The organism is Streptomyces sp. NPDC001492, from assembly GCF_053597275.1.
This window is the reverse complement of record NZ_JBSFHW010000003.1, coordinates 1-57671: the sequence shown is the minus strand read 5'-3', so window position 1 is coordinate 57671 and position 57671 is coordinate 1. Positions and strand designations below refer to the sequence as shown.

Here is a 57671-nt window from a genome sequence, read left to right as displayed (position 1 = left end):
GGGTACGGACATCGACGGGGTCATCGAAAGCCGCTCGCCCGACGGGCCCTGGCGGTTCACGGCCGATCTGCTGGACTTCCAGCCTCCCCGGGACTACGTCTCCTGGGAGTGCCTCTTCGGCGTGCGCGGGGCGGGGGACGTGGAACGTCCGCTGTTCGCCGCCCGCGGGCTGCCGGACGGGATCTCCGACGCGGTACGGGAGGCGGGCATCGGGGAATACCAGCACGACCACACCTATGCCACCTGGGCGGAGGTGGAGGCGGTCGACTGGGACGCCCCGCTCGCCCACGGCCCGGCCTGGAACTGGGCGGTGCGGTCCCTGCCGGACGGTGACGAACTCGTGCGGGTGACTCCGGGCCTGCGCGCCGCGGCCGCCGACACCTTCGGCGGAAACCTGCTGCTGGCGCCCCCGGAATGGCCCCCCGGCGCCGAGGTGCGCCTGGACGACGTGGCGCACCGCCCCGTGACCCTCACCGCGCGGATGCTCGCCCCGCCGGACGAGGGATGCTGGGCACAGGTATGGAGCACCATGCGGGACCTGGCAGCCAGATACGGCGACGAGCACGTACGACTCGTGGTCTGGTTCAGCTGACCCGCGCACCGGTGAAGGGAGCCGACATGACCACCGACGCCCCCGGGACCACGGTCACGGACGAGGCGGTACGAAGTCTGCGGGCCACCACCGATCCGCGCCTGCGTGACCTGCTGACCGGCCTGATCCGCCACCTCCACGCCTTCGCCCGCGAGACCCGGCTGACGCGGCAGGAGTGGGAACGGGCGATCGGTTTCCTCACGGCGACCGGGCAGATGTGCACCGACACCCGGCAGGAGTTCATCCTCCTGTCGGACGTGCTCGGCCTGTCGATGCTCGTCGAGACCGTCAACGGCGACCGCGCCGCCAAAGCCACCGAGTCCACGGTCCTCGGCCCCTTCCACATGACCGAGTCCCCGGTCCGCGAACTCGGCGCCGACATCGACCTGGTGGGCGGCGGCGAGAGGTGCGTGGTCAGCGGCCGGGTGCTGTCCGGGGACGGAACGCCGCTGCCGGGCGCGGTCGTCGACGTCTGGCAGGCCGACGGGAACGGCTTCTACGACGTCCAGCGCCCGGACGTGCAGCCGCCGGGCAACGGCCGCGGGCTGTTCACCGCGGACGCCGAGGGCCGCTTCTGGTTCCGCACCTGCGTGCCGAGCCCGTACCCGATCCCCACCGACGGCCCGGTCGGTGAACTGCTGCGCGCGACCGGCCGTCATCCCTACCGGCCGGCGCACATCCACTTCATCGCCTCGGCCGAAGACCATGTACCGGTGACCACGCACATCTTCGTCGCCGGCAGCGACTATCTCGACTCGGACGCGGTCTTCGCCGTCAAGCCGAGCCTCGTCCAGGAGTTCACCCAAACGGATGACTCTGCCCTGGCGCGGGAATTCGGCGTCCCGAACCCCTTCCGCCACGCCCGCTTCGACCTCGTACTGGAGCGTTCGTGAAGCACCACCTCGACTTCTCCTACGAGTCCCGGCCCGTGCGGGTCGTCTTCCGGCCCGGGGCCGCCACGAGCGCGACCGCCGGCGAGGCCGCGGCGCTCGGCCTGCGGCGGCTGCTGGTCGTGTGCGGCAGCCATGGCGCGGACACGGCGCGCGCGGTCGCCGATTCGCTGGGACCCGCCTGCGCGGGCCTGCACGACGGAGCCCGGATGCATGTGCCCGTCGAGGTCGCCGACCGGGGCGTCGAGGCGGCCCGTGCGGCGGGTGCGGACGGCTGTGTGGCCGTCGGCGGCGGCTCCTCGATCGGCCTCGGCAAGGCGATCGCCCTGCGCACCGGTCTGCCGCTGATCGCCGTGCCCTCCACCTACTCCGGATCGGAGATGACCCCGGTCTGGGGTCTGACCGAACACGGCGCCAAACGCACCGGCCGCGACCCCGTCGTCCTGCCGCGCAGTGTCGTCTACGACCCCGAGCTCACCCTCTCCCTGCCCGTGCCGCTCTCCGTCACCAGCGGCATCAACGCCATCGCCCACGCCGTCGAGGCGCTGTACGCCCCCGACACCTCACCCCTGATCGCGCTGATGGCCCAGGAGGGCGTACGGGCCCTGGCAGGCGCCCTGCCCGAGGTGGCCGCCGAGCCGGAATCCCTGGACGCGCGCAGCCGCGCCCTGTACGGCGCCTGGCTGTGCGGCTCCTGCCTCGGCGCCACCACCATGGGCCTGCACCACAAGCTGTGCCACGTCCTCGGCGGCACCTTCGGCCTGCCCCACGCCGAGACGCACACGGTGGTCCTGCCGTACGCCCTCGCGTACAACGCGCCCGCGGCCCCGGACGCGGCGGCCGCCGTCGCCCGCGCCCTCGACACGGACGACGCCCCGCAGGCCCTGTGGGAGCTTGCCGGGCGCCTCGGCGCCCCCCGCTCTCTCGCCGAACTCGGCCTGAAGGAAGGCGACTTGGCGGTGGCGGCCGCGCAGACCGCGGGCCAGGCCTACGCCAACCCCCGCGAGGTCACGGCCGACGGGGCACTCGCCGTGCTGCGGGCGGCCTACGAGGGCGCGGCACCGGAGTTCCCCGCCGTCTGACGGGGAAGGGCCGCCGCCCCGCCGGAGCGGGACGACGGCCGAGTGCCGGACGGCCGTGGCTCTGATGACCCCCCGGGACCGCCCGTTTTTTCTCGGCCTCATTATGGCCGACAAAATTGTTGACAATATTGTCGGCTGGATTTAGGTTCGACAGGCGCTCACTCAGGGAGGGCAACGATGCCGACACAAGCCCGTCCGGGCACCGGAGAGCAGGCCAAGCAGCATGCGCTCGCGCAGCTGCGGCAGGCGATCCTGCAGGGCGAGATGGCGCCGGCACAGCGGCTGGTGGAGAACGAGCTCGCCGAGCAGTTCGGTGTGACACGGGCCAGCATCCGCGCGGCGCTCATCGATCTGGAGGCCCAGGGCCTCGTCGAGCGGATCCGCAACCGCGGCTCGCGGGTGCGGGTGGTGACCGTGGAGGAAGCGGTCGCCATCACCGAGTGCCGGATGGTCCTGGAAGGGCTGTGTGCGGCGAAGGCCGCCGTCGCCGCGAGCGACGAGCAGCTCGCCGAGCTGACGGAGCTGGGCACGGCGATGACCAAGGCCGTGGCCGACGGCGAGCCGCTGACCTACTCCGAGCTCAACCAGGAACTGCACGCCAAGGTGCGTGAGTTCTCCGGCCAGCGGACGGCCGTGGACCTGCTGGAGCGGCTCAATGCCCAACTGGTGCGCCACCGCTTCCAGCTGGCGCTTCGGCCGGGACGTCCGCAGCACTCCCTGAAGGAGCACCTGGCCATGATCGAGGCGATCGGGGCCAGGGACCCGCAGGCGGCCGAGACGGCCGTCCGCGCCCATCTGACCAGCGTGATCGAGGCCTTGCGCGACTGACAGCCGCGCGGACGGGAGCCGCTGGAAGGGGCGGGCGCCCACCTGTCACCAAGGCGAGCGAGCCGAAGGGCTGCGCCGGTGGCTGCGAGCGCGCGGAAGGCCCGAAGGGCTGGGCACGCCCGCGGTCTCCGGCCGGGGCACCCCGGAGGTGAGCCGCCCGGAGAATTGGGAGATGCCACCATGACGCAGGCCAACGCGCCCGCCTCCCCGCGGTCCACTCTCGTCGTCACGGCGCATGCCGGGGACTTCGTGTGGCGGGCGGGCGGCGCCATCGCCCTGGCCGCCGCCCGGGGGGAGAAGGTCACCATCGCCTGTCTGACCTACGGCGAGCGCGGCGAGTCCGCCAAGGCGTGGCGCGAGGGCAGGAAACTGGACGAGATCAAGGCGCTGCGCCGGGACGAGGCCGAGCGTGCCGCCGCCACCCTCGGCGCCGAGGTCCGCTTCTTCGACGCCGGCGACTACCCGCTCGTCCCCACCGCCGAGCTGACCGACCGACTCGTCGCCGTCCACCGCGAGACCCAGCCGGACGTGGTCCTCACCCACCCCGTCGAGGACCCGTACAACGGCGATCACCCGGCCGCCAACCGCATGGCGCTTCAGGCCCGCATCCTCGCCCAGGCCATCGGGTATCCGGGCGAGGGCGACATCATCGGCGCCCCGCCCGTCTTCTACTTCGAGCCGCACCAGCCCGAGATGAGCGGCTTTCGGCCGGAGGTCCTGCTCGACATCACCGAGGTGTGGGACACCAAGCGCAAGGCCATGGAGTGCCTGGCCGCCCAGCAGCACCTGTGGGCGTACTACACGGACCTCGCCGTCCGCCGCGGCGTCCAGCTCAAACGGAACGCCGGCCCGAACCTGGGTCTTGCGCACACCACCATGGCCGAGGCGTACATGCGGCCGTTCCCGCAGATCGCGAAGGAGCTGGCATGAGCGGCGTGATCGTCACCAACCCGCCGAAGGCGGCTGCGAAGGACGTCGAGGCGCTGGCCGCTTTCGGCGTGGCCACGGTCAGCGAGGCGATGGGGCGAACCGGCCTGCTGGGCCCGGACATCCGCCCCATCCAGCAGGGCGTACGAGTCGCAGGGACAGCCGTCACCGTGATCGGCTGGCCCGGCGACAACCTCATGATCCACGCCGCCGTCGAGCAGTGCGGCGAGGGCGACATCCTGGTCGTCACCACCACCTCGCCCTGCACGGACGGTCTGTTCGGCGAGCTGTTCGCGACCGCCCTGAAGCGGCGCGGTGTGCGCGGTGTCGTCCTCAGTACGGGGATCCGCGACACCCAGGAACTGCGGGACATGGGCTTCGCCGCCTGGTCCCGGGCCGTCTCCTCGCAGGGCACGGTCAAGGCCACCGGCGGTTCGGTCAACGTACCGATCGCCATCGACGGCCAGGTGATCCGCCCCGGCGACGTGATCCTCGCCGACGACGACGGCGTCGTGGTCGTGCCCCGTGAACGCGCCCGCGAGACGGCGGAGAGGGCGGAGGCCCGCGAGGCCAAGGAGGCCGCCACCCGAGCGGCCTTCCTCGGCGGCCAACTCGGCCTGGACCGCTACGGGTTGAGGGAGACCCTCAAACGGCTCGGCGTCGAGTACCGGACGTATGAGGAGTACGCGGGGGAGCGGCCGTGACCGGCGCACCCGAGGGCGTCCGCTGTCTGCTGATGCGGGGCGGCACCTCCAAGGGCGCCTACTTCCTCGCCGACGACCTCCCCGCCGAACCGGCCCTGCGCGACGCGCTGTTGCTGCGTGTCATGGGCAGCCCCGACGAGCGGCAGATCGACGGGCTCGGCGGCGCGCACCCGCTCACCAGCAAGGTGGCCGTGGTGTCCGTCTCGGCCGATCCGCGCGCGGACGTCGACTACCTCTTCCTCCAGGTCGCCGTGGACCGCCCTGAAGTGAGTGACCGTCAGAACTGTGGAAACATCCTCGCCGGCGTCGGCCCGTTCGCCGTCGAGCGCGGGCTTGTGGCGGCGGGGGAGGAGGAGACCTCCGTCCGCATCCGCATGGTCAACACCGGCGACTTCGCCACCGCGGCCTTCCCGACCCCCGGCGGTCGCGTCGACTACTCGGGAGACGCCGAGATCTCGGGCGTGCCGGGGACGGCCGCGCCCGTGGCCATCGAATTCCCCGCCCGGACGGGGAAGTTGCTGCCCACCGGCAAGGCCCGGGACGACATCGACGGCACGGCTGTGACCTGCGTGGACAACGGCATGCCGACGGTGCTCATCGCCGCCTCCTCCCTCAAGGTCAGCGGCTACGAGTCGCCCAAGGACCTGGAGGAGGATGTGGCGCTGGCCGACCGGCTGCGGGACATCCGCCTGGAAGCAGGCCGGTTGATGGGCCTCGGTGACGTCTCGGACGCCACCGTGCCCAAGGTCACCCTCCTCGCCCCGCCCCGCGACGGCGGCGCGATCTCCACCCGCACCTTCATCCCGGTGCGCTGCCATGCGTCGATCGGTGTGCTCGGCGCGGCCGGCGTGGCCGCCGGCCTGCGGATCGCGGGCGGGGTGGGCGCGGAACTCGCGCAGCTCGATGCCGGCAGCGACCGTGTCCGTATCGAACACCCCACCGGATTCCTGGACATCGAAAGCGCAATCGCCACCGGTCCCGACGGCCTGCCCGCCGCCCGACGCACCGCCGTGGTCCGCACGGCCCGCAAGATCTTCGACGGTACCGTCTTCCCGCGGTCCGCCGAGACGGCACCCATCCCCCCGCACCGAGGAGGTCACCGATGACCCCGCCGCTCGGCGACATCGCCCACATCGGCCACGCCCAGCTCTTCACCCCGGACCTGGACGCGAGCGTCGCCTTCTTCACCGACTACCTCGGCCTCACCGTCAACGGCCAGGACGGCGACACGGCCTATCTGCGGACCTTCGACGACTACGAGCACCACAGCCTCGTCCTCACCGCCCGCGACCAGCCCGGGCTCGGCCGGCTCGCCCTGCGCACCTCCAGCGAGGAGGCCCTGCACCGCCGTATCAAGGCGATCGAGGAGGCGGGCGGCTCCGGCACATGGGTCGAGGACGAACCCGGCCTGGGCAGGCTGTACGTGACGACCGACCCGGACGGGCACGAGCACGCCCTGTACTGGGAGAGCGAGCACTACCGGGCCCCCGAGGAGCTGGAACCGGCCCTGAAGAACCAGCCGCAGGCCAAGCCCAACCGGGGCGTGGGCGTACGGCGACTGGACCACATCAACTTCCTTGCGGCCGACGTGCTCGCCAACGCCGGGTTCCAGCAGCAAGTGCTGGGAGCCAGGCCGACGGAACAGATCCGGCTCGACTCCGGCCGGATCGCGGCGCGCTGGCTGACGTACACGAACAAGTCGTACGACGTCGTCTACACCGAGGACTGGACCGGCTCCACCGGACGGCTGCACCACATCGCCTTCGCGACCGACACCCGCGAGGACATCCTGCGCGCCGCCGATCTCGCCATCGACACCGGCGTGTTCATCGAGACGGGCCCCCACAAGCACGCCATCCAGCAGACGTTCTTCCTGTACGTCTACGAGCCGGGCGGCAACCGCATCGAGTTGTGCAACCCGCTCACCCGCCTCGTCCTCGCGCCCGACTGGCCGCTGATCACCTGGACCGAGGAGGAACGGAAGAAGGGCCAGGCCTGGGGCCTGAAGACCATCGAGTCGTTCCACACGCACGGGACGCCGCCCGTCGCCTAGCGGGCGGACGGGCGGGACACTGGGATCATGAGGGACACCTGTACGGGGGCGGCGCGTCTGCGGGCCGTGCTGCGGGCGCCGTTGACGGCTCGGGCGTGGGCCGAGGCCGCGTACTGTCTGGCCGGGTTTCCGGTTGCCCTCGTCGGCTTCGTACTCGTGCTCGTTGTGCTCGCCCTCGGTGTGGGGTTCACCGTCTCCCTCGTCGGTGCCGTACTCGGGCTGCTGCTCGTCGTCGCCTCGACGGGGCTCGCCCGTGCCCTCGCCGCCGTGCATCGTCGGCTGGCGGCGGGGCTGCTGGGGGAGCGGGTGGCGGCGCCGTCGGCGCTGCGGCCCAAGGGCAGGGCCTTCGCGCGGCTCGACGCGCGGTTGCGGGACGCCGCCGGCTGGCGCTCGGTGGCGTACACCGTGGTCAAACTACCCGTCGCCGCCTTGCAGTTGTATGCCGTGGGCTGGTGGCTGACCGGCCTCATCAATCTGTCCGCCCCGCTGCGCTGGGCCGCCTTCGGGCAGCGTCCGCGGCCCGGCGGGGAAGGCATGCCGACCATCACGCCCCTCCCGGTGGGCGGCGGCGCCCCGCACAGCACCACCTTCGCGGGGACCTTCGTGGCCGTCGCGATCGGTGCGGTCACGCTGCTCGCGGCGCCGTGGGTCACCCGCGGCATCGTCGCCGTGGACCGCTGGCTGGTGCGAGCCCTGCTGGGTCCGGGCGAACTCGCCCAGCGGGTACGGAACTTGGAGGAGACCCGCGCCCTCGCCGTCGACGACTCCGCGGCCCTGCTGCGGCGGCTGGAGCGGGACCTGCACGACGGTGCGCAGGTACGGCTCGTCGCGCTGGCCATGAGCCTCGACATGGCGAGGGAGGGCCTGGGCGCGGAGGGCGAGCAGGTGGCCGACCCCGCACGGCTGCGCCGGCTGATCGAGACCGCGCACACCAACGCCGTCGAAGCCCTCGGCGAGCTGCGCGACCTGGCCCGCGGCATCCACCCTCCCGTACTGGACGACGGCCTGCCCGACGCACTCACCACGCTCGCGGCCCGCAGCACCGTACCCGTGGAGCTGGCCGTCGACGTCCCGCAGCGGCCCACCCCGGCGATCGAGACCATCGCCTACTTCTGCGCCGCCGAACTGCTCACCAACCTCATCAAGCACAGCGGCGCCCGGCGGGCGGTCCTGCGCGTCACCCAGCAGGAGGGCCTGATGCGGCTGTGCGTGACCGACGACGGGCGCGGAGGCGCGCAGCCCGGTGGGGGCAGTGGTCTGACGGGTCTGCTGCAGCGGGTACGCACGGTCGACGGCACCTTGCACGTCAGCAGTCCGCAGGGCGGGCCGACGGCGGTGACGGTCGTGTTGCCGCTGCATGCGTGAGCGGGCGGCGAGAGGTGAGGGAGCATGCCGGTATGCGTGTCGTGATCGCCGAGGACGCCGCCGTACTGCGGGAGTTGCTGGCCCAGATGCTCACCGAGCGCGGCCACGAGGTGTGCGCCGCCGTGGGCGACGCCGAAGGGCTGCGGGCGGCCGTCGCCGAGCACCGGCCGGACGTCGGCGTCGTCGACATCCGTATGCCGCCCACCCACACCGACGAGGGCCTGCGCGCCGCCATCGACATCCGGCGGGGGTTTCCGGGGACCGGGGTACTGCTGTTCTCCCAGTACATCGAGACGAAGTACGCGACGAGACTGCTGGCCGAGGGCTCGGCCGGCGTCGGCTACCTACTCAAGGACCGGGTGGCGAACGTGGCCGAGTTCACTGTCGCCCTCACCCGCGTGGCGGCCGGAGGGACGGCCCTCGACCCCGAGGTCGTCACCCAGCTCGCCGGTGCCGGCCGCCGGGCCGAGCACCTCGAAACACTGACGGCACGGGAGCGCGAGGTGCTGGCGCTGATGGCACAGGGCCGATCGAACGCCGCCATCGCGCAGGCCCTGGTGGTGTCGGCCGGCACGGTCGAGAAACACGTGGCCGCCGTATTCGCAAAGCTGGGCCTCGCGGCCTCGCAGGACGCGAACCGGCGCGTGCTGGCGGTGCTGCGCTACCTCGGCGGATGAGCGGATGACGCCCGGAGAGGACTCCTGACCAGCACAAACACCGAACCGCTCCTAGACTGGCAGCGGAAGCGAGCCCTCCAGTGGTGCGTCCCGGCGCGTCCGGTGCGGGAAGGCGGTGGCCCTCCATGCAGTACGTCGCAGTCAGCGCGGTGAGCCATCCCGGGCTGCTGCGTGAGCGGAACGAGGACAGCCTCGTCGTCGGACCGTGGACCCTGTGCGCCACCGTGACCGAGAGCCCGCAGACCCTGGTCTTCCCGCTCGGGACACCCCTGGTCGTCGCGGTCGCCGACGGGCTCGGCGGGCATCCCGGCGGTGACGTGGCCAGCGCCTTGGTCGCCCGCCGGATCGCGGCCATCGGCCCTGCCCTGGACGACGAGGACGCCGTGCGCGCCGCCCTGAACGCCTGCAACCGTGCCGTGTACCAGGCCGCGGCGGAAGGCGGCGAGCTCACCGGCATGGGAACGACGGTGGCCGGCATCGTCGCACGCCCCGGCGCGCTGCTGATCTTCAACGTGGGCGACAGCCGGGTCCTCGCCGCCTCCCGTGACGGCCTGCGCCAGGTGAGCGTCGACGACAGCCCACCGCTCGCCCCCGGCCAGCGCACCACGTCCCTGGTCACCCAGTGCCTGGGCGGCAGTCCCGATTACCGGGCCATCACTCCCCATGTGACGGCGGCGCCCCTGTCGTCCGGCGACCGCTACCTCGTCTGCACGGACGGCCTGACCGACCCGCTGACGACGGACGTCATCGAGGAGCTGCTGAGGGACCACGACGACGGCCGGGCGGCCTTCGAGCTGTGGAGGGCCGCGATCGCCGAGGGCGGGCCCGACAACATCACGCTGGCGGTGGTACGGGTCGCGGACGACCGGTGATCCCGCCCCGGATCGTGATCTCCAGGGCCGGGCCACGGCGGAACCGTTCGTCCAGGGTCTTCGGATGAGGGGTGACGACATGTCCGAGCGCAGGAACAGGCCGTGAGCGCGCCCGGCGCCGGGGCGGCGCGGCGGCCGAGGTGCGGGACAGCGAGATCGCCACCCATGAGCGCTCTCGGGCGGCCGACGGGGGAACGTTCAGTCATGCTGGAACGGGGTGGCACCTCTTCTTGCGGCAAGGAGCACCGTATGCGCACGGACCCGGTCGGACGATTCCTGGCAGCCCTGGGCCCCGAGCAGCGCGAGGCCGTCGGCGCCAGGCCGCGCCAGGAGCAAGAACGCCTGGCGGCGGCCTGGGAACAGGAACTCGAAGCGGACGACGAACTCGACACCCTCGACGAACTGTCACCGCCGGCGGCGGAGGCCGAGGCGGCCCGCCGCATCCTGCGGAGCGGTACCGACTAGCAGCCGCTGCCCGGCGGAGGCCGAGCGGCCGGTCAGTCGAGACAGAACTCGTTGCCCTCGATGTCCTGCATCACGATGCACGACTCATTGACGCCATCGGCGCGCAGCAGCCGCACGCGTGTGGCACCGAGCGCGAGCAGACGTGCGCACTCCGCCTCGAGTGTGGCCAGGCGCTCTTCGCCCACGAGCCCGGTACCGGCTCGCACGCAAAGGTGCACCCTGTTCTTGACGACCTTGCCCTCGGGGACGCGCTGGAAGTACATGCGCGGGCCGACACCGGTGGGATCCATGCAGACAAACGATGCACCCCGACGCTCGGGCGGCAGCGAGCGATCGTAGTCGTCCCAAGTGGTGAACCCCTCCGGGGGCGGCGGTACGACGTACCCCAGCACCTCGCACCAGAAGCGAGCGACGCGCTCAGGTTCTGCACAGTCGAAGGTGACCTGGAACTGTTTGACCGATGACATCGGCGCACCATAGCAGGGTGATCATCTGCTCGATTCCGTCGGGTCCGCAGGGGGGCGGAGGACGGGTGAGAGAGTGTCAGGAGTTGCTCGTGGCGCCCACGATGGCGGAGAAGATCCGGTCCTGAGGGGAGGTCGGCACATGGAAGAAGCCGTTGTTGCAGCCGAGCCGCAGCACCGCCGCCTCGTCCGCGACAGCCTTGACGTCTCCCAGGTTGTGACTGATGAGAATCACCCCGATGCCCTGTTCGCGGAGTTCCTCGACGAGGTCGAGGACGTGGCCGGCCTGCGAGATGCCCAGCGCCGCGGTGGGCTCGTCCAGGAGGACGGCCTTCGGCCGGCCGAGGAGCGCTCGGGAGATCGCGACGGTCTGCCGCTGGCCCGCGGACAGTGAGGCGACCGGGGCGCGCAGATCGGGGACGCGGATGCCCAGTGTGTCGAGCTGCCCGCGTGCCTCCTTGCGCATCCCGCTGTCGTCCATCGACCGGAACAGGCGGCCCCGGGCACCGGAGCACCGCCGCTCCCGGCCCAGGAAGAGGTTCGCGGCGACATCGAGGTCGTCGCACAGTGCCAGGTCCTGGTAGACGGTCGCGATGCCCAGGCGCTGGGCGATCCGGGGCGTCCTGATCTGGACGGCCCGCCCCTCCCATTCGATGACGCCCTTGTCGGGGGGATCCACCCCCGAGATGACCCTGATCAGGGTGGACTTGCCGGCGCCGTTGTCACCCAGGAGGGCGACGACCTCCCCCTTGTGGACCTCCAGGTCGACGTCCTTGAGGGCCTGGACGGCCCCGAACCGCTTGGAGATCCTGTGCAGCGCGAGCAGCGGCGGCCCAGTCACGCGAACCTCACCTTCCCCGCGCGACCGCGGTGACGCCGCACGGCCCCGGTGGAACCCCGGCCGCGGGTGAGCCCGGCCCGCCCCTCGACAGCGCCGGCGGGCTCCCTGTTCCGATCACCATCTTTCGTCCCCATTCGGACGTACGCAATGCAGAACGCACGAAACCTTCGGGCGGGCGCGTCCAGCCGCGCCCGCCCGAAGGGAAGACTGAAGCGACACAGTGCGATATGTATGAACAAACTGGACAGGTGGTGCAGATCGCTGGGTCTTCCACGACGGGGGACCCGGCCGGAGGAGGGTGTCACCGATGGCACACCGCCACACCGTCCGCAGCCGCGGCCGGCCACGCAGTTCCCACGCGGGGCCGGCGCTCCTCCTGGTGGGAACACTGCTGCTCTCCGCCGCGGCCTGCGGCGGAAATCGGGCCTCCACGGGCGGCCACGGGACGGGAAAAGTCACGATCGGTCTGGTGACCAAGACCGAGACCAACCCGTTCTTCGTGGCCCTGCGCGAGGCCGCCCAGCACGCCGCGAAGAGGAACGGCGCCGAACTCATCGCCCTGTCCGGGAAGTTCGACGGCGACAACGAGGGCCAGGTCAACGCGGTGGAGAGCCTCATCGCCCGCCATGTGCGGGGAATCATGATCACACCGTCGAACACGACGGGGATCCTGGGTGCCATCGCCGAGGCCCGTCGGGAGGGCATCCTGGTGATCGCGCTGGACACCGCGACGGACCCGGAGAACGCGGCGGCGGCCACGTACGCGACCGACAACCTCAAGGCCGGACGCCTCCAGGGCGCGTATGTCAGGGCCGTCCTCGGCCGCCGGGCCCCCAAGCTGTTCATGCTCGACGGCACGGAGGGTTCCACGGTCAGCCAGCAGCGCCACGACGGCTTCCTCAGCGGCTTCGGAATCAAGGACGACTCACCGGCGATCCGCGGACGGGCGATCACCAACGGCGACCGCAATCGAGGGCAGACCGCGATGGAGAACCTGCTGCAGCGCACGAGCGACGTGAACTCGGCCTACACCATCAACGAACCGGTGGCCGACGGCGCCTACACGGCCCTCGCGGCACGCGGTCTGAGCGACAGGGTGACCGTCGGCTCCATCGACGGCGGATGCGAGGGCGTGCGCGACGTCAGGGCCGGCAAGTACGCGGCCACCGTCATGCAGTTCCCGGTCAGGATGGCCGACCTGGGCGTGGCCGCGGTCGTCGACTTCGCCAGACACGGGAAGAAACCGTCCGGCTTCACGGACACGGGCACGCAACTCATCACCGACAAGCCGGTGCAGGGGCTGGCGTCCCGCGACACGGGCTGGGGACTCCGGCACTGCTGGGGATGACCTCCGGGCGCCGACCGGGCGAAGGGATCAGTAACGGATCATGAGACCTCCCGTGACCACCAGTGCAGCCGCCGAGGACGAGCCGGGCACCGCGCTGCGGGACGCGCTGCGGTACGCCCTGCGCACACCGGCCGTCGGCCCCCTCGCGGCCCTGGCCGTCGCCGTCCTGGTCTTCTCGCTCGCGACGGACACGTTCCTGACGCCGGAGAACCTCGCCCTGGTCCTCCAGCAGTCCATCGTGACCGGCACGCTGGCACTGGGCCAGACCCTGATCATCCTCACCGCGGGCATCGACCTGGCGAACGGGGCGATCGCGGTCCTGAGCACGCTGGTCATGGCCAAGCTGGCCTTCGAGGGGAACGGCTCCGCGGCGGCTCTGCTGCTCGGCCTGCTCACGGCGACCCTGCTCGGGCTGGTCAACGGCCTGCTCGTGGCCCGGCTGGGCCTGCCCCCCTTCATCGTGACACTGGGCGCGCTGACCGTCATCTACGCCGTGGGCAGGCTCTATTCCGACTCCCGCAGCTTTCCGGTCACCGACGATCTGCTCGTCTTCTGGGGCAACGGCGTCCATGTCGGCAGCGTCCTCGTGACCTGGGGGACGTTCCTGCTCGTGGGCCTGTACGCGTTCTTCTGGTACGGGCTCGCCAAGACGGCCTGGGGCCGGCACATCTACGCCGTCGGCAACGCCCCCGAGTCCGCCCGCCTGACCGGCATCAACGTGCAGCGCACGGTCCTGTCGGTCTACGTCACCGCAGGTCTCCTCTACGGCATCGCCGCCTGGCAGGCCCTCGGCCGTATCCCCAATGCCGACCCGAACTCCTACCAGACGGCGAACCTGGAGAGCATCACGGCCGTCGTCATCGGCGGGACCAGCCTCTTCGGCGGCCGGGGAAGCGTCGTCGGCACGCTCATCGGAACCCTCATCGTCACCGTGCTCCGCTCCGGCCTCACCCAGGCGGGCATCGACAGCCTCTACCAGGACGTCGCCACCGGGACCCTCGTGGTCGTCACCGTCGCCGTCGACAAGGTCCTGCGCAGAGGCTCCGCCCGCTGACACCGACCCGCAAGGGGACTGGGTCGCGGGGTACGAGTCGTAGAGCGGGGGAGCGGCACCGGCGTCAGCGGACGGTGGTGCGCACCCCGTCCAGCGCGATCGCCAGGACGCGATCGCGCTGGGCGTCGTCGTCGAAGGCCGTGGCCGTGATGCCGGCCACCATCCGCAGCAGGTCGACGAAGTCCATGTCCCCCCGCGCCTCGCCCGCCTCCTGCGCCCGCTCGAACAGCGGGCCGCCCGCCGCGTACATCGACTCGCGGCAGGCCTGGAAGATCTCGGACTCGTCGTTGAGGGCCTCGCGGACGGCCCGCTTGGTCACCATGTATCCCGCGAACCGGCGCAGCCAGGCCGTCAGCGCCTCCCAGGGCTCCAGCCCGGCGACCTCCTGCGCGACCCGGCACAGCTCGTTGACGTCGCTCGCGTAGACGCTTTCGAACAGGTCGCGGCGGGTCGGGAAATTGCGGTAGAGCGTGCCGATGCCCACGCCCGCACGACGCGCGATGTCCTCCAGGGAGGCATCGGAGCCGTGCTCCGCGAACGCCTCGCGGGCCGCGTCCAGCAGGGCGTCGTAGTTGCGTGCGGCGTCCTTACGGTGCGGCCGTCGGGACGCCACGATCTCGCCGACGGGGAACGTCACGGGTGCCTCCAGAGCTGGATCGATGCGGAGGAATGCCTCCGGTACTTGAACCGGAGGTGTGCCTCCGATAGAGTGGAGGTACTCCTCCACTTTACCAGTGGACGGTACGTCCACCACCTTTCCGCGACCGCTCACCGCGGCCGTCGGCGTGCCCGAACCCGCCCATCGGCGCTCCGGGTCCGCACGACCGTGGCCCGAGAACCTCGGCCGCATCCCGCTCGTTCGGAGAGGCCCTTCATGCCCCGCAAGTCCACCCGACTCACCTTCGCGGTCCTCGCGACCGGCGCCGGTGTGTTCGCCATGCTGCAGTCGCTGATCGCGCCGGCCCTGCCGACCGTCCAGCACGCGCTGCACACCTCCCAGTCCACCGCGACCTGGGTGATGACGGCCTATCTGCTGTCCGCCTCCGTCTTCACCCCGATCCTCGGCCGCGTCGGCGACCTGATCGGCAAAAAGCGCACCCTGGTCGCCGTCCTGTTCGTCGTGCTGCTCGGCTGTCTGCTCGCCGCGCTCGCTCCGAACATCGGCGTCCTGATCGTCGCCCGGGTCGTCCAGGGCGTCGGCGGCGCCCTCTTCCCGCTCTCCTTCGGGATCATCCGCGACGAGTTCGCCCCGTCCCAGGTCAGCGGCAGCATCAGCAACCTGTCCGCGGTGATCGCCGCGGGCGGTGGCGTCGGCATCGTCGCGGCCGGCCCCATCGTGTCCGCGCTCGACTACCGCTGGCTGTTCTGGATCCCGGTCGCCGTCGTCGCGGTCACCGTGCTCATCGCCCTGCGTTACGTGCCCGAGTCGCCCAACCGGGCCGAGGGCAGGGTCAGTTGGCTGGGTGCCGGGCTGCTCTCGGCCTGGCTGGTGGCCCTCCTGCTGCCGCTGAGCCAGGCGAGCAAGTGGGGCTGGGGCTCCGCGAAGGTGATCGGCCTGTTCGCCGCCGCGGTGGCGCTGTTCACCCTGTGGCTGCTGTCCGAGGCCCGCTCCCGCACCCCGCTGATCGACCTGCGCGTCATGCGCCTGCCGGCCGTGTGGACCACCAACACCGCCGCCCTGCTCTTCGGTGCGGGCATGTACGCGCTCTGGTCCTTCCTGCCGGCCTTCGTCCAGACGCCCTCCGCCGCGGGTTACGGCTTCGGCGCGAGCGTCACTGCCTCCGGCCTGCTGATGCTGCCGATGCTGGTGGCGATGTTCCTCTCCGGCATCCTGAGCGGCCGCCTGGAACCCGTGGTCGGCGCGAAGTCCCTCCTGACCACCGGTGCCGCACTCGGCGCCGTAGCCCTGGGCATGCTCGCCCTCTGGCACTCGGCGCAGTGGCAAGTCGCCGTCGTCTCGGGCGTGTTCGGCCTCGGCATCGGACTGGCCTTCGCCTCCATGGCCAACCTGATCGTCGGCAGCGTCCCGGCCTCCCAGACCGGCGCAGCGACCGGCATGAACGCCAACATCCGCACCATCGGCGGCTCCATCGGCGCCGCTGTCACCAGCGTCCTGGTCACCGGCCACCTCCAGCCCTCGGGCCTGCCGTACGCCTCCGGCTACACCCACGGCTTCGCCCTGCTGGCGGTGCTGTGCCTGGCCGCAGCGCTGGCGGCCCTGCTGGTCCCGACGGCCCGCAAGGCCTCCCTCACCGGTCCGGCCCGCGCCGCCGACCGGACCCCCACCGAGCCAGCGGCCGCATCCGGCACCCGCGGCTGACGCGCGAGGCCGACCCGGACTGCCGGGTCGGCCACCGGTCCGGCGAGAACACCGGTGCACGTACGGTAAGGTTGACCTGCGCGATCACGCGGTTCTCCGCGGGAAGCGCACCGGGACGTGGCGCAGCTTGGTAGCGCACTTGACTGGGGGTCAAGGGGTCGCAGGTTCAAATCCTGTCGTCCCGACGGTGTTCACCAGCGGGTTTGCCGACAATGGCAGACCCGCTGGGTGCGTTCGCGCGGCCGGTGAGGCGATCACGGCGGGGGCCGGACGGGAAGGCGCCAGTCGGCTCGCGCGGATCACGGATCGCTGATGGCTGCCTTGTACAGGTCGGCCGCCTCGCCGCGCAGTGTCACGCTGTAGGACACGTCGTCGGTGTCGCCGCCCTGGTCGTAGCCGCCGAGGACGCCGACGACCTGGCCGGCGTCGTTGATCCAGGGGCTGCCGCTGGTGCCCTGGGTGAAGGCGGGGCAGTCGATGCGCTGCTGGGTGCTGCTGTAGGCGGTCGGCCTGTTGGTGCAGCTGATGGGCGTCTCTCGGGAGTCGGGGTAGCCGACGACGGTCACAGGGGTGGCGCCCGTGGTCGTGCCGGGCGTGAACCGGTTGGCCCCCACGACGTCCTCGATCGCCCTGCCGTCCTGCTCGTCGACGCTGGCGAAGGCCAGGTCGCTGTCCTCGTCCTGGTCCTTCGTCCATCCGTCGGGCAGATAGCGGTGGTCCAGCTTCCACACCCCGTACGGCGCGTGCCCGTCCCGGTAGCCCGGAACGAACACCAGGTCGGTACCGGTGTCGCCCACGCAGTGCGCGGCGGTGACGACGAGGTCGCGCCGGGGGCTGTGCACGACCGAGGCCGTGCACTGGTGTCCGCCGGCCAGGTCCTCGGCCCGGTCCGCGTCGAACAGCGCGCCGACCCGCGCCGTCTGACGACTGGCCACGACGTCGACCGTGGCTCCCAGGGCCTGTGCCGGCGATCGTGCCTGCCCCGCGGGGCCCCCTTTTCCGGCGGACGAAAGGACGTCCGACGAGGGCCCTGCGGGCCGGTGCCCGGCCTCCGCGGCCGATACCGACGAGGCCAGGGTGAACATCATCACGACGCCCAGCAATGCGTGACGCGAGGTGACCAAGATGCGTGAGGTGCGCTCCATCGGTGATCACTCTGTCTCACGAAGGTGAGGGAAAACGCCCGACTTAGCTGAGATTTTCCAGTGAAACCCTTACCGACGGTGCCCGCGCGCGCTTGTGCGACGTGGCGGATGCCGGCGCGCAGTCGTAGACACGGAACGGCTGGTGGGGCATGAGGGTGCAGTTGTCGCGGACCCAGTGCGCGGCGGCGCGGCCCGGGGTGGTCGGTGCGCCGCCGGTGAAGCCGCCCATGGGAGCACCTTGGCGCCCGCGAAGAGGATGTGGGGGGAGGCCGAGCGCCAACCGGTCGTGGCGAAGAGGAAGGTGGCATGGCCCTGGTGGGCCTTCATGAAGGCCAGGAAAGGATGCCTGGGGCCGGTTCCCATTCAGGTGAGAATCAGGTGTACTGCGGGCGACCGGCCCGGTCACGGGACGTCGGAAGGTCACAGCCGGACGACGACGAGGGCGATGTCGTCCTGGGCGCCGCCTGCTACGCCGAGGTGGGCCAGGAGGGTGTCGGCCAGGCGTTCCGGGCCGAGGGTGCGGTTCAGTCGCAGGACTTCGATCAGGTGTGCGATGCCCTTCTCGATGTCCTCCTCGCGTCGTTCGATCAGCCCGTCGGTGTACAGCACGAGGGTGGCCCCGGGCTCGTAGGCCTGCCCGGCCTGCGGGCGGGGCACGTGCTGGGGCCGGGCTCCCAGCGGCGGGTCGGTGGCCTTGTCCAGCAGGTCGCAGGTGCCGTCCGGGTGGATCAGGACGGGCGGCGGGTGTCCCGCGTTGCTGTAGATGATCAGCTGGCTGCGGGGGTCGACAAGTGCCTTCACTGCGGTGGTGTTCAGCGCGCCGTCCACGGACCGTGCGTACAGGCCCACCACCTCCAGCGCCCGGGCCGGTGACTCCAGTGCCCGGATCGCGGCACTGAGTGCACTGCGCAGCATGCCCATCACGGCGGCTGCCTCCAGGCCGTGGCCGACGACGTCGCCGACCGCCACCGCGAACCGGCCGTCGGACAGGTTGACCATGTCGTACCAGTCGCCGCACACGTTCAGTGACCCGGTCGCGGGCAGATAGCGCACCGCGACGTCCGAGTGCCGGGCCAGGTCGGGTACCTGGAGCATGGCCTCCTGCAGGGTGACGGCCACCTGGCGTTCCCGGGTGTGGGCCAGGCGCAGTTCCTCGTTCAGCCGCTGCAGCTCCCGGGCGCGTGCGTACAGCTCGGCCTCCAGTGCGTCCCGCTTGGTCAGCTGCTGCACGGGCGGCTGGTTGCCGGCCACGCGGGCCTGGACGAAGGCGGTGACGTCCTCCACGCGGTGGATGATCCACTGCACGTTCCCGCCCGGGGCGAGGATCGGCGTGTTGACCGGGGACCACCAGCGCTCCTCGAACCCTCCTGGCTCGTCCAAGACCGGGATGTCGTACTTCTGCAGCGCCATGGTGTCCGGCTGCCGCAGGGCCAGCACCCGGTGCAGGGAGGCGTTGAGGTTGCGCACGCCGTCCGCCTCGGGATCGGCGGGGTTGTCGGGGAACGCCTCGAAGATGTGCTTGCCGAGCAGTTCCTCGCGTGTGCGGCCGGTCGCGCCCAGGTATGCCTGGTTGACCTCCACGATGACCAGGTCGGGGCCCAGCACCAGATAGGGGCTCGGCGTGGCGGCGAACAGCGCCGCGTAGTCCATCTCCGGCAACGCAACCACCTCCGGCCGCTCCCTCTCCCTCACGCTACGGTCCCTCGGGCCCGTGCGCTCGGGTGAGGACGACCGGCCACGGGCGCGGCGTGCGAAGCCTCGCGACCGAGGAAGGGGTGGTTGCGCGTGTGAATATCCGCGACGCGGATCACCCGGGACAGGCAGGCTGAAATGTGACCTGTCGGCGTTGCTGTTGCCACGTCTGAGGATTTCGGACCGGAAATCCGGCTACCCGCCCGGCGGCGCAGACCCCGCCCTCGTCCTTGCGGTGGCTTCGAGCCGGGCGGACTCCCGCACGCCCCGGGCCGCGAGGACGGTCCCGCGTGGGGATGTCGTACCCCGGGGGGAGTGCGATTCCTCGCGCCCGGCGGCCGTCGCCCGTGCCTACCACGGGCGACGGCCGTCCACGACTCCCGCGGACCTGCGGAGGAACTGCGGTCGGCAGGGGTGCTCAGGAACCGCCGCGCTCGACGGGGATCTTGTGGCCCGCCTCGACGGCCACCGGCAGCCGGTTCTCGGCCGGGGGCAGCGGGCAGGTGGCCATGTCCGTGTAGGCGCAGGGCAGGTTCGCGGCGCGGTTGAAGTCCAGGACGACCGTGCCGTCGGCGGCGGGCGGATCGAGGGCCAGGGACCGGTTGGCGGCGTAGGTGGTGACCCCGGAGGTCGCGTCGGTGAACAGCAGGAACAGAGTGCCCGCAGCACGCCCCGGGAACGCGGTCAGGGACAGCTGCTGCCCGTCCAGTTCGAACTCGACCCTGCCCGGAGCGTCGTAGACGTGCTCGAGGCCCTCGACCGCGGCGCCCACGGTGGTCGGCCGCGGCTCGTCGAAGGGGACGTACCGGCCGGTCACGGCCCAGCGCGGGTCGGGCGCGTAGGAGGGGGTTCCGGTGAAGGCGGTGCGCAGCGGCGCGTCCGGGTGCCGGGGGCGGACGATGTCGTTTCCGCCGCGCTTGGCGACCTCGATGACGGCGTCTCCCCAGACCGCGTGGACGTCGCTGCGCTCGGGAAGCACGCCGAAGCGGTGTTCACCGCGCACCGGGGTCCCGTCGACGACCAGTTCCTCGCCTTCGTCGAGGACTACGACGACCCCGTCGGGGCCGGTGTGCCAGGCGCCGGGTGCGTCGGGGAAGCGCTGCGGCCGGTCGTCGAGCCAGTGCTGGCCGGTGATCGCCAGGAACCCGTGCGGGTCGGCGAGCCGGGTCTCCTGGGCGCGGTACCAGTCCAGCCAGTTCTCGGTGAAGGCCTGGAGGTCGGTCGCGGTGGCCTCGGTGGTCATACGGTCTCCTTCGTCCCGCGAGGCTCGGCCTCGCGCAGGGTGCAGGGGGGTGGGGGGCTGGACGGGCAGACGGGCTTGCTCAGTCGGCCAGTTGGCCGAGGAGGTCCCAGGTGCGTCGGCGGTCCGCTTCTCCGGCGATCTCGGTGCCCGAGAACACGACCTCGGTGGCGCCCGCGTCCCGGTAGCGCCGTACCTCGGCCTCGACCGCCTTCTCGTCGCCGATCACGGCCAGGTCGGCGGCCCGCCGGGCGCCGGAGAGTCCGATGACGCGGGCGTAGGACGGGATCTGTTCGTAGAACGCGAGGTTCTCGGTGGCCTTCGCCCGCACGGTGTCCACGTCGTCCGTGACCACGCCGGGCACCAGGGCCACGACCCGGGGCGCGGGACGCCCGGCGGCCTCGGCCGCTGCGGTCAGGGCGGGAACGATGTGGTCCGCCAGGGCGCGCGGTCCCGCCAGATACGGCAGGATCCCGTCCGCCAGCTCCCCGCTGACCCGCAGCGCCTGCGGTCCCATCGCGGCGACCAGCAGGGGGACGCCGCTCTCGGCGCCCGGGACGCGCGCCGGGATCGGGGTGGTGGCGGTGAGCAGTTCGCCGTGGAAGTCGGCCGTGCCGGTTTCGGTCAACTGCCGTAGCGCGGTGAGGAATTCGCGCAGCCGGGCGATGGGGCGTTCGAAGGGCAGGCCGAAGGCGTTCTCGGTCAGCAGTTTCGTGCCCAGGGCCAGCCCGAGGTGGTAGCGGCCGTGCGTCGCGGCCTGGGCGGTCTGGGCCTGGCTGGAGACCAGCAGCGGGTGGCGGCCGAAGACGGGGATCGCGGAGGTTCCCACGTGCAGTCCGGGCACCTCGCGTCCGACGATCGCCGCGAGCTGGGGTGAGTCCGCGCCGAAGGTCTGACCGAACCAGGCCGACCGCAGCCCGGCGGCCGCGGCCTCGAGGGCCAGCTGCACGGTGGCGTCGACCTGGTTCTGTGCGTCGGATGCGTTGAGGGCTACTCCCACAGTCATGTCAGTCAGAACGGACGCTTGGCGAACCCGCATTCCGCTCCCTGTGTGACAGCTTCGTGTCAGTCGTGTGTGGTGGCCTGCCGGTGGGCCGGTGCGGACCGGTGGGTGAGGGGTTCGCGCAGCCCCAGGGGGTCGCGGAGCGTGGTGCCGGTGTAGTCGGTGCGGTAGAGCCCGCGTTCCTGAAGCTCCGGGACGAGCAGGTCGACGATGTCTTCGAGGCCGTCGGGGATGAGGTACGGCGTGACGTTGAAGCCGTCGATCGCGCCGTGCCGTACGAAGTGGGCGAACTTGTCGGCCAGCCCTGACGGGGTGCCGACGTGGCCGCGCTGCGGGCCGAGCGCGATGACGGTCTCGCGCAGCGACCAGCCGTGGGCCTCCGCCTTCGCCCGCCACTCGGCCACCACCGCGCGCGGGTCGGCGATGCGCCGGGCGCCGAAGGAGCCGTCGTTCTCGCTGACGACCGGGTCCTCCTCGGGCAACGGCCCGTCGGCGTCGCGGTCGGACAGGTCGATGCCCCACAGCAGCCCGGCGATCCCCAACGCCGTGGCAGGGGTGACCTGTTGGAGGCGGATCCAGCGCTTCTTCTCCTGGGCCTCCGCCTCGGTGGCGCCGATGATGATCTCGGTGCCGGGCAGGATCCGCAGGTCGTCGTCGGGGCGGCCGGCGGCGCGCAGACGGGTGCGGATGTCCTCGGCGAAGGCCAGGGCGTCGTCGAAGTCGGTGCCGTGCGCGGAGAAGATGACGTCGGCGTTGCGGGCGGCGAGGTCGCGGCCCTCGCCGGAGTCACCGGCCTGGAAGATGACCGGGTGGCCCTGGGCGCTGCGCGGCAGGGTCGAACGCGAGGTCGACGTCGAACTGCGCCCCGCGGTGGCGTACTTGGCGTACGGCACCGGGCGTCGACCATTCCCGTGCCCGCGGAGCCGGCGACGGCTCCGTCAAGTCCTGACGTGCGCGCCAAAGGCAAGGAGCGATGCGTCCCGAAGCGGCGCGGAAGTTCTCGTGTCCGCAATGCAAGACTCGTCCGGGAAGTTATTGACCAACCTGGTGGAGCTCTGCTGAACTCCCGTTCCATGAACCCGCGCGTGGACCTGACCCGGCGGCGCCACATCGATCTGGCGCACGTCTCCAGCGCGTTTTGTTGTCGCTGACCCGGTAAGTGGTCCCCGGCGGCATCCGGTGAAGCCGTCCCGTGGGATCTTCGTACCCGCGTCCTGAGCGACTGCTTCTCCGGCCTCACCTCATGTCTCTCCTTCCCGGCTGAGGGCGAAGTGTCCGCGGCACGACGTGCCGTCCCGTAGTCGCCGGCTTTCGCTGCCCCGCGACCGCGGCTGCTGCCAAGTCCCCGAGTGATCGGCCACGAGTCGGTCTTCGCTTCCGCTCTTCACCCCTCAGCACCCAGCGGTGCGCCCGCTTCCTCCGAGAAGGGCCTCCCCATGCCTGTGTCCATCCGTAAGCTCACCGACCGCATCCGCGCGGTCACCGAAGACGTGCCGGCGGTGGCGCCATGACCGAGGTCCGCATCCCGGCCGCGGCTCTCGCCAAGCCCGCCCCGCCCGCCGAGACGACGACCGGCGCACGGCAACGCGAGGTGTTCCTGCCGAGCCACGCCCGCCGCCGGACGCCGCTCACCACACTGCGCGAGCGGCTGCGCTGGCCGCTGGGCATCTATACGACCCCGGTCGTGATCCTCATCGCCTGGGAGGTCCTCGCCCGCGCCGGAGTGCTGGCGAAGACCTACGCCCCGGCGCCGACCTCGATCGTGAAGGCCGCCGCCGACCTGTGGCAACAGGGCGTCCTCGGACCGGACTTGGCCATCTCGCTGCAGCGGGCCGGCATCGGACTCGCGATCGGTCTGACAGTGGGCGTCGTCACCGGCGTGCTCGGCGGGCTGCTGCGCAGCGGTGAGTTCCTGTTCAACGGCGTCGTGCAGGTGCTCAACACGATCCCCCTTCTCGCGGTGCTGCCGCTGATGATCGTGTGGTTCGGCATCGACGAGCTCACGAAGGTGCTGCTGATCTCCTTCGGCGCCGGTGTCCCCATGTATCTCAACCTGTTCGCCGCGATCCGGGGCGTCGACCAGCGGCTGATCGAGATGGCGCGCACGACCGGCGCCGGCCGCTGGCGCCTGGTGACCCGCGTGCTGGTGCCGGGGGCGCTGCCGGGGTTCCTGGTCGGCCTGCGGTTCTCCCTCGCGTACAGCGTCCTGGGTCTTGTCGCCGCCGAAACCGTCAACGCGGACAAGGGACTTGGCTTCCTCATCACCCAGGGGCAGACGTACCTCCAGACCAACCAGGTCTTCGTGGGGCTGGTGATCTACTCGCTCCTCGGTCTGCTCGCCGATCAGTTCGTCCGGGCTCTCGAGCGGGTGCTGCTGCGGTGGCGACCCAGTTATGAGGCGTCATGAGCAGCACAGTCGCGACCGAGCCGCGCCGGCAGACCGGAGTCCTCGTCGAGCAGGTGGTCCGTCGATTCGGTGACCGGGTGGTGCTCGACCACCTTGATCTCACCGTCGCCGACGAGGAGTTGGTGATCCTGCTCGGTCCCTCGGGCTGCGGCAAGAGCACCCTGCTGCGGCTGCTCGCCGGACTCGACCGGCCCGACGGAGGCCGGGTGGAGGTCCCGGCCCGGCGTGCGATCGTCTTCCAGGCCGACCGGCTGCTGCCGTGGCAGCGCGTCCTGCGCAACGTCACCCTCGGCCTGCGCGGACCGGACGCGGAACAACGTGCCCGCGACGTGCTCGCCGAGGTCGGACTCGCGGGCCGGGAGAAGGCCTGGCCCAAGGAGCTCTCCGGCGGCGAGGCCCAGCGCGTGTCCCTCGCGCGGGCCCTGGTCTCGGAGCCCGAACTCGTGCTGCTCGACGAGCCGTTCGCGGCCCTCGACGCCATCACCCGGCTGCGCATGCACGACCTCGTACGGGCCCTGCGCACCAAGCACCACGCCGCCATGCTGCTCGTCACCCACGACGTCGACGAGGCCATCGCGCTCGCCGACCGGATCCTCGTCATGAGCGACGGCCGTATCGGCACCTCGCACCTCGTCGAGCTGTCGGCCGCCGACCGCGAGGCGAGCCTCGCCCGCGAGGAGCTGCGCGCCGCACTCCTGAACGACCTCGGCCTGGCCAACCAGCACTGAACCCCGTCCCCGCCACCCCCCGACTTCCTCCGCCACAGCACAGAAAGCGTGATCAGCCATGCCCGGAACATCCTCCCGACTCGTCGGCGCCCTCAGCGTGTTCGCCCTCATGGGCACCCTCGCCGCCTGCGGAGGGGAGTCACAGGCGGCGACCCCGCTCGCCGACGCCGGCGGATCGAGCGCCGACAGCCACCCCGAGTGGAAGAACTACACCTTCACCATCGGCGACAACGGCGGTGACGGCAGCGAGGAACTCGCCAAGATCACCGGTGTCTTCGACAACGCGCCGTACAAGGTGAAGTTCGCCCGCTTCACCTACGGTCCGCCGCTCGTCCAGGCGGCCGCCTCCGGCGACATCGACCTCGGCAGCGTCGGCGACGTCCCGCCGATCACCGGCGCCGCGAAGGAGTACGGCTTCAAGGTCGTCGCCGTCAACCGCTCCCTCACGCCCACCCAGTCCAGCGAGAACATCATCGTGCCCAAGGGCTCCAAGCTGAAGACGCTGGGGGACCTCAAGGGCAAGAAGATCGCCGTCCCGCAGGGCAGTTCGGCCCACGGCCTGGCCCTGAACGCCCTCAAGAGCGTCGGCCTCACCCCCAAGGACGTGCACCTGGTCTTCCTCGACCCGGCGGCCGGCGCCACCGCCTTCAACACCGGCAAGGTGGACGCCTGGTCGATCTGGAACCCCCAGTCCGCGATCGCGGTCAAGAACGGCGCCCGCATCCTGGCGAAGGGCCTCCCGCCCATCGACCAGACCAGCAGCTACTACGTCGCCGGCGAGAAGTCCCTGAACGACAAGACCAAGCGGGCCGCCCTCACGGACGTACTCAAGCGGCTGGCCCACGAGTTCGCCTGGGCGATCAAGCACGAGGACAAGTACGCGGAGGCCATCTCCAAGGAGGAGGGCATCCCCCTCGCCGACGCCAAGGCGTCCCTGAAGGCCTTCGAGACCCGGGTGACCCCGGTGGAGAAGTCGGACATCGCGGCCGAGCAGAAGCTCGCCGACGCCTTCCTGGAGGCGGGCCAGATCACCAAGACGGTCGACGTCGCGTCCATCACCGACAACCTCCTCCCGGCCGGCTACGACAGCTCGAAGCTGGAGGCAGGTCAGTGAGCGGCACCGGACGCACCCTTCACCTGAACGCCTTCCTCATGGAGGCGGGCCACCACGAGGCCGCCTGGCGGCTCCCGCACAGCAACCCGCGGGCCGACTTCGACCTCCAGCACTGGATCGGCCTGGCCCGGCTCGCCGAGAGCGCCAAGTTCGACTCCCTGTTCCTGGCCGACGGCCCGGCCCTCATCGGTACCGGCGAGTTCCGGCCGCCGGGCCAGCTCGAACCGCTCACCCTGCTGACGGCGCTGTCCCAGGCGACCAGCAGGATCGGCCTCATCGCCACCGTGTCGTCCACGTACAACGAGCCGTACAACCTGGCCCGCCGCCTCGCCTCCGTCGACCATGTCAGCGGCGGCCGGGCCGGCTGGAACATCGTCACCTCGGCGGGCGCCGACGAGGCCGCCAACTTCGGTCTCGTCGACCGCCCCGCCCACGCCGAACGCTACGCCCGCGCCGACGAGTTCCTGCACGTCGCCAAGGCGCTGTGGGACAGCTGGGAGTCCGAGGCCGTCGTGGCCGACAAGGCGACCGGGCGCTATGCCGACCCGTCCCGGCTGCACCGGCCCGACCACCGGGGCAGGTACTTCTCGGTGGCCGGACCCCTCAACGTCGAGCGCCCGCCGCAGGGTTACCCGCTGCTCGTCCAGGCCGGCTCCTCCGAGGACGGCAAGGACTTCGCGGCCCGGCACGCCGAGGCGATCTTCACCGCCCACCGGACCTATGAGCGCGCGGCCGACTTCTACGCCGACATCAAGGCCAGGACCAGGGCCGCCGGACGTGACCCGGACGGTGTGATCGTGCTTCCGGGCATCGTCCCCTACATCGGCTCGACCGAGGCCGAAGCCAGGGCACTGGCCAAGGAGTTCGACGAACTGCGCATCCCGGAGTACGGGCTGCGGCAGCTCGCCGCCGTCTTCGAGACCGAGCCGTCGGTCTTCGAACTCGACGCGCCGCTGCCGGACTTCATCCTCGCCCGCCCCAAGCTGGAGGGCTCACAGAGCCGTTCCGACCTGATCATCGAGCTCGCGGTGCGCGAGGAGCTGACGGTGCGTCAGATCATTTCGCGACTCGGCGGTGGCCGCGGGCACTTCGAGTTCATCGGCACGCCGGAGCAGGTGGCCGACGCGATCATCAGCTGGTTCGAGGGCGGTGCCGCGGACGGCTTCAACATCATGGCCCCGGCGTTGCCGTCCGGACTGGAGGCGTTCATCGAGCACGTCCTGCCGATCCTGCGCGGCAAGGGCCTGTTCCGGGAGGAGTACGAGGGCACGACCCTGCGCGAGCACTACGGGCTGCCGGTCCCGGCGAACCAGTTCCACACCTGACCGGGCCTCCACGAGCGCCCCGCTCACGACTCCCGCCGCTGCCACCACCCGCAGCGGCGGGAGTCCGCCGACGTCTTCAGTACCCCCTGGAGTCCGGTGCGGGCGGAAGTCCTCGGCCCAGGTCCTGGCCGCCACTGCGGTGAGGGAGAAGTCGCACGGCGCCCGCAGGCCGGTGTCCGCCGGCGCGCGCTGGATGCCGGGCAGGGCGGCCCGCGACGAGTTCCGGGGATCGACTGATCAGAGCCACCCGGCGGTGCCCCGGATCGTCGCGGTGCCGCACGCAGTGCCGGACCAGGCCCACGTCATCGACGTCGATCCAGGACATCTGCCGGTCGCCGGCCGTGTGCCCGATGCCGACGAAGGGCGGCCCGGCCTCCTGCAACCGGCCCACGCGAGCCTCCTCCACGCGGATCTCCATCAGGATGACACCGTCCACGCGGCCTTTTGAGACCAACCGCTCGAAGGAACGGTCGTGGTCCCGGCCCGAGGGGGACAGCACCACATCCAGGCCGACCCGGGCGGCGGCGTCGACCGCGCTCGCGACGAAGTCCAGTCGCCTGTGGGTGAGCCTGTCGCGGGCCGGCGGGATGGCGAGACCGAGGCCGGGTTCCTGATCGAAGGTCAGCGGAGACTGCAAGGGCGCGTACCCCTGGGCGTTGAGCGAATCGATGCCGCGCAAGCGCTTCGACGAATGTCGGACCGGCGGTGGCCGGGGGCAACGGCGTGCCGTGAGGCGGAGGCGGCTCCGGTACGCGGGTCCAAGCCTTGCCGCCTTGGCGGGCGCCTGTCCCCAACCCGCTCTCCAGCGCCCCGACATGGCCGCAGTTTCCCTGTTCACCGGCATGGCGGCGGTCATCCGGACGATCAGGGAGCGGTCGTCGGGCACACGCGCGTGGCCCGCGGCGTGCCGTCCCCCCACCCTCACACCGCAACTTTTCGAGGCTGCCGACAGCTTGCGCACCGCAGGAATCCGCTGTCGAATCGATTCGCGACAAGGTTAACGGCAGGTTGCCCCCCACCCTTGACAGACCTGTGAAACCGGGAGCACCGTCTCCCCCCGAAACCTCTCCGCAACCCCACTGCAACAACGGCTCGTTCAAGCGCATCGGCAGTCGCATGCGCCCCCCCAACAACCCGATCGGGTTGCGCCGGCACGGTAGGGAGATCAGATGGGAACCACACGTACGAGATATCGAACGCTGTTCGGCATGGATGGTCTCCAGCGGTTACTCGAGCCGGCACGCTCGGCCCGCGCCCGGTGGAAGACCCTCGCCCGGGCCGGGGCCGCGGCCGCGCTCGTCGCCGGTACTCTGGCGGCGGCCACGGCCGGCACGGCCCGGGCCGCCACGTCCGGGCCCTGCGACATCTATGCCTCGGGCGGGACGCCCTGCGTGGCGGCGCACAGCACGACACGAGCGCTGTACGCCTCGTACAACGGGCCGCTCTACCAGGTCCGCCGCGCCTCGGACAACACCGCGAGGAACATCGGCGTCCTCAGCGCGGGCGGATACGCCGACGCCGCCGCCCAGGACTCGTTCTGCTCGGGCACGACCTGTCTCATCACCGTCATCTACGACCAGTCCGGCCGTGGCAACAACCTCACCCAGGCGCCCGGCGGCGGTGCGGCGGGCGGCCCCGACAACCTGGCGAACGCGACCGCCGCGCCCACGACGGTGGGAGGTCACAAGGCCTACGGCGTCTTCGTGGCGCCCGGCACGGGCTACCGCAACAACCACACCAACGGCATCGCGACCGGGGACAACCCCGAGGGCATGTACGCGATCTTCGACGGCACGCACTACAACGGCGGCTGCTGCTTCGACTACGGCAATGCCGAGACGGACAGCAACGACGACGGCAACGGCACCATGGAGGCCATCTACTTCGGCAACATCAAGGTCTGGGGCTACGGTTCGGGCAACGGCCCCTGGATCATGGCCGACCTGGAGAACGGCCTGTTCTCCGGGGTGAACCAGCACTACAACGCCAATGATCCGACCATCAACTACCGCTACACGACCGCCATCGTCAAGGGCGGCCCCAACCACTGGGCGATCCGCGGCGGCAACGCCCAGTCGGGCAACCTGTCCACGTTCTACGACGGAGTGCGCCCCAATGTCGCGGGCTACAACCCGATGCGCAAGCAGGGGGCCATCATCCTGGGCATCGGCGGCGACAACAGCAAGGGCGCCCAAGGCACCTTCTACGAGGGCGTGATGACCTCCGGCTACCCGTCGGACGCCACCGAGAACGCGGTCCAGGCCAACATCACCGCGGCCGGATACAGCAACGCCTCCTCCGGCGGGACGGGCACCGGCGCGCTGCACGCGGTGGGCGCGGGCAAGTGCCTGGACGTGCCGAACTCGTCCACCACGGCCGGTACCCAGCCGCAGATCTGGGACTGCAACGGCGCCGCCAACCAGACCTGGACCCGTACGTCCTCGGGCCAACTGACGGTGTACAGCGGCAGCAGCCAGATGTGCCTGGACGCCTACAACAACCAGACGTCCGCCGGCACCAAGGTGGTGACCTGGCCGTGCAACGGCGGCGCGAACCAGCAGTGGCAGGTGAACTCCGACGGCACCGTCACCGGCACCCAGTCCGGACTCTGCCTCGACGTCACCGGCGCCTCCACGGCCAACGGCGCCCTGGCCGAACTCTGGACGTGCAACGGTCAGTCCAACCAGCAGTGGAGTCTCAACTGAACCGAACGGCTCTTTCCCGTGGCCGGCCGACGCCCGGCCACGGGCCCATGCGCCCCCACTGGAGGATGACGATGTCCGGAGCCAGAGCGCTCCACGGCCTCTGGGCCGCCCCGTTGGTCCTGCTCGCCCTACTGGCCCAGGGCCTGGCCGCGACCGGGGCCGCTCACGCCGTACCCGCCGAGCGCCAAGTGCGGGCCGCCGCGCTGTATGTGGCGCCGGGTGCGGCTCCAGGCGGGAACGGCACCGCCGAGCAGCCGTTCGCCACGATCGAGCAGGCGCAGCAGCCCGCGCACCGGCTGTCGGCCGACGCGGACGTCGTGGTGCTGCTGGCCGGTGGCACCTACCGGCTGTCGAAGCCACTGACCTTCGGCTCCGGCGACGGCGGGCAGAACGGACACACCATCACCTACCAGGCCATGGCCGGGCAGCAGCCGGTCGTGAGCGGCGCCCAGCAGCTATCTGGTTGGCAGGTGCATGATCAAAACAGCAATATCTGGTCGGTCCACGTCGGCACCGGAGTGAACACACGTCAGCTGTACGTGAACGGCAAGCAGGCACCGCGGGCGGCGATCCAGGTGCCCCGCTCCGGCTTCACCTTCACGCAGACCGGACTGACGATCACCGACTCCTCCCTCGACTACCTGGCCGGCCTCTCGGACCAGAGGCACATGGAAGTCGAGAGCATCAACTCCTTCACCGACCGCTACGCGCCGGTCCAGTCGATCAGCGGCAGAACGATCACCATGCAGCAGCCCGCGTGGAACAACAACTCCTGGGGCTACGACACCATCAACGCGCCGTTCGCCGGCGGGACGATGTACCTCGAGAACAACTACGCGTTCCTCAAGCAGGCCGGACAGTGGTACCTCGACTCGTCCGCCGGCGACCTCTACTACCGGGCCCAGCCCGGGCAGAACCCGAACAGCCTCGACGTCGAACTGCCCCGGCTGCAGAGCCTGCTCGGCATCAGCGGCAGCTACGACTCACCGGCGAAGGGCCTCGCGTTCACGGGCATCCGCTTCACCGGAACCTCCTGGCTCGGCCCGAGCGGACCCGACGGCTACGCGGACCAGCAGAGCGGCGCGCACATCACCGGTGCCTACCCGATGCCCGCCAACTGGCTGAGCACCTGCAAGTCGGGGTGCACGCAGTTCGAGGCCACCCGTAACCACTGGGTGCAGATGCCCGCGGCCGTACAGGTCTCCGCCGCAGCCGGCATCACCTTCTCCGGCAACACGTTCTCCGAACTCGGCCAGTCCGGACTGGGCGTGGGCAACGACGGTGCCGCCACCGCCTCCGGCACCGGACTCGGCGCGAGCGGCATCACCGTCACCGGGAACACCTTCACCGACCTCGCCGGCAGCGGCATCCAGGTCGGCGGCATCCAGCCGGACGCACACCACCCCGGCAACCCGCAGATGACCAACCGGGACATCACCGTCAGCAACAACAAGGTCAGCGGGGTGGGCACCGACTACAAGGAGACCGCGGGCATCCTGTCCACCTACGTCACCAACGCGACGATCACCCACAACCAGTGCGACCACCTGCCCTACGACGGGATCGACATCGGCTGGGGCTGGGGGATCAACGACCCGGGCGGCAGCCAGGACTACGTCAACCGGGGCACGTACACCTACCAGCCCGTCTACAGCACTCCCACGACGCTGAAGAACAACACCGTCTCGCACAACCTGGTCTTCGACACCAAGAACGCGATGTTCGACGGCGGCAGCATCTACAGCCTGTCGGCGAGTCCCGGCTCGGTGATCTCCGAGAACTACATGTACGACAACAACCGCACCACCGCGCTGTACCTGGACGAGGGCTCCCGCTACCTGAAGGTGTCCGGCAACGTGGTGCAGGACGCAGGCAACTGGGCGCTCACCAACGCCAACGCGAACAACCACACCGACGACAGCACCTTCTCCGGCAACTGGTACAACGGCGGCAACACCTATGTGGCCACCGGTCCTCCGCACAACAACGTCCTCACCGGCAACGTCCAGGTCAGCGGCACCGACTGGCCGCAGGGCGCGAGGCAGGTCATCCAGCAGGCGGGCGTGCAGTCTTCGGACGGTGGTGACGGCTTCCCCACCGGCTACCACCAGTTGGTGATCGGCAACAACGGCCTGTGCCTCGACGTGTACGGCAACTCCAGCAGCGCGGGCACCGCGATCGACCAGTGGACCTGCAACGGGCAGAGCAACCAGCAGTTCGAGTTCGTGCCGGCCTCGGGCGGTTACGGGCAGCTGCGGGCGCAGCACTCCGGACAGGTCGTCGCGGTGTCGGGCGGCTCCACGACCGCCGGTACGCCCGACATCGTGCAGCAGGCCTCGGACGGGGCGGCCGCCGGCCTGTGGCTGCCGGTACGGCAGTCCGACGGCTCGTACTCCTTCCAGAACAAGAACAGCGGCCTGTGCCTCGACGCCTACGGCGGCGGCAGCAACCTCGGCCAGCAGCTCGACCAGTGGCCCTGCAAGAACACGGCCGGCAGCAACCAGGACTTCACTCCCCGCTGAAACTCCCCACCGACCACTCACGTTCATCCCCACCCACTGTCCCGCACCAGTGAGGAACGCCGATGAAGAGATACTCGATCGCCCTGGCCGCCGCGCTGACCGCCGCCCTCGGCGTCGGAACCGCGTTGCCCGCGACAGCAGCCACCAGGTCGGCCGCCGCCGCGCCCACCGCCCTGCGGCTGATGCCGCTGGGCGACTCCATCACCTGGGGTGTGGGCAGCCCGTCCGGGAACAGCTACCGGAGCTTCCTGGGGAACCAACTCGCGGCCGAGGGCCACTCGTTGGACTTCGTGGGCTCGGGCCGCAACGGCACTATGTCCGACCCGGACAACGAGGGCCACTCCGGCTGGCGGATCGACCAGATCGCGGGCATCGCGGACTCCGTGCTGGCTCGTTACCGCCCCAACGTGATCACCCTGGAGATCGGCACGAACGATCTCAACGGCAACTATCAGATACCGACCGCCCCTGACCGCATGCGCTCGCTGATCGACCAGATCACCCGCGCCGCACCCGACGCGACCGTCCTCGTCGGCACGGTGATCGTCTCCACCAGCGGCAGCGAGGAGCCCAACAGGCCTGCCTTCAACGCCAAGTTGCCCGGAATCGTCCAAGCCGCGCAGGACGCCGGGAAGCACGTACGCCTGGTGGACATGAGCGCGCTGGCGCCCGCGGATCTGTCCGACGCCCTGCACCCGAACGACAACGGGTTCCGCAAGATGGCCGACGCCTTCAACGCCGGGGTCCAGGCCGCGGACGCCGCAGGCTGGATCAAGCCGCCGGTCTCCGTGGGCCAGCCGGTGCGCTCAGGGATCGCGGGGAAGTGCCTGGACGTCAACGGCGGCAACAGCGCCAACGGGACCGCCGCGCAGATCTGGTCCTGCAACGGCGCCGACGCGCAGCAATGGTCCGCACGCTCGGACGGCACCTTGCGGGCGCTCGGGAAGTGCCTGGACGCCACGGGCGGCAGTACCGCCAACGGCACCAAGATCGTGATCTGGGACTGCAACGGCGGCGGCAACCAGCAATGGCAGGCGTACAACGGCGGTTACCGCAACCCGGCCTCCGGCCGCTGTCTCGACGACCCCGGCGCGTCTGCCACCGACGGTACGCAACTGGTCCTGTGGGACTGCAACGGCCAGGCCAACCAGCAGTGGACCGCGCTGCCGGTCAGCTCGGCCTTGTGACCGGCCCGACTCGCGCCTTCGGCACCGGCTTGTGGTCGGTGTCCCTCTCCCTCCCCCGCACCCAAGGAGAACGATCCGTCATGTTCTGGCTCAACGCAGAGCCCCGTCCGCGCAAGGCCCTGGCCCTGGCGGCAGTAGTGGCAGTCGGCACGGCACTGGCCCTGGTCGGCCCGGCGAGCCCCGCCGCGCATGCCGCATCCAGCACGCTGGGCGCGGCCGCGGCCGACAGCGGCCGCTACTTCGGCACGGCCGTGGCAGCCGGGAAGCTGGGCGACTCGACGTACTCCACGATTCTCGACCGGGAGTTCAACATGATCACCCCGGAGAACGAGATGAAGTGGGACACCACCGAACCCTCCCGCGGCACCTTCAACTTCGGCCCCGCCGACCAGATCGTGGGCCACGCCACCGCGCACGGACAGCGGATGCGCGGCCATACGCTCGTCTGGCACTCCCAACTGCCCGGCTGGGTCAGTTCCATCAGGGACGCGAACACCCTGCGCAGCGTGATGAACAACCACATCACCACCGAGATGAACCACTACAAGGGCAAGATCTACGCCTGGGACGTGGTCAATGAGGCGTTCGCCGACAACGGCAGCGGCCAGCAGCGCAGTTCGGTGTTCCACGACGTGCTGGGCAACGGCTTCATCGAGGAGGCCTTCCGCACCGCCCGTAACGTCGACCCGGCGGCCAAGCTCTGTTACAACGACTACAACATCGAGAACTGGACCGACGCCAAGACCCAGGGCGTCTACACCATGGTCAAGGACTTCAAGTCCCGCGGTGTGCCCATCGACTGCGTCGGCTTCCAGTCCCACTTCGGCACCGGCGGCCCGCCGTCGAGCTTCCAGACCACCCTGTCGAACTTCGCCGCCCTCGGCGTGGACGTCCAGATCACCGAACTGGACATCGCGCAGGCGCCGGCAAGCGCCTACGCGAACACCGTCAAGGCGTGCATGAACGTCGCCCGCTGCACCGGCATCACCGTATGGGGCATTCGCGACAGCGACTCCTGGCGCACCGGTGAGAACCCGCTGCTGTTCGACAACAACGGCAACAAGAAGGCCGCCTACGACGCGGCCCTGACCGCGCTGGGCGGCGGCACCGGGAACCCCGGCGGCGGCATCGTCTCGGGCCAGGTGTACCAGGTGAGTGTGGCCTCCGCGGGGCGGGTGCTGGACGTGCCGAGCGGGCAGACCGGGAACGGCACGCCGGTGCAGGTCTGGGACGCCAATGGGAGCGCCGCGAACCAGCAGTGGCGGGCCAACCAGAACAGCGACGGCTCGTACACGCTGACCAACATCGCCAGTGGTCGGGTGCTGGACGAGCCCGGTGGCCAGACCGGCAACGGCACGCGGCTGACGATCTGGGACAGCAACGGCGGTGCGAACCAGCACTGGCGGGCGAGCCGTAACGGCGATGGTTCCTACACCCTGACCAACGTCGCCTCCGGCCGGGCACTGGAGGTTCCGGCCGGACAGAACGGCAACGGTAGCCCCGTCCAGATCTGGGACTCCAACGGAGGAGCCAACCAGCACTGGAGCTTCAGGTGAGGTGATCGGCGCCCGGTCAGGGCACCCGGAACGGACATCCGCGCCCGGCACGGCGGCCGCCGCCGGACGCGGGTTCCGGCATGCCCTCATAGCGGTCTGACCAGCGAAAAACATGGGATGGATCAGCCGTCGAGTCGGCCTGTCGACTCTATTGACAGGGTCATTGCCCTATGGGACACCTATGCGACATGGGATGTCTGAGGGTTCTCTGTGGATACGCCGTGAGTCGCCGGCCACGCTTGTCGGCCGCCCTCGTATGCGTCGTCGCGCTACTCGCCCTGTCGCTCACGACCGTGCCGACGTGGTCGGCGTCGGCGGCCCCCCTGGTGAGCTCGGCGTCGGGGCGGTGCCTGGACGTCAAGGGCAATGCCGACACGCCGGGAACGACGCTGGAGATCTGGGACTGCAACGAACAGGTCAACCAGGCGTTCGAGTTCACCTCGGCGGGCGAGCTGAGGACGATGAACGGCACCCGGTGCGTGGACGCCTACGACGACCGGACGGCTCCGGGAAGCCCGGTGGTCATCCGGGCGTGCGACGGGCGGGCGACCCAGGTGTGGCGGCAGAACTCCGACGGTTCCGTCACCGGTGTCCGGTCCGGTTTCTGCCTGGACGTCAGCGGAGCCGGTACGGCCAACGGCACCGCGGTCATCCTGTGGACCTGCAACGGCCAGAGCAACCAGAAGTGGAGCATCTCGACCACTCCGCCCCCGCCCGGCGGATCCGGTCCGTGCGACATCTACGCCGCGGGCGGCACCCCGTGCGTGGCCGCACACAGCACCGTGCGGGCGCTCTACGGTTCGTACGACGGTTCCCTCTACCAGGTCAGGCGCGCCTCGGACAACGCGACCAGGGACATCGGCGTGCTGACGCGTGGGGGCTTCGCCGACGCGGCGGCGCAGGACTCGTTCTGCGCGGGCACCTCGTGTGTGATCACGGTCGTCCGTGACCAGTCCGGGCACGGCAACGACCTGTGGTACCAGGGATCGGCCCAGGTCCCGGGATCGGCCCAGAGCAGTCCCGCGAAGGCGACCTCCGAGTCGCTGACCGCCGGCGGCACCAAGGCGTACTCGCTGTACATCAACCCCGGGAACAGCTACTGGCGGGACGGTCACCTCACGGGCGTGCCGACCGGTGCCGCACCCGAAGGGGCGTACATGGTGACCAGCGGCACCCACGTCAACAACGGCTGCTGCTTCGACTACGGCAACAGCGAGACCACCCGGAAGGCCGACGCCGCCGGCGCGATGGACGCGATCAACTTCGGCACCCAGTGCTGGTTCGGCGGCTGCCAGGGAAGCGGTCCCTGGGTGCAGGCCGATCTCGAATGGGGCCTGTACTCCGGCGGCAGCCAGTCCTGGAACACCAACCAGCGGGCGTTCGCGAACAAGTTCGTCACCGCGATGCTGAAGAACAACGGCACGTCGAGGTTCGCCCTCAAGGGCGGCAACGCCCAGTCCGGCGGCCTGACCACCCTCTGGGACGGCTCACTCCCCGGCGGATACAGCCCCATGAAGAAACAAGGGGCCATCGTCCTGGGCAGCGGCGGCGACTGCTGCAAGCCCGGCGGCGGCGCCAACCTCAGCGCCGGCACCTTCTACGAAGGAGCCGTGGTCGCCGGCTATCCCTCCGACGCGACCGACAACGCGGTGCAGGCCAACGTCACCGCCGCCGGCTACCGCTGAACTCCTCTCATCTCCCCAACCCGGTTCAGGAGTCGATGACTTATGCCCATGACCACTGCGCGAACGCGGCGCCTTCGGCCGTTCCCCCCGCTGCTGTCCCTGCGCAGAACCCTGGCGCTGATCTTCTCGGCCGTGCTGTTCGCGGTGGCCGCCCCTCTCGTCTCCCTCGGCACGGCGCAGCCCGCCGCCGCACTGGGCAACGGACTCGCCCCCACCCCGCAGATGGGCTTCAACGACTGGAACGCGTACGGCTGCAACGTCTCCGAGTCGCTGATCAAGTCCACCGCCCAGGCGATGCACACCAACGGCATGCAGGCGGCGGGCTATTCGTACGTCAACATCGACGACTGCTGGATGACCCACAACCGGGACTCCGGCGGCCGCCTGGTGCCGGACCCGGCCAAGTTCCCCGACGGCATCAAGGGCACCGCGGACTATGTGCACTCGCTGGGGCTGAAGCTGGGGATCTACGAGGACGCCGGCACCGCGACCTGCGCGGGATACCCGGGCAGCCTCGGACACGAGACCACGGACGCGCAGTCCTTCGCGGCGTGGGGCGTCGACTACCTGAAGTACGACAACTGCAACAACACCGGCGTGTCCGCACGGACCCGGTACACCGCGATGCGGGACGCCCTGGCGGCCACCGGCCGGCCGATCCTCTACAGCCTGTGCAACTGGGGCCAGGAGAACGTGTGGACCTGGGGCGCGGACGTGGGCAACAGCTGGCGCACCACCGGTGACATCACCGCCGACTACTCCAGCATGCTGTCGATCTTCCACAGCAACGTGGGACTGGCCTCCTATGCCGGGCCCGGTCACTGGAACGACCCGGACATGCTGGAGGTCGGCAACGGCTCGCTGACGGTCACGGAGAGCCGCAGTGAGTTCAGTCTGTGGGCGGAGATGGCCGCGCCGCTGATCGCGGGCACCAACATCTCCCAGGCCAGTGCGGACACCCTTACCACCCTGACCAACTCCCGGGTGATCGCGGTCGACCAGGACCCCCTCGGCAAACAGGGCACCATGGTGTCGTCCTCGGGCGGCCTTGATGTGCTGGCGAAGCCGCTGGCGAACGGGGACGTGTCCGTGGCGCTGTTCAACGAGACGGGGTCGACCGCGACCATCACCACCACCGCGGCCGCGATCGGCAAGACCGGGGCGTCCAGCTACACCCTCACCGACCTGTGGTCGGGCGCGTCCTCGACCACCTCGGGCACGATCAGCGCACGGGTGCCGGCCCACGGCACCGTGATGTACCGGGTCGCCGGCGGCACCAGCGGCGGCGGCACCAGCGTGACCGGTGCGGTGCACGCGGTGGGCGCCGGCAAGTGCCTGGACGTACCGAACTCCACCACGACAGCCGGCACCCAGGTGGAGATCTGGAGCTGCAACGGCGGCGCCAACCAGACCTGGACGCACACCACCTCCAACCAGCTCACCGTCTACTCCGGCAGCTCCCAGATGTGCCTGGACGCCTACAACAACCAGACCACGCCCGGGACGAAGGTGGAGATCTGGAACTGCAACGGCCAGACCAACCAGCAGTGGACGCTGAACGCCGACGGCACGATCACGGGCGTCCAGTCCGCCCTTTGCCTGGGCGTCACCGGAGGGTCCACGGCCGACGGCGCCCTGACCGAGCTGGAGACCTGCAACGGCAGCAGCAGTCAGCGGTGGACGCTGGGCTGACTTCCCACACCCACGGTCACCGGCAGCTTCAGTGCAGCAGCGCGACGACACCGCGACAGAGGAGGTTTCCGTGCTCCCCTCAGCAACCCACCACCGGAGAAGGCGGTTTCCCGTCCTGCTCCTGGTCGCCCTGGCGATGGCCCTGGCCGTGTTCGGCGCACCGGCGCCCGTGTCCGCGGCGGACGTGTCGCTACCGTGCGACATCTACGCCGCGGGCGGTACGCCCTGCGTGACGGCGCACTCCACGACCAGGGCGCTCTTCGCCTCGTACAACGGGCCGCTGTACCAGATCCAGCGGTCCTCCGATCACGGCTACCGCGACATCGGGGTGCTCGGCGCGGGCGGATACGCGGACGCCGCGTCCCAGGTGTCGTACTGCCGGGGCACGTCGTGCACGATCACGAAGATCTACGACCAGACCACCAGGCACAACGACCTGCCGATCTCCTGGGGCGGCTACTGGAAGGGCCCCGGCCCGAACGGGTCCGACGTCGGAGCGGACGCCATGGCCCTGCCGGTGACCGCGGCCGGCCACCAGGTCTTCGGGGTCAAGGTCACCCCCGGCGTCGGCTACCGGATCGACCACGCGAACGGCGTGCCCACCGGATCCCAGCCCGAAGGCATCTACATGGTGACCTCGTCGAACTACACCAACCAGTGGTGCTGCTTCGACTACGGCAGCGGCGAGAACTCCCACACCGACACCGGCAACGCCACCATGAACGCCATCTACTGGGGCAACGCCTGCTGGTTCGGGGGCTGCACCGGAAGCGGCCCCTGGGTCGAGGCCGACCTGGAGAACGGCATGTTCCACACCAACACCGGCTCCAACAAGGACCCGAACAACCCTGGTGTGCACTACCCGTTCGTCAGCGCGTGGCTGAAGAACAACGGCACCAGCAACTTCACTCTCAAGTACGGCAACGGCACGAGCGGCGGCCTGACCACCACCTTCTCCGGTCCTCTGCCGAACGGCTACTCACCGATGAAGGTCGACAGCTCGGTCCTGCTCGGCACCGGCGGAGACAACAGTCCCAACGGCGTGGGTGAGTTCTTCGAAGGCGCGATGACGGCGGGCTACCCCTCCGACGCCACCGAGAACGCCGTCCAGGCCGCCGTCACCGCCGCCGGCTACGGGGTGGGAAGCGGCGGCGGTGGCACCACCGGTGCGCTGCACGCGGTGGGCGCGGGCCGCTGCCTGGAGGTGCCGGGCGGGTCCACGACGCCGGGTACGCAGACCCAGATCCGGGACTGCACCGGCGCCGCGAACCAGACCTGGTCCCAGACCGCCGCCCACGAACTGACGGTCGACTCCGGCGGCAGCCGGCTGTGCCTGGACGCCTCCGGGCAGGGCACCAGCCCCGGCACCAAGGCCATCACCTGGACCTGCAACGGCCAGAGCAACCAGCAGTGGACGCTGAACGCCAACGGCACCGTCACCAGCGTCCCGTCGGGCCTGTGCCTGGACGTCACGGGCGCCGCCACCGCCAACGGCACCCCCGTAGAACTGTGGACCTGCAACGGCCAGTCCAACCAGCAATGGTCACTCAACTGACCCGGTGAGTCCCGGAACCGGCCCGGGCCGGCACGCGCGCCGCGGTACCCCATCGCTCCTCGCTGATCGACCTGTGAAAGGAACCCACCGTGTCAGCATTCAGACGGCTGTTACGGCGCCTGCGTGTCCCGACAGCCGTGCTCGCGGGCCTCCTCCTGGCCGCCGCCGGCCTCGTGAGCACGGCCGCCACGCCGGCCCAGGCCGCCACCTCCCTCACGATCAACGGCGCGTCCGGCGGCCGGACCTTCGACGGCGTCGGCGCGATCAGCGGCGGGGGCGGCAACAGCAGACTCCTGATCGACTATCCCGAGCCCCAGCGCGGCCAGATCCTCGACTACCTGTTCAAGCCCGGCTACGGCGCCTCCCTCCAGATCCTCAAAGCGGAGATCGGCGGTGACACCAACTCCACCTCGGGCGCCGAGCCCAGTCACCAGCACACCCGGTCCGACCTGAACTGCGACCGTGGCTACGAGTGGTGGCTGATGGAGCAGGCCAAGGCACGCAACCCCGACATCAAGCTGTACGGGCTGGCCTGGGGCGCGCCCGGCTGGATCGGCGGCGGGAACTTCTGGTCCACGGACATGGTCAACTACCTGGTCTCGTGGCTGGGCTGCGCCAAGCAGCACGGGCTGAGCGTCGACTACCTCGGCGGATGGAACGAGCGGGGCTACAACGTCTCCTGGTACCAGCAGTTGCGCTCCGCGCTCAACAGCAACGGCTACGGCAACGTGAAGATCGTCGCGGCCGACTCGGACTGGGCCGTGGCGAACGACATCAACTCCAACCCGGCGTTCGCCTCCGCGGTCAGCGCCATCGGCACGCACTATCCCTGTGGCTACCGGTCCTCCCAGTCCAACTGCTCGGTACCGTCGGCCGCCACCTCGTCCGGCAAGCAGCTGTGGGCGAGCGAGAACGGCTCGGACGACTACAACGGGGGAGCGCAGGCCATGGCCCGCGGCATCAACCGCGGATACATCGACGGACGCATGACCGCGTACCTCAACTGGCCGGTGGTCGCCGCCCTCACACCCAACCTGCCGTACCCCACGATGGGTCTCGCCCTGGCCTCGCAGCCGTGGTCGGGGGCGTACTCGATCGGCAAGAACACCTGGGTGATGGCGCACACCAGCCAGTTCACCGCGCCGGGGTGGCACTACCTGGACGCCTCCAGCGGCTACATCGGCGGCAACCGCAACAACGGCAGCTACGTCTCGCTGAAGTCCACCGACAACTCCGACTACTCCACGGTCATCGAGACGATGGACGCCGGCAGTGCCCAGACACTGAACATCAACGTCACCGGGGGGCTGTCCACCGGAACCGTCCACGTCTGGTCCACCGACGTCAGCTCCGGCAACCCGGCCGACCACTTCGTGCACACCACGGACATCACCCCGTCCGGCGGCGGTTTCAGTCTCACCGTCCAGCCCGGCCACCTGTACACCCTGACCACCACGACCGGACAGGGCAAGGGCACCGCCACCGGCCCCGCCAAGAGCGCGATGAAGCTGCCGTACGGCGACTCCTTCGACGGCAATGCCACCGGCACCGAGGCCAAGTACCTCATGGACTGGCAGGGCGCCTTCGAGACGGTGGGTTGCGGGGGCGGCCGCAGCGGCAAGTGCGTGCGCCAGATGAGCCCGCAGAAGCCGATCACCTGGGACTCGCTGACCGATCCGCACGCCCTGCTCGGCGATGTGAGCTGGGGCAACTACACGGTCTCCTCGGACGTGCTGCTCGAACAGCCCGGATACGTCGAGCTGATCGGCCGTGCGGGAGGGCACGACTACGACCGCACGGGAGGGCAGAACGCCTACCGCCTGCGGGTGAGCGACACCGGGGCCTGGTCGATCCTGAGCACGAACACCGGCGGCACCGTCTCCACCCTGGCCCGCGGCACGATCGCGGCGCTGGGCACCAACCGGTGGCACACCCTGGGCCTCACCTTCTCCGGCACCACCATCACCGCCGTCATCGACGGTGCCACGGCCGGATCCGTGAACGACAGCACCTGGGCGACCGGGCAGATCGGCTACGGGACCAGCCAGGGCGAGACGGCGCAGTTCGACAACCTGTCCGTCACCCCCGGCAGCGGCGGGAACGACGGCGGTACGACCGGCACGATCGTCTCAGTCGCCTCCGGCCGCTGCGCGGACGTGCCGAACCAGTCGCACACCGCCGGCACCCAGGTGGCGCTGTGGGACTGCAACGGCGGCAGCAACCAGCAGTGGACGAACACCTCCTCCGGTGAGCTGCGGGTCTACGGCAGCGACTGCCTGGACGCCGCCGGCCAGGGCACCAGCCCCGGCACCAAGGTGGACATCTGGGACTGCAACGGCGGCAGCAACCAGAAATGGACGCTGCACGCCGACGGCACGATCACGGGTGTCCAGTCCGGCCTGTGCCTCGACGCCACCGGCGCGGGCACGGCCAACGGCACCCCGCTGCAGCTGTGGACCTGCAACGGCAGCGGCAACCAGAAGTGGACGCGCGACTGACCCAGGTGACCGGCTGACGATCACCGACTCCCGCACCACCTCCGTCATCCCCCCGAGAGGCACCCATCCATGTCCTCCTCCCCCCTGCCGCTCAGCCGGCGCCGGCTGCTGGCGGCGGCCGGCGCGGCCACGGCCTTCGGCCTGCTGCGGTTCGCCCCCGAGGCCGCCGCGACCGACGGCCCCGCGAGCTACACCCCGAGCTGGTCCTCCGTGGACCAGCACCCGCCGGCCCCGGCCTGGTTCCAGGACGCCAAGTTCGGCATCTACTACCACTGGGGCGTCTTCAGCGTCCCCGCCTTCGGGAACGAGTGGTATCCGCGCAACATGTACATCGGCGGCTCGGCCGAGAACCAGCACCACATCGCCACCTACGGCGACCCCTCGGCCTGGCCGTACCACAACTTCATCGACGGTGCCCGCGACAAGGCCGGCAACCAGGTGCAGTTCGCCCCCAAACTCGCCTCCCAGGGCGGCAACTGGGACCCGGACGCCTGGGCACGGCTGTTCAAGGCCGCGGGCGCCAGATTCGCCGGCCCGGTCGCCGAGCACCACGACGGCTTCTCCATGTGGAACAGCCGCGCCAACCCGTGGAACTCGGTCCAGCACGGCCCCCGGATCGACCTCGTGGGGCTGCACGCGCAGGCCATCCGCGGGCAGGGGCTGAAGTTCATGGCCTCGCTGCACCACGCCTACCACTTCAACGGCTTCTACGACCATGTGCCGAACCAGTCGGACCCGACGCTGCGCATCCTCTACGGCCAGCAGGGCTCGGCCGCGGAGAACAAGCTCTGGTACGACAAGCTGGCCGAGGTCATCGACGGCTACCAGCCGGACCTGGTCTGGCAGGACTTCGACCTGAACCTGGTGCAGGAGTCCTACCGGCTCCAGTTCCTCGCGCACTACTACAACCAGGCCGTCGCGTGGAACAAGGACGTGGTCGCGACCTACAAGGACGGCCTCGACAACAAGGGTGAGGTCTTCGACTTCGAGCGCGGCGGCCCCGCAGGACTGCTCACCCCCTACTGGCTGACCGACGACAGCATCTCCTCCTCCAGCTGGTGCTACACGGTCGGCATCGGCTACTACTCGACGCAGGCCCTGCTGCACTCGCTGATCGACCGGGTCAGCAAGGGCGGCACCATGCTGCTGAACATCGCCCCGATGGCCGACGGCACCATCCCCTCCGGGCAGCAGTCGATCCTGCTCGCCATGGGCGACTGGCTCGGCCGCTTCGGAGAGGCCGTCTACGGCACCCGCTCCTGGGCCAGTTACGGCGAGGGCCCCACCAAGATGGGCGGCGGCTCGTTCAGCGGACCGGTGGCCGGCAAACCGCAGGACGTCCGGTTCACGCGCAGCCGGGACAACAAGGTGCTCTACGCCACCGCCCTGGGCTGGCAGGGCGGCACGATGACCATCACGACGCTGAACTCGAACCAGATCAACCTCAGCAGCCTGACCGGCGCCAAACTGCTGGGCAACACCGCCGGCACCTACATCGACCTGCCCGCACCCACACAGGACGCCTCCGGCCTGCACCTCACCATGCCCTCGGCCAACCCGCCGTTCAACGCCCTTGCGTACACGGTCAAGTTCACCTTCTCCGGTGAGATCCCCGTCCTGGGCGCGCCGGGCGGCTCCACGACCTGGGTGAAGATCGCCAATGTCACCAGCGGGCTGGTGCTGGACAGCGGAGGCAACGTCGCCGCGGGATCCAACCTCAAGCAGTGGAACTACGACGGCAGCACCAACCTGCAGTGGCAGCTGATCGACCTCGGCAACGGCTACTACCGGATCATGAACCGCACCAACGGCATGGCCGCCGACAGCTGGGGCAACACCGCCAACGGCGCTCCCGCCCGCCAGGAGGCCTGGAACGGCGGCAACAACCAGCAGTGGTCGCTCAGCAGCCTCGGCAACAACCGCTACCAGATCGTCAACCGTGGCACCGGCACCGCCCTCGACGGCAGCGGCAGCACCACGAACGGCTCGACCACGGTGCTGTGGACGCCGAACTCCAGCACCAACAACGAATGGACCATCACCGCCGTCTGAATCCGACCATGGAAGAAGGTGCGCATGAAACGCAAACCGCTCTTAATGTCCCTGGCGGCCGCCCTGCTCCTCGTGCTGACAACCGCGGGCGCCTCGTTCGGCAGCGGCCTCAGGACACCCGCGTCGGCCACGAGGACCGCCGCCGCGGCGGCGAGCACCGGCTGCGGCAAGGCCCCGGCGCTGACCAGTGGCAACCACACGATCCAGAGCGGCGGCCAGAACCGCAGTTACATCCTGCGGGTCCCCGCCGGCTACGACAACAACCACCCCTACCGGCTGGTCTTCGGCTTCCACTGGCGCGGCGGCACAGCGAACGACGTCGACTCGGGCGGGACCGACGGATACAACTGGTCCTACTACGGCCTCAGGCGCCTGGCGGACAACGCGAACAACGGCACGATCTTCGTCGCCCCGCAGGGCAACGGCAACGGCTGGGCCAACCCCGGCGGCCAGGACGTGGCCTTCGTCGACGCCCTCGTCAACCAGATCGAGTCGGGCCTGTGCGTCGACACCACCCAGCTGTTCTCCGCCGGCTTCAGCTACGGCGGCGCGATGTCGTACGCCCTCGCCTGCTCCCGGGCGACGGTCTTCCGCGCGGTAGCCGTCTACTCCGGCGCGAACCTCAGCGGGTGCAACGGCGGCACCCAGCCGATCGCCTACATGGGTCTGCACGGCCTCAGGGACAATGTGCTGCCCATCTCGCTGGGACGGGAACTGCGTGACACCTTCGTCCGGGCCAACGGCTGCACCCCGCAGAACCCGCCCGAGCCGGCCAACGGAAGCCTGACGCACATCATCACCACCTACTCCGGGTGCAGGTCCGGATACCCCGTCGTGTGGGCCGCGTTCGACGGGGCGGGCCACGACCCCGGTCCCATCGACGGTTCCACCGGTGACGGCTGGCGCACCTGGACCTCGGCGGCGGTGTGGCAGTTCTTCACGCAGTTCGGTTCGAGCACGCCCCCGCCTCCGCCGCCCTCCGGCAACCAGAAGATCGTCGGCCAGCAGTCGGGACGCTGCCTCGACATCAACAACTCCACCACGGCCAACGGCACCCAGGCACAACTGTGGGACTGCAACGGCGGCTCCAACCAACGGTGGACCTACACCGCCGGAAAGCAGCTGGTCGTCTACGGCAACAAGTGCCTGGGCGTCGGCCAGTCGGCGGGCAACGGCACCGCGGCCGCGATCTGGGACTGCAACGGGCAGGCGGACCAGCAGTGGAACGTGAACACCGACGGCACGATCACAGCAGTGCAGTCGGGGCTCTGCCTGGACGCCGCGGGCCAGGGCACCGCCAACGGGACGAAGACCCAGCTGTGGAGTTGCACGGGCGGCGCGAACCAGCACTGGCGCCTGGAGAACTGAAACGCCGGGGCCAGGGACGGCACGATGCCTCCCCGGCCCCGGCACCTCGATGCTCCGAGGAGGGGATGACCGTTGAGGTGACGGGCTGCCGCCCACGGATCCCCGGTGACACATGGGACGAAGGCCCCATCAGCCCAAAAAACGCTTGGACGCCGTGGGTGCCGTCGCGGGACACTCCCATCCCGCCGGACAACCACACGGGATCGGGATGGGATCACCTCAAGCAAGCAAGGTGTCTCCGCGCAGGGGCTCCGTGCTCCTCGCGCTTCGTTACTACGGACGGGAGTTGGGCCGGCTACGGCAGTGGGCCGTGCCCGGCATGCTGCTCCCGGCACTCGGCAACATCGGAATCAACTACATCGCGCCACTGGTCGTCGCCAAGCTGGTCGGCCGGATCGCCCGGAACGCCGGTGTCGGCATCGGTTCGACACTGCCGTACGTCCTCGCCTTCGCCGGAGTCCTGCTGCTGGCGGAGGTGCTGTGGCGGATCGGTCTGCACTGCCTGAACCGCCTCGACGCGCTCGGTATCGAGCACCTGTACGTGCTCGGCATGGACGAGCTGTTCGCCAAGGACGCCGCCTTCTTCCACGACAACTTCGCCGGGGCGCTCACCAAGCGGGTGCTGAGCTTCGCCTCCCGCTTCGAGGAGTTCGCCGACACACTGACGTTCAACGTCCTGGGCAGCCTCGTGCCACTGGTGTTCGGGTCGGTGGTGCTGTGGCGCTACGAACCGCTGCTCGTCGTCGGCCTGTTGGTGATGATCGCGGTGACGGCGCTGTGCGTGGCCCCGCTCATCCGGCGCCGCCAGCGGCTCGTCGACCAGCGGGAGGAGGCGATCGCCCGGGTGTCGGGGCATGTCGCCGACAGCCTGATGAACATGGACACGGTCCGGGCGTTCGCCGCGGAGCGCCGCGAGGCCGCAGAGCACCGCACCCGTGTCGCCCACTCACGACGGCTCACGCTGAGGTCGTGGGACTACGGCAACCTGCGCATCGACACGCTGGTCGCGCCGATGTCCGTACTGACCAATGTGCTGGGCCTGCTGCTCGCGGTCGCGCTCGGCGGGGGCGAGCACGGGGTGGAGGCGGTCGTGGTCGCCTTCACGTACTACAGCAACGCCACGAAGATCATGTTCGAGTTCAACCAGATCTACCGCCGCCTGGAGAGCTCGATGACGGAGGCCGCACAGTTCACCGAGCTGCTGCTGGTACCGCCGACCGTGCTCGACCCGGTGTCGCCGGAGCCGCTGCTGCCGGCTCCCGCCGACGTCCGCTTCGAGCGGGTGACCTTCGCCCACGGGGGTGGGGACCCGCTCTTCCAGGGCCTCGACCTGGCCGTGTCCAGCGGCACGAAGATCGGTCTCGTCGGCCGCTCGGGCGGCGGCAAGACCACCCTGTCCCGGCTGCTGCTGCGGATGATGGACATCGACGGCGGCCGGATCCTGGTCGGCGGTCAGGACATCAGCCGGATGCGCCAGGCGGACCTGCGCGGACTGATCGCCTACGTGCCGCAGGACCCGGCGATGTTCCACCGCACGCTGAAGGAGAACATCGCCTTCGCCCGGCCGGACGCCACCGATGCCGAGATCCGCCGCGCGGCCGAGGCGGCGCACGTCACCGAGTTCGCCGACACGCTGCCGGACGGCTTCGACACCATGGTCGGCGAGCGCGGTGTCAAGCTGTCCGGCGGACAGCGCCAGCGGGTCGCCCTGGCCCGGGCGATCCTGCGGGACGCGCCGATCCTGCTGCTCGACGAGGCGACCAGCGCGCTGGACTCCGAGAGCGAGGTCCTCGTGCAGGAGGCGCTGTGGCGGCTCATGGAGGGGCGGACGGCACTCGTGGTGGCGCACCGGCTGAGCACGGTCGCCGGCATGGACCGGCTCGTCGTCCTCGACCGCGGTCGGATCGTCGAGCAGGGCACGCACCAGGAACTGCTCGCGGCGGAGGGCGCCTACGCGAAGCTGTGGCAGCACCAGTCGGGCGGGTTCCTCGACGACAGTGCGGTGGACGACAGTGCCGTCGCGGGCAGCGTCGTGGCAGGCGGTGTCGCCCTGGATGACAGTCCCGCCCGCGCCGACCTGCACTGACCGGCGGGTCACAGCCGTCCGGGGGCCTGTCCGCCCTGCTCCTCCCTCTCGTTCTGCCGGTGGGGAAGGGTGGGGCGGAGGTCCCCGGTGGCCATCCTGGCCACCATGTCGGCGAGCTGTCCGCAGGCCCGGGCGATCTCCTGCTGGGTCTGGTTCCGCTCGCTGACCACCGCTCCGAGCATCAGCGCGGTCAGTGCGGCGGAGCCGTTGAAGGCCTGCAGGGTGATCATGTTCGTGAGCAGGTCGTGACCGTGGAACGGGCCCGATCCCCGGGCGGCGGCGATGATCGCGAAGGTCGACACGGCCAGCGCGCAGGGCGCGACCCCGGCCAGCTGGAAGCGGAAACCCGCCCAGATCAGCAGCGGGATGCCGAGGAACAGCAGCGGCGCACGGCTGATCTCGAGGAATCCGACACAGACCGTGGCGGCGACCAGCAGCAGTCCCTCCACCCAGCGGGACGGCAGCCAGTCCTTCGGCCGGTGCACCGAGCGCAGGACGAGCAGAACCGGCGTCACCACCAGGACGCCCATCGCGTCACCGGTCCACCAGACCGACCACGTCGGCCAGAAGTCACCTGCGCCCAGCACTCCGGCGAGGGCCAGGGTCGCGCTGCCGGTCGTGGAGCTGACCAGCATGCCGGTGAACGCGCCGAGAAAGATCAGGGCCAGGGCGTCCCGCAAGCGGTCCAGGGCGTTGCGGAAGCCCGCGCGGCGCAGCAGTACGTAGGAGCAGACGGGCGCGAGGGTGTTGCCCGCCACGATGGCGAGCACGGCCGGCAGGGACGGCCCCAGCGACACGTTGACCAGGAACGCGCCGAGGGCGATCCCGGGCCAGACCCGCGGGCCGCGCAGGAGCAGGCTCGCCACCGCGATACCGCTGGGCGGCCACAGCGGGGTGACCTGGCCGCGTACGAGCTGCTGGAGCAGCCCCACCTTGGCCGAGGCGAAATACAGCACGGCAATGACACAGATCTCCAGGGCGACCAAGCCGCTGTGCCGGAGTCGTTCATGCCGCGCGACAGCCATCGGGCGACCTCCGTGTCGACATCGGCCCGCACCCATCATCCGCCCGATCCCGCAGATCCTCCACGGTGCCGACCCACGGCTCGGCGATGCCGGTCACGTCGGCAGGGCGCGCAGGGCGAGGACGGCCATGTCGTCGTGACCGTCACTGGGGTGGTGATCGGCCAGTGCCTGGACGAACAACGGCAGGGGCAGGGTGACATGGGCCGCGGCTAGTTCGGCGAGTTCGTTCAGGCTCTCGTCGATGGGGTGGTCGGGATGTTCGACCAGCCCGTCGGTGAAGAAGACCACGGTGGCAGCCGGGGGCAGGAGACGGGAGTGGTCGGGCCGGGCCTGCGCGGTGTCGACGCCGAGCGGCAGCCCGGGCTCGACGAGCAGGTATTCCGCCTCGCCATCAGGGGTGATCAGCAGGGGCGGGACATGGCCCGCGCTGCTCCAGCGCAGGCGCCGGCCCGGTCCCTCGGGTTCGATGCGGGCCAGGAGGGTGGTCGTGACGGGGTTGTTGGTGAGGGCCTCCAGGGTCCGGTCGAGCTGGGCGAGGATCGCGCCGGGCGAATGGCGCTGGTCGAACAGGAGCGCGCGCAGCATGTTGCGGGTGGAGGCCATGGCGGCCGCGGCATGCAGATCGTGGCCGACCACGTCGCCGATGACGACGGCCACCACGTCGTCGGGCAGCGGGATGGCGTCGTACCAGTCCCCGCCGAGCTGGCTGGGCTCGGCGGCGGGCCGGTAGATGGCGGCGGCGGTGAACGGCCCCAGATCGGGCAGGGTGGGCAGCAGAAGCCGCTGGAACTGCTCGGCTCCGACCCGGATCCGTTCGAAGAGGCGGACGTTCTCGATCGCGATGCCGGCGGCGCCGGCCAGGGCGAGGACGACGTTCTCGTCGTACACGTCGAAGGGCTGCCCGTCGCGCCGCTCGGAGAGGTAGAGGTCGCCGTAGATCTCGCCGCGCACACTGATGGCGACGCCGAGCAGGGAGCGCAGGCGCGGGTGGTGGGGCGGGAACCCGGCGGAGGACGGATGGGCCGGGATGTCGTCGACCCGCAGCGGCTCGGGGTAGCGGATCAGGTGGCCGAGGACGCCCCGACCCCGGGGCAGACCGGTCTCGGCCAGGGCGTGGCGTTCCTGCTCGGACAGGCCGGCCGAGATGAACTGCTCCAGCCCCTCCCCGGACTCGTTCAGGACGCCCAGGGCCCCGTAGCGGGCGCCGACCAGGTCCATGGCGGTGGTCACGATGCGGTCCAGGACCGCGGGCAGTTCCACCTCGCGGCTGATGGCCATCACCGCGTCCAGCAGGCCCTGCAACCGGTCCATGGTGGACAGCAGGGCACGCAGTTGCTCGTCGATGCGGCCCACCTCGGAACGCAGGCGCACCTGCAGGTCGCGAAGGTCCGGCTGCCTCGGCTGTCTCCCTTCCCTGTCTCCCGTCATCGCCGCCTCCTGAGCCGGTCCCGACACCAGCGTCGCACGGCCGACCAGGGCGAACGGCAATTACTCCACCGGCGGCGCGGTCCGCGGACGCAGGACCAGCGACGGGTGGGTGTGGTTGCCCCGGGCGGCCGTCGCGCAGACGCCCACGGCACGGCCCGTGTCAGGTCGACGACAGCGCTGCGGTCGTGTCGGCGAAGGCCTGTAGGGGGCTCTTGAACAGCGGGTTCAGGACGATCGTGGCGGCTGCCACGACCAGGATCGCCGGGCCGGCGTGCGGGATCTGGATCCGGTCGGGGTCGTCGCAGACGTGTGCGTGGCTGATCGCGGCCCTACGGATCTCCTCCAGGTACTCCGGCTGGAGCGTGCTCGACGTCTCGGTGATCACCACGAGATCCGGGTTGAGCACGTCGAGCAGCAGCCCCGTCGCCCGGCCCACCGCCTGCGCGCGCTCCCGCAGCAGTGCGTCGGCCCGCCGGTCGCCGGCCGTCGCCGCGTCCACCAGCAGACCGAGGTGGGGCTCGGGGATGACGCCGCGCTCCACCGCGCGCCGGGTGAGCCGGGTGTCGGACACGGTCGCCTCCAGACAGCCGCCACGACCGCACGGACAGGCCACCCGGCTGTCCGGCACCGGCAGATGCGCCACGTCCCCGGCACCCGAACGCGGCCCGCTGTGCACCACGCCGGCGATGGACAGGGCCGCGTCCACCACGTTGCCCACGAACAGGTGCAGCAGGGAGCGCCGAGCCTCGGGCCGGCCGAACAGCAGCTCCGACTGGGCGACGGCGCGGGCATGGTTGTCCACCCGCACGGGCAGGCCGGTGTGCCGGCGCAGCACGGCCGCCAGCGGGCGCTGGTGCCAGCCGAGCGCGTCGTGCCGTACGACCGTGCCGGTGTCCGGTGCCACCCAGCCGCCGATCGCCGCACCCGCCCCCAGGACCCTGGCGCCGGCCGGGGTGCGCTCGGCGATGAAGCGCGCCAGCGCGCGGCCCATGCGGTCGGGCAGGTCGGCGGTCGGTGTCCCGTCGTGCTGGAGCTGCTGCCGGGCCACGACCGTGCCGCGCAGATCCGTCAGACCGAAGTCGGCGCCGGGCACCCCGATGTGCACGCCGGCGACCAGCGGCCCGCCCGCACCGCCGGTCCGCAGGTCCACCGGGATCTGCGGCCGGCCCACGCCGCCGGCCGCGACCAGCTCCGGCACCTCGCACACCAGGCCGAGGCGGGTCAGGTCGGTGCACTGCCGCGAGACGGCCGCCGGACTCAGCCCGGACAGCCGGGCTATGCCGCTGCGGGCCACCGGACCGTGGTCGAGCACGGCCCGCAGCACCGACGCGGCGTTGGCCTCCCGGCGGCCGTCGCCCGAGGTGCGCGCGGCGGGGGGAACGGTCGTCGACATGGCAGGCCTTCTCGTTCTCGCGGGTTCCGCTCTGCGGGAGGTGACAGGTCCAACATGCCGTGTCCCCAGCACGTTTGGCGACCGGGAGTGGCCGGGACCACGGCAGGCATGGCGGGCGTGTTGCAGGGTCGTGAAACGGACCGGGGGAGTGTTGACCGCCGTGCGGCGGCCCGCCCAAGCTCGTTGAGGAACACCACCCCCATCCTCCCCGGGCGGCCCCCACCTGCCGGGACTTCCTTCCGCTCAGGAAGCAACCAACCGCCGTCACCTCGCGAAGGGCCCTCCCATGACCTCCACCGCACCGGCCGCGACCGTCACCGTCGAGAAGGTCGGCGGCCGCATCGGCGCCGTCGTCTCCGGTGTCCGCCTCGGCGGCGACCTCCCCGAGCCCGTGGTGGCGGCGATCCGTGCCGCGATCCTGGAGCACAAGGTCGTCTTCTTCCGCGACCAGCACCATCTCGACGCCGACGGTCACGAGGCGTTCGGCCGGCTCCTCGGCGAGCCCGTCGCCCATCCCACCGTCCCCTCCGTCGACGGCAAGTACGCATTCGGCGTCGACAACGACCACGGCGGCCGCGCCAACCAGTGGCACTCCGACGTGACGTTCGTGCCCGCCTACCCCGCCTTCTCGATCCTGCGGGCCGAGGCCGTCCCGCCGTACGGCGGCAACACGCTGTGGGGCAACACGGCCGCCGCATACGCCGAACTCCCCGCCCCGCTCAAGCTGTTGGCGGACAACCTGCGGGCCGAGCACACCAACGACTACGACTACGCGGAGGCGCGCCCCGAGGCCCGCGCCACCGAACTGGAGCAGCACCGCAAGGTGTTCACCTCCACCAAGTTCCGCACCGACCACCCGGTGGTGCGCGTGCACCCGGAGACCGGTGAACGCACCCTGGTGCTGGGCAGCTTCGTCAAGCGTCTGGTCGGCCTGCGCGGCCCGGACTCGCGGGCGATCATCGGCGTCCTCCAGTCGCACGTCGAGCGCCCGGAGAACACCGTCCGCTGGCAGTGGCGCTCCGGCGACGTCGCCGTCTGGGACAACCGGGCCACCCAGCACTACGGCGTCGACGACTCCGGCGACCACGCCCGCACCCTGCGCCGCGTCACCATCGACGGTGACGTGCCGGTGGGCGTGGACGGCCGACGCTCGGTACTCCTGGAGCCGACATCGGTGCCGGAGCCGACGTACGGCATCGCCTCGGGCGCCTCCACGGACGGCAAGGTCGCCGAGGAGGCGATCACCGTGCCCGCATGACGTTTGAGGCGGCCCGCTGGGACCGTGGAGAAGCAGGCCGGCGGAGAGGAAGGATCACTACCCTGTCCGTGTGCTGTCATACGACGAACTGACGCCACCGGAACGCCAGTTGTGGGACGCGTTCCCAGAAGGACGCCGCGTGGATCTGCGGTCCGGTGCGGCCGAGGACGACCGTGTGGCCGGCGGCGGGCAGTGGGGGCGCGGGCGGACCGTCCGGGCCGAAGTGATCGTCGCGCTGCTGCTGGGCGCGCACTCCGTGCAGCCCGGCGCGGTGGGCGCACTCGCGCTTGCGGGCGCCCGGATAACCGGGCGGATCCACCTGGCCGGTGCGCGGATCGACCACCCCCTCTGGATCGAGGACTGCTGGTTCGAGCAGGACGTCAGCCTCTTCGGGGCCGAGACCCGCACCGTCGCGATCACCGGCAGCCGGGTGCCCGGTCTGGAAGCCGGGTCGGCGCGCATCGAGGGTCGTCTCGACCTGCTGGGGTCGACCGTGGAGGCCGGCCCGGTCTCCGCCTTCCACCGGGAGCTCAGCGCCCTGTCCCTCACCCATGCGCACGTGACCGGCGGAGTGAACCTCAACAAGGCCCGGCTGCTCGCGCCCGAGGGGTGGGCGCTGTCGGCCGGTGGCCTGGTCACGGACGGCGGCCTCTTCTGCGGGGGCGGTTTCGTCGCACACGGTGAAGTCCGGCTGCTGGGCGCGCAGTTGCCGGGCGGGCTGTTCATGCAGGGCGCGCAGCTGGAGCGCCCCGGCCCGCGCGGGGTCGCCCTCGCCCTGGACAACGCCGTGGCCGCGACCCTCGAGTTCTCCCGCGGCTTCACCGCGAACGGCACCGTGCGTCTGCGCGGTACCCGGGTCTCGGACAAGGTGACCTTCGAGGGTGCCGTCCTGAACGGGCCGGCCGACGGTGACGGCCCGGCCCTGCTGTGCATGCTCATGCAGGCCGTCGACTTCGACCTCACTCTGGCCCGCCCGCCGTCCCGGGCGGTGGACCTGCGGGGCGCGCAGGTGTCGTACCTCCACGACAACGCGCACAGCTGGCCGGGGACGGTGGAGCTGGACGGCTTCGTCTACGGCTCCATCAAGGTGGCCGTGGCGGGCGAGCGACGGGAGGCGGTGGGGTGGCCGGACTCCGTGGCGCACCGCCTGCGGTGGATACGGCGCAGCCCCGGCTACAGCCCGCAGCCGTACGAGCAGTTGGCGAGCTGGTACCGCACGGCCGGCCACGACGACGACGCCCGCCGGGTGCTGCTGGCCAAGCAGCGCCACCGGAGCCGCACGCTGCGGCCCGCGGCCCGCGCCTGGGGGCGGTTGCTGGACGTGACCGTGGGCTACGGCTACCGGCCCTGGCTGGCGGGTGTCTGGCTGCTCTTGCTGACCCTGCTGGGCACCGTGACGTTCGCAGCGCACAGCCCCACCCGCGTGCAGGCGGGGGAGGGGCCACGGTTCCAGCCCTTCGTCTACACCCTCGACCTGTTGATCCCGATCGGCGGTCTGGGCCAGCGCACCACCTGGTACTGGACGAACGGCACCATCCAGTGGCTGGCCTATCTGCTGATCGCCTTCGGCTGGGTGCTGACCACGGCCGTCATCGCGGGTGTGAGCCGCGCCCTGCAGAAGAGCTAGCTTCCTACCGCCGGGCGGCGCGGCGGTGGCGTGCCACCACGACGGCGCCGGTGCCGACGGCGAGGGCCGCCGCGGCCGCGCCCGCGAGGGGCAGGGTCGCGCCGGAGCCGGTGCTCGCCAGGTCGCCGCCGCCCGCGGAGGAGAGGGTGGAGGTGCCGCCGGTGGCCGAGCCGCCCCCGGTGGAGGTGGAGCCGCCGGTGGAACCGGAGCCGCCTGCGGAACCGGAGCCGCCCGTGGAACCGGTGCCGCTGCCCCCGGTGGACGTCGTCGAGCCCGAGCCGCCCGTCGAGGCACCGCTGCCGGTGACGTCGAGCGCGATGTCGGCCGTGTCGTTCGCCTTGTTCTTGTCGAACGGCCGGGAGGCGCCGGCGAGCGCCACCGAGCCCTTGGCGCCCGGCACCGCCTTGTCGATCTTCAGCTTGAAGGTGTAGGTCTCGCCCTTGCCCTCGTCCTCCCAGGACTCGCTGGTGCCGCACTCGTAGCTTCCGGTGGCCACCTTGTCGCAGTAGTCGTGGGCCTTGGCCACCGTCGTACCGGCCGGCATCCTGATCCTGACCTTGGTGACCGGGATGTCGCCGTCCCGCAGCACCCAGCCCGGCCCGGCGTTGGTGAACTTCACCGTCAGCGCGACGGTGTCCCCGACCTTGCCCTTCAGCCGGGCTCCCGTCACCTGGAAGTCGGCGGTGTTGTCGGCGGTGACCTTGACGTCCTGCGCGTCCCAGCTCGGGTGCGGCCCGTGGCCGGGGTGGGCCGCGGTGGCGTCGGGCTGCTCGGCCAGCTTCACCGCGGGGGCCGTGCCGCGCACGGGCGCGGAGGCGCCGTCGCCGGGGGCGGGGTCGTCGGTGTCGACGGTCACGCGGAGCCTGTCGTACAGGGCGTGGTCCTGGGCCTTGAGCGTCAGCGGCTTCTCGGGCGCGTAGACGACGCCGGTCTTGACCGTCTGGTCGAACTCGCACACCGCGATGGACTTGCTGGGCTCCTCGTCGAAGGAGACCACCTCGTAGCGAAGGCAGTTGGAGGGCAGTTCGGTGTGGCTGAGGCCACGGGTGACGGAGTACGACAGATAGACCTTGTCGATGGCGGCGCTGCCGCTGTTGGTGAACGTGGCGGGCACCTCGACCGCGCCGCCCGGCTTCACCCCGGTGATCGGGTCGATGACTCCCAGCGTCAGCACGGCTCCGGAGCCGTCGTCCGCGACGGCCGGCGCGGCACCCAGTGCGATCAGCGCGAGGGCGCCGAGTGCACCGGCGGTCTGGCGGAGCGGGCGGAGGCGGGGGGAGCTGTGCGGCATGTGGGGTCCTCTGGGTGAAGCATCGGCGACGGACGAACGAACAGCGCGGTAACGCCAGTTCACCCACAGGAGACCCACACGGGGGGCGAATGGTTGCACCGGGGCCGGCGATGCGGCGGTGACGACGGAGGAAGGGGTGTCCACCGCGCTGTCCGCATTGCGGGACGGCCCTCTTGACGTGACTCCGAGCCGGACCGACACTCCAGAGGAGAATCCTAGTGAATAGGTAGGGAAACGCATGGGGCGCCTTGAGCCGGTCACCGTCCGAGTGATCCGTCCGCCTCTCCTCACCTCCCGCCGTCACATCGATCTGCAGCGGGTCTGCAGTGCGATCAGCCCCCAGGGCTGAGTTCGCCCGACGTCGCTTCCGCCGCGCGTACGTCCGCGCCCTCTCCCGGGGAGACCCATGTCCGTCACACCGCTGGCCGCCCACGCCTTCTCCCAGTCCGCGCCCGCCTTCCGCGGCCGCATCGGCAGCGACTCCCGCAGCGGCCACTACGCCGTACCGGGCCGCTACCGCCTCCATCTGTCGACCGCGTGTCCCGACGGCCTGCGCATCGCCGTCGTCCACAGCCTGCTCGGCCTGGACACCGTCTGTCCGGCGACCTTCCTGCCCGCCGTCCCGGACACCCCAGAAGGCGGCCACCGCGCCCTGCGCCCGCTGTACGAGGCGAGCGCGCACCACTACACCGGCCCGGCCCTCGCGCCCGTGCTCAGCGACGACTGGTCCGGGCGGATCGTCAGCACGCACGCCCCGGACATCATGCGCGACCTCGCCCGCCGCTTCGGCGGCGACCGCCCCTCGCCCTACCCGTGCGGCGCGGAGTCGGAGATCGAGGCCGTCGAGCGGATGTGCGCGCAGGGCATCCAGGACGCGGCGCAGCGCGCCGGATCGGCCGGCGGTGCGGAGGCGGAGCGCGCGGAGGCGCTGGAGACGCTGCTCGAGACGCTCGGTGCGCTGGAGCGGTGGCTGGTCGGGCGCACGTACATGATCCGCGACCAGATCACGGCCGCCGACGTCGAGTTGTGGGTCGCGCTGGTCCAACTCGACACCGTGCACCGCAACCACCTGGACGCCGGTGCCGTCCAGCGGATCGCCGGCCATCCCACCCTGTGGGCCTACGCCCGCCGGCTGGCCGCCCACCCGGCCTTCGGCACTCACCTCGACCTGGACGGCATCGCCCGCCGCCACCACGCCCGCTGCCAGGGCCTGGAGGCAGCCGGAGCCGCTGTCCAGATCCTGGACTGGACGGCCCACGCCGCCCGCTAGCCGTTCCACTCGGTGGACCGGCGTTGACATTCCCACCGGCAACTGCCTTAACTTTGCCCACCTTTCGTAAGCACGAGGCCCACCAGGGCCGGAACAGTGATGGTGACGCCATGTACGCAGCTCCCAGGACGGCCGCACGCCGCCCTCAGGGCTGCGTACAGCCGTACGCGAGCCTGCTGAACCTGTTCGCCGCCGACCGTGCCGTCGACCTGCTCCGCGTGAGCAGCGCACTGTGTACCGCACCGGGCCGTGCCCGCTGTCGGGGCTGACACCTCCCCCGCAGCCCCCGCACTCCCTGACGAGCACCGCCCGCGCGGTGTGCCGTTGTCCTCCCCGC

The 57671-nt window shown here is 70.7% G+C and carries 48 protein-coding genes, 1 tRNA gene and 1 pseudogene (1 of these 50 running past the window's edge); 36 read left to right on the top strand and 14 right to left on the bottom strand.

Annotated elements, in window-relative coordinates:
* From ACWC1K_RS04465 to ACWC1K_RS04410, 12 genes are all read left to right on the top strand, one after another.
* On the top strand, positions 1-592 hold the 3' portion of the coding sequence (locus ACWC1K_RS04465) for a hypothetical protein (protein ID WP_450828759.1). Its footprint begins 2 nt before the window's first position; the window shows 592 of its 594 coding nt (coding positions 3-594); the start codon is cut by the window's left edge — 1 of its three bases falls inside, at position 1; it ends in the stop codon at positions 590-592.
* 26 nt (positions 593-618) lie between these two features.
* Complete coding sequence (locus ACWC1K_RS04460) at positions 619-1485, top strand: intradiol ring-cleavage dioxygenase (protein ID WP_450828758.1); 867 nt, start codon at positions 619-621, stop codon at positions 1483-1485.
* Positions 1482-2564, top strand: coding sequence for a maleylacetate reductase (locus tag ACWC1K_RS04455; protein ID WP_450828757.1), 1083 nt, complete (start codon positions 1482-1484; stop codon positions 2562-2564). The genes ACWC1K_RS04460 and ACWC1K_RS04455 overlap by 4 nt, the downstream gene beginning before the upstream one ends.
* 177 nt (positions 2565-2741) lie before the next feature.
* A complete protein-coding gene (locus tag ACWC1K_RS04450) occupies positions 2742-3392 on the top strand; it encodes a GntR family transcriptional regulator (protein ID WP_450828756.1) in 651 nt (216 codons plus the stop codon).
* Positions 3393-3572: 180 nt separating this feature from the next.
* Positions 3573-4322 carry a PIG-L deacetylase family protein gene (locus tag ACWC1K_RS04445; RefSeq protein WP_450828755.1) on the top strand — a complete coding sequence of 250 codons (750 nt, stop codon included), beginning with the start codon at positions 3573-3575 and terminating at the stop codon, positions 4320-4322.
* Entirely contained in the window at positions 4319-5023 is a 705-nt protein-coding gene (locus tag ACWC1K_RS04440) for a 4-carboxy-4-hydroxy-2-oxoadipate aldolase/oxaloacetate decarboxylase (protein WP_450828754.1), read from the top strand. Before ACWC1K_RS04445 ends, ACWC1K_RS04440 begins: the two co-directional genes overlap by 4 nt.
* Entirely contained in the window at positions 5020-6129 is a 1110-nt protein-coding gene (locus ACWC1K_RS04435) for a 4-oxalomesaconate tautomerase (RefSeq protein WP_450828753.1), read from the top strand. The genes ACWC1K_RS04440 and ACWC1K_RS04435 overlap by 4 nt, the downstream gene beginning before the upstream one ends.
* Entirely contained in the window at positions 6126-7076 is a 951-nt protein-coding gene (locus ACWC1K_RS04430; protein WP_450828752.1) for a catechol 2,3-dioxygenase, read from the top strand. Before ACWC1K_RS04435 ends, ACWC1K_RS04430 begins: the two co-directional genes overlap by 4 nt.
* A 27-nt stretch (positions 7077-7103) precedes the next feature.
* Positions 7104-8441, top strand: coding sequence for a sensor histidine kinase (locus ACWC1K_RS04425; RefSeq protein ID WP_450828751.1), 1338 nt, complete (start codon positions 7104-7106; stop codon positions 8439-8441).
* A 32-nt stretch (positions 8442-8473) separates the two neighbouring features.
* A complete protein-coding gene (locus ACWC1K_RS04420; protein WP_450828750.1) occupies positions 8474-9118 on the top strand; it encodes a LuxR C-terminal-related transcriptional regulator in 645 nt (214 codons plus the stop codon).
* A gap of 125 nt (positions 9119-9243) precedes the next feature.
* Positions 9244-9990, top strand: a complete 747-nt coding sequence (locus ACWC1K_RS04415) for a PP2C family protein-serine/threonine phosphatase (RefSeq protein WP_450828749.1) — start codon at positions 9244-9246, stop codon at positions 9988-9990.
* 249 nt (positions 9991-10239) lie between these two features.
* Positions 10240-10455 (top strand): hypothetical protein, encoded by a 216-nt coding sequence (locus ACWC1K_RS04410; protein ID WP_450828748.1) that lies wholly within the window; start codon positions 10240-10242, stop codon positions 10453-10455.
* 32 nt (positions 10456-10487) lie between these two features.
* Here the strand turns inward: ACWC1K_RS04410 and ACWC1K_RS04405 are convergent, their stop codons facing one another.
* Entirely contained in the window at positions 10488-10922 is a 435-nt protein-coding gene (locus ACWC1K_RS04405) for a VOC family protein (protein ID WP_450828747.1), read from the bottom strand.
* A 76-nt stretch (positions 10923-10998) separates the two neighbouring features.
* Entirely contained in the window at positions 10999-11760 is a 762-nt protein-coding gene (locus ACWC1K_RS04400; RefSeq protein ID WP_450828746.1) for an ATP-binding cassette domain-containing protein, read from the bottom strand.
* A gap of 469 nt (positions 11761-12229) precedes the next feature.
* Here ACWC1K_RS04400 and ACWC1K_RS04395 point away from each other — a divergent pair, with 469 nt between their 5' ends.
* Together ACWC1K_RS04395 and ACWC1K_RS04390 are read left to right on the top strand one after the other, a co-directional pair.
* Complete coding sequence (locus tag ACWC1K_RS04395; protein ID WP_450828745.1) at positions 12230-13108, top strand: substrate-binding domain-containing protein; 879 nt, start codon at positions 12230-12232, stop codon at positions 13106-13108.
* A gap of 52 nt (positions 13109-13160) precedes the next feature.
* Positions 13161-14162, top strand: coding sequence for an ABC transporter permease (locus tag ACWC1K_RS04390; protein ID WP_450828744.1), 1002 nt, complete (start codon positions 13161-13163; stop codon positions 14160-14162).
* 64 nt (positions 14163-14226) lie between these two features.
* Here the strand turns inward: ACWC1K_RS04390 and ACWC1K_RS04385 are convergent, their stop codons facing one another.
* Positions 14227-14811 carry a TetR/AcrR family transcriptional regulator gene (locus tag ACWC1K_RS04385; protein WP_351465610.1) on the bottom strand — a complete coding sequence of 195 codons (585 nt, stop codon included), beginning with the start codon at positions 14809-14811 and terminating at the stop codon, positions 14227-14229.
* 225 nt (positions 14812-15036) lie between these two features.
* Here ACWC1K_RS04385 and ACWC1K_RS04380 point away from each other — a divergent pair, with 225 nt between their 5' ends.
* Positions 15037-16482 (top strand): MFS transporter, encoded by a 1446-nt coding sequence (locus ACWC1K_RS04380; RefSeq protein WP_450828743.1) that lies wholly within the window; start codon positions 15037-15039, stop codon positions 16480-16482.
* Between the two features lie 111 nt (positions 16483-16593).
* Positions 16594-16667: transfer RNA gene (locus tag ACWC1K_RS04375), tRNA-Pro, on the top strand.
* Positions 16668-16781: 114 nt separating this feature from the next.
* On the opposite strand, the gene ACWC1K_RS04370 is transcribed toward ACWC1K_RS04375, so the two are convergent.
* From ACWC1K_RS04370 to ACWC1K_RS04345, 6 genes are all read right to left on the bottom strand, one after another.
* On the bottom strand, positions 16782-17627 hold the full coding sequence (locus tag ACWC1K_RS04370; protein ID WP_450828742.1) for a trypsin-like serine peptidase: 846 nt from the start codon (positions 17625-17627) through the stop codon (positions 16782-16784).
* Between the two features lie 43 nt (positions 17628-17670).
* The gene (locus ACWC1K_RS04365) at positions 17671-17856 is read right to left on the bottom strand and encodes a hypothetical protein (RefSeq protein ID WP_450828741.1); all 186 of its coding nucleotides are present in this window, start codon (positions 17854-17856) and stop codon (positions 17671-17673) included.
* 191 nt (positions 17857-18047) lie between these two features.
* Positions 18048-19277, bottom strand: coding sequence for a SpoIIE family protein phosphatase (locus ACWC1K_RS04360; RefSeq protein WP_450829037.1), 1230 nt, complete (start codon positions 19275-19277; stop codon positions 18048-18050).
* Between the two features lie 460 nt (positions 19278-19737).
* On the bottom strand, positions 19738-20562 hold the full coding sequence (locus ACWC1K_RS04355) for a DUF1684 domain-containing protein (protein ID WP_450828740.1): 825 nt from the start codon (positions 20560-20562) through the stop codon (positions 19738-19740).
* A 79-nt stretch (positions 20563-20641) separates the two neighbouring features.
* On the bottom strand, positions 20642-21565 hold the full coding sequence (locus tag ACWC1K_RS04350; RefSeq protein WP_450828739.1) for an LLM class F420-dependent oxidoreductase: 924 nt from the start codon (positions 21563-21565) through the stop codon (positions 20642-20644).
* 59 nt (positions 21566-21624) lie between these two features.
* Positions 21625-22455 (bottom strand): LLM class flavin-dependent oxidoreductase, encoded by an 831-nt coding sequence (locus tag ACWC1K_RS04345; protein WP_450828738.1) that lies wholly within the window; start codon positions 22453-22455, stop codon positions 21625-21627.
* Positions 22456-23069: 614 nt separating this feature from the next.
* On the opposite strand from ACWC1K_RS04345, the gene ACWC1K_RS04340 reads away from it, so the two are divergent.
* Genes ACWC1K_RS04340 through ACWC1K_RS04325 form a run of 4 tightly spaced genes read left to right on the top strand, consistent with a single transcriptional unit; the run spans position 23070 to position 27136 of the window.
* Positions 23070-23969 carry an ABC transporter permease gene (locus ACWC1K_RS04340; RefSeq protein WP_450828737.1) on the top strand — a complete coding sequence of 300 codons (900 nt, stop codon included), beginning with the start codon at positions 23070-23072 and terminating at the stop codon, positions 23967-23969.
* Positions 23966-24697: an ABC transporter ATP-binding protein gene (locus tag ACWC1K_RS04335; RefSeq protein ID WP_450828736.1), complete on the top strand. Its 732-nt coding sequence runs from the start codon at positions 23966-23968 to the stop codon at positions 24695-24697. Before ACWC1K_RS04340 ends, ACWC1K_RS04335 begins: the two co-directional genes overlap by 4 nt.
* 58 nt (positions 24698-24755) lie before the next feature.
* On the top strand, positions 24756-25811 hold the full coding sequence (locus tag ACWC1K_RS04330; protein ID WP_450828735.1) for an aliphatic sulfonate ABC transporter substrate-binding protein: 1056 nt from the start codon (positions 24756-24758) through the stop codon (positions 25809-25811).
* 38 nt (positions 25812-25849) lie between these two features.
* On the top strand, positions 25850-27136 hold the full coding sequence (locus tag ACWC1K_RS04325) for an LLM class flavin-dependent oxidoreductase (RefSeq protein WP_450829036.1): 1287 nt from the start codon (positions 25850-25852) through the stop codon (positions 27134-27136).
* A 76-nt stretch (positions 27137-27212) separates the two neighbouring features.
* Here the strand turns inward: ACWC1K_RS04325 and ACWC1K_RS04320 are convergent, their stop codons facing one another.
* Complete coding sequence (locus tag ACWC1K_RS04320; protein WP_450828734.1) at positions 27213-27815, bottom strand: hypothetical protein; 603 nt, start codon at positions 27813-27815, stop codon at positions 27213-27215.
* Between the two features lie 529 nt (positions 27816-28344).
* On the opposite strand from ACWC1K_RS04320, the gene ACWC1K_RS04315 reads away from it, so the two are divergent.
* The 11 genes and pseudogenes from ACWC1K_RS04315 to ACWC1K_RS04265 all read left to right on the top strand — a co-directional run bounded on the left by ACWC1K_RS04315 (position 28345) and on the right by ACWC1K_RS04265 (position 48042).
* Positions 28345-29841 (top strand): arabinofuranosidase catalytic domain-containing protein, encoded by a 1497-nt coding sequence (locus ACWC1K_RS04315; protein ID WP_450828733.1) that lies wholly within the window; start codon positions 28345-28347, stop codon positions 29839-29841.
* Positions 29842-29912: 71 nt separating this feature from the next.
* Positions 29913-32363 (top strand): RICIN domain-containing protein, encoded by a 2451-nt coding sequence (locus tag ACWC1K_RS04310; protein WP_450828732.1) that lies wholly within the window; start codon positions 29913-29915, stop codon positions 32361-32363.
* 62 nt (positions 32364-32425) lie between these two features.
* Positions 32426-33550, top strand: coding sequence for a ricin-type beta-trefoil lectin domain protein (locus ACWC1K_RS04305; protein WP_450828731.1), 1125 nt, complete (start codon positions 32426-32428; stop codon positions 33548-33550).
* A gap of 80 nt (positions 33551-33630) precedes the next feature.
* A pseudogene (locus ACWC1K_RS04300) lies at positions 33631-35103 on the top strand (endo-1,4-beta-xylanase); the annotation flags it as partial.
* 224 nt (positions 35104-35327) lie between these two features.
* A complete protein-coding gene (locus ACWC1K_RS04295; RefSeq protein WP_450828730.1) occupies positions 35328-36791 on the top strand; it encodes an arabinofuranosidase catalytic domain-containing protein in 1464 nt (487 codons plus the stop codon).
* Positions 36792-36839: 48 nt separating this feature from the next.
* Positions 36840-38483 (top strand): glycoside hydrolase family 27 protein, encoded by a 1644-nt coding sequence (locus ACWC1K_RS04290; RefSeq protein WP_450828729.1) that lies wholly within the window; start codon positions 36840-36842, stop codon positions 38481-38483.
* A gap of 136 nt (positions 38484-38619) precedes the next feature.
* Complete coding sequence (locus ACWC1K_RS04285) at positions 38620-40038, top strand: arabinofuranosidase catalytic domain-containing protein (RefSeq protein ID WP_450829035.1); 1419 nt, start codon at positions 38620-38622, stop codon at positions 40036-40038.
* 89 nt (positions 40039-40127) lie between these two features.
* Complete coding sequence (locus ACWC1K_RS04280; RefSeq protein WP_450828728.1) at positions 40128-42536, top strand: ricin-type beta-trefoil lectin domain protein; 2409 nt, start codon at positions 40128-40130, stop codon at positions 42534-42536.
* A 69-nt stretch (positions 42537-42605) separates the two neighbouring features.
* The gene (locus ACWC1K_RS04275) at positions 42606-44588 is read left to right on the top strand and encodes an alpha-L-fucosidase (protein WP_450828727.1); all 1983 of its coding nucleotides are present in this window, start codon (positions 42606-42608) and stop codon (positions 44586-44588) included.
* 45 nt (positions 44589-44633) lie between these two features.
* Positions 44634-45956, top strand: coding sequence for a ricin-type beta-trefoil lectin domain protein (locus ACWC1K_RS04270; protein ID WP_450828726.1), 1323 nt, complete (start codon positions 44634-44636; stop codon positions 45954-45956).
* Between the two features lie 208 nt (positions 45957-46164).
* Entirely contained in the window at positions 46165-48042 is a 1878-nt protein-coding gene (locus ACWC1K_RS04265; protein ID WP_450828725.1) for an ABC transporter ATP-binding protein, read from the top strand.
* Positions 48043-48050: 8 nt separating this feature from the next.
* Here ACWC1K_RS04265 and ACWC1K_RS04260 read toward each other — a convergent pair whose 3' ends face one another.
* From ACWC1K_RS04260 to ACWC1K_RS04250, 3 genes are all read right to left on the bottom strand, one after another.
* The gene (locus tag ACWC1K_RS04260; protein ID WP_450828724.1) at positions 48051-49067 is read right to left on the bottom strand and encodes an MASE1 domain-containing protein; all 1017 of its coding nucleotides are present in this window, start codon (positions 49065-49067) and stop codon (positions 48051-48053) included.
* A 93-nt stretch (positions 49068-49160) separates the two neighbouring features.
* Positions 49161-50495: a PP2C family protein-serine/threonine phosphatase gene (locus tag ACWC1K_RS04255; protein WP_450828723.1), complete on the bottom strand. Its 1335-nt coding sequence runs from the start codon at positions 50493-50495 to the stop codon at positions 49161-49163.
* A gap of 160 nt (positions 50496-50655) precedes the next feature.
* On the bottom strand, positions 50656-51888 hold the full coding sequence (locus ACWC1K_RS04250; RefSeq protein ID WP_450828722.1) for an ROK family protein: 1233 nt from the start codon (positions 51886-51888) through the stop codon (positions 50656-50658).
* A gap of 286 nt (positions 51889-52174) precedes the next feature.
* On the opposite strand from ACWC1K_RS04250, the gene ACWC1K_RS04245 reads away from it, so the two are divergent.
* Both ACWC1K_RS04245 and ACWC1K_RS04240 read left to right on the top strand, forming a co-directional pair.
* Positions 52175-53146, top strand: coding sequence for a TauD/TfdA dioxygenase family protein (locus ACWC1K_RS04245; RefSeq protein WP_450828721.1), 972 nt, complete (start codon positions 52175-52177; stop codon positions 53144-53146).
* A gap of 70 nt (positions 53147-53216) precedes the next feature.
* Entirely contained in the window at positions 53217-54773 is a 1557-nt protein-coding gene (locus ACWC1K_RS04240) for an oxidoreductase (protein ID WP_450828720.1), read from the top strand.
* Positions 54774-54777: 4 nt separating this feature from the next.
* On the opposite strand, the gene ACWC1K_RS04235 is transcribed toward ACWC1K_RS04240, so the two are convergent.
* On the bottom strand, positions 54778-56064 hold the full coding sequence (locus tag ACWC1K_RS04235; protein WP_450828719.1) for a hypothetical protein: 1287 nt from the start codon (positions 56062-56064) through the stop codon (positions 54778-54780).
* Positions 56065-56302: 238 nt separating this feature from the next.
* Here ACWC1K_RS04235 and ACWC1K_RS04230 point away from each other — a divergent pair, with 238 nt between their 5' ends.
* From ACWC1K_RS04230 to ACWC1K_RS04220, 3 genes are all read left to right on the top strand, one after another.
* Positions 56303-56413 carry a putative leader peptide gene (locus ACWC1K_RS04230; protein WP_389088082.1) on the top strand — a complete coding sequence of 37 codons (111 nt, stop codon included), beginning with the start codon at positions 56303-56305 and terminating at the stop codon, positions 56411-56413.
* A gap of 57 nt (positions 56414-56470) precedes the next feature.
* Positions 56471-57334, top strand: a complete 864-nt coding sequence (locus ACWC1K_RS04225) for a glutathione S-transferase C-terminal domain-containing protein (protein WP_450828718.1) — start codon at positions 56471-56473, stop codon at positions 57332-57334.
* Between the two features lie 110 nt (positions 57335-57444).
* Entirely contained in the window at positions 57445-57603 is a 159-nt protein-coding gene (locus ACWC1K_RS04220) for a hypothetical protein (RefSeq protein ID WP_450828717.1), read from the top strand.
* Positions 57604-57671 lie beyond the last annotated feature (68 nt).

Excerpts from the sequence above, each read along its gene's own strand:
- ACWC1K_RS04245 (WP_450828721.1), top strand. The coding sequence starts at position 52,175 with ATGACCTCCACCGCACCGGCCGCGACCGTCACCGTCGAGAAGGTCGGC.
- ACWC1K_RS04405 (WP_450828747.1), bottom strand. The coding sequence starts at position 10,922 with ATGTCATCGGTCAAACAGTTCCAGGTCACCTTCGACTGTGCAGAACCT.
- ACWC1K_RS04305 (WP_450828731.1), top strand. The coding sequence starts at position 32,426 with ATGAAGAGATACTCGATCGCCCTGGCCGCCGCGCTGACCGCCGCCCTC.
- ACWC1K_RS04460 (WP_450828758.1), top strand. The coding sequence starts at position 619 with ATGACCACCGACGCCCCCGGGACCACGGTCACGGACGAGGCGGTACGA.
- ACWC1K_RS04285 (WP_450829035.1), top strand. The coding sequence starts at position 38,620 with ATGGCCCTGGCCGTGTTCGGCGCACCGGCGCCCGTGTCCGCGGCGGAC.
- ACWC1K_RS04355 (WP_450828740.1), bottom strand. The coding sequence starts at position 20,562 with ATGACCACCGAGGCCACCGCGACCGACCTCCAGGCCTTCACCGAGAAC.
- ACWC1K_RS04275 (WP_450828727.1), top strand. The coding sequence starts at position 42,606 with ATGTCCTCCTCCCCCCTGCCGCTCAGCCGGCGCCGGCTGCTGGCGGCG.
- ACWC1K_RS04380 (WP_450828743.1), top strand. The coding sequence starts at position 15,037 with ATGCCCCGCAAGTCCACCCGACTCACCTTCGCGGTCCTCGCGACCGGC.
- ACWC1K_RS04415 (WP_450828749.1), top strand. The coding sequence starts at position 9,244 with ATGCAGTACGTCGCAGTCAGCGCGGTGAGCCATCCCGGGCTGCTGCGT.
- ACWC1K_RS04365 (WP_450828741.1), bottom strand. The coding sequence starts at position 17,856 with ATGGGCGGCTTCACCGGCGGCGCACCGACCACCCCGGGCCGCGCCGCC.
- ACWC1K_RS04250 (WP_450828722.1), bottom strand. The coding sequence starts at position 51,888 with ATGTCGACGACCGTTCCCCCCGCCGCGCGCACCTCGGGCGACGGCCGC.
- ACWC1K_RS04350 (WP_450828739.1), bottom strand. The coding sequence starts at position 21,565 with ATGACTGTGGGAGTAGCCCTCAACGCATCCGACGCACAGAACCAGGTC.
- ACWC1K_RS04430 (WP_450828752.1), top strand. The coding sequence starts at position 6,126 with ATGACCCCGCCGCTCGGCGACATCGCCCACATCGGCCACGCCCAGCTC.
- ACWC1K_RS04225 (WP_450828718.1), top strand. The coding sequence starts at position 56,471 with ATGTCCGTCACACCGCTGGCCGCCCACGCCTTCTCCCAGTCCGCGCCC.
- ACWC1K_RS04265 (WP_450828725.1), top strand. The coding sequence starts at position 46,165 with ATGGGATCACCTCAAGCAAGCAAGGTGTCTCCGCGCAGGGGCTCCGTG.
- ACWC1K_RS04315 (WP_450828733.1), top strand. The coding sequence starts at position 28,345 with ATGGATGGTCTCCAGCGGTTACTCGAGCCGGCACGCTCGGCCCGCGCC.
- ACWC1K_RS04290 (WP_450828729.1), top strand. The coding sequence starts at position 36,840 with ATGACCACTGCGCGAACGCGGCGCCTTCGGCCGTTCCCCCCGCTGCTG.
- ACWC1K_RS04310 (WP_450828732.1), top strand. The coding sequence starts at position 29,913 with ATGTCCGGAGCCAGAGCGCTCCACGGCCTCTGGGCCGCCCCGTTGGTC.
- ACWC1K_RS04425 (WP_450828751.1), top strand. The coding sequence starts at position 7,104 with ATGAGGGACACCTGTACGGGGGCGGCGCGTCTGCGGGCCGTGCTGCGG.
- ACWC1K_RS04360 (WP_450829037.1), bottom strand. The coding sequence starts at position 19,277 with ATGGACTACGCGGCGCTGTTCGCCGCCACGCCGAGCCCCTATCTGGTG.
- ACWC1K_RS04230 (WP_389088082.1), top strand. The coding sequence starts at position 56,303 with ATGGGGCGCCTTGAGCCGGTCACCGTCCGAGTGATCCGTCCGCCTCTC.
- ACWC1K_RS04450 (WP_450828756.1), top strand. The coding sequence starts at position 2,742 with ATGCCGACACAAGCCCGTCCGGGCACCGGAGAGCAGGCCAAGCAGCAT.
- ACWC1K_RS04370 (WP_450828742.1), bottom strand. The coding sequence starts at position 17,627 with ATGGAGCGCACCTCACGCATCTTGGTCACCTCGCGTCACGCATTGCTG.
- ACWC1K_RS04325 (WP_450829036.1), top strand. The coding sequence starts at position 25,850 with ATGGAGGCGGGCCACCACGAGGCCGCCTGGCGGCTCCCGCACAGCAAC.
- ACWC1K_RS04270 (WP_450828726.1), top strand. The coding sequence starts at position 44,634 with ATGTCCCTGGCGGCCGCCCTGCTCCTCGTGCTGACAACCGCGGGCGCC.
- ACWC1K_RS04340 (WP_450828737.1), top strand. The coding sequence starts at position 23,070 with ATGACCGAGGTCCGCATCCCGGCCGCGGCTCTCGCCAAGCCCGCCCCG.
- ACWC1K_RS04410 (WP_450828748.1), top strand. The coding sequence starts at position 10,240 with ATGCGCACGGACCCGGTCGGACGATTCCTGGCAGCCCTGGGCCCCGAG.
- ACWC1K_RS04330 (WP_450828735.1), top strand. The coding sequence starts at position 24,756 with ATGCCCGGAACATCCTCCCGACTCGTCGGCGCCCTCAGCGTGTTCGCC.
- ACWC1K_RS04420 (WP_450828750.1), top strand. The coding sequence starts at position 8,474 with ATGCGTGTCGTGATCGCCGAGGACGCCGCCGTACTGCGGGAGTTGCTG.
- ACWC1K_RS04220 (WP_450828717.1), top strand. The coding sequence starts at position 57,445 with ATGTACGCAGCTCCCAGGACGGCCGCACGCCGCCCTCAGGGCTGCGTA.
- ACWC1K_RS04440 (WP_450828754.1), top strand. The coding sequence starts at position 4,319 with ATGAGCGGCGTGATCGTCACCAACCCGCCGAAGGCGGCTGCGAAGGAC.
- ACWC1K_RS04235 (WP_450828719.1), bottom strand. The coding sequence starts at position 56,064 with ATGCCGCACAGCTCCCCCCGCCTCCGCCCGCTCCGCCAGACCGCCGGT.
- ACWC1K_RS04445 (WP_450828755.1), top strand. The coding sequence starts at position 3,573 with ATGACGCAGGCCAACGCGCCCGCCTCCCCGCGGTCCACTCTCGTCGTC.
- ACWC1K_RS04335 (WP_450828736.1), top strand. The coding sequence starts at position 23,966 with ATGAGCAGCACAGTCGCGACCGAGCCGCGCCGGCAGACCGGAGTCCTC.
- ACWC1K_RS04255 (WP_450828723.1), bottom strand. The coding sequence starts at position 50,495 with ATGACGGGAGACAGGGAAGGGAGACAGCCGAGGCAGCCGGACCTTCGC.
- ACWC1K_RS04260 (WP_450828724.1), bottom strand. The coding sequence starts at position 49,067 with ATGGCTGTCGCGCGGCATGAACGACTCCGGCACAGCGGCTTGGTCGCC.